The organism is Altericroceibacterium spongiae, assembly GCF_003610805.1.
GTDB lineage: Bacteria > Pseudomonadota > Alphaproteobacteria > Sphingomonadales > Sphingomonadaceae > Altericroceibacterium > Altericroceibacterium spongiae.
Map to the genome: position 1 here is coordinate 401,846 of NZ_RAPF01000002.1, position 56,841 is coordinate 458,686.

A 56,841-nucleotide genomic window follows, 5' to 3' on the forward strand; every position below is an offset into this window, starting at 1 on the left:
GCGTGAAGCGTTCAGGCGTATGAGGGCTATGACGCGGGGATGCGTATGAGATTACAGTAGAAAGCGAGAAGCGCGCGAGATGGATCAGGAAACCCGATTGAACGATGCGCTGCGGTCACTGGGCGGCATGCAGTCCGAAGTCGTCCCTGAGGGCTTTATGGACAGCGTCTGGTCGCGTGCCGGGGAAATGGCCGAAGCCGCGAACGCACGTCGGCGTCTCGCCCTTTTCGCGGTCATATTCGCCGCCGGTATGGGCGGCGGGATTGGCACCATCCAGACACCGGCAAAGGCCGAGCCGACATCGCACGAGCTTTTCGCCGGCGCCGACCTTTCGCCTGCCGTTCTGCTGCACGTCGAGCCGTGAAGCTATCGGGTGTTCACATCGTCCTTGCTGTCCTGCTTGCCATGGCCGCAGGATGTATCGGTGCGTTCGTTGCCGGACAGTGGTGGACGCAGCCGCAAAGCCAGGGCTTGCATGATTTCGTGCACGACGAACTCGACCTCAGCCCGGATCAGAGCGCCAGGCTGGAGCAGCTTGAACAACAGTTCGCAACAGAACGTGCAGGACTAGAGGCGAAGCTTCGCTCGGCCAATGTCGATCTGGCGAGAGCTATGGAGGAGGAACATTCCTACGGCCCCAAGGTCGGTGCGGCCATCGATCAGGTCCATGTGCAGATGGGTGAACTCCAGAAGGCAACCGTGCGCCACGTCTTCGCCATGCGGGGCCTGCTTGACCAAACGCAGCAGGAGAAGTTCGATCGGCAAATCTCCAAGTCCTTGACCGGCGATGGCCGCGAATGACGGCTCGTGGCAGGGATCAAGGATACGAACGAAGCTGACCTGATCGAGCAGGTTAAAGCAGGCCAGCGGCGGGCTTTCGACCGCCTCGTCGAGCCTCATGCACCGCGCTTGCTTGCGCTCGCCCGGCGTATGCTCGCATCGACATCGGAAGCCGAGGAAGCGGTGCAGAACGCGCTCGCATCGGTCTGGATCAATCGCCGACGCCTGGACTCGGGCCGCCCGGTGGGCGGCTATCTGACGACAGTCATTCTAAACAAGTGCCGCGACCGGTTGCGGCGGCGAAAAGCGGCGAGCTTTCTCGGCTTCGGTCAGGGGCTGGAAGAAGCGGTCGCGCCCGACGATGCACCCGATCCCGAGAATAGCGCACTGGATCGCCAGGAACTGGCGCGCGTGAAACTGGAAATCGAACGGCTTCCGGTCCGGTTGCGCGAGGCGCTGGTGCTGGTCGCCATTGACGGGCGCAGCCAGCGCGAGGCGGCGGAGCTGCTCGGCGTGTCGGAAAAGACCGTGGAGACCCGCGTCTACCGCGCGCGCAACCGGCTGCGCGAGAAACTGGAATTTTCTTAAGGGGTGAAGCTGCCCGCCGCGTAACGGAGGGCAGACCCTCAAGAACGGACAATCGCGATGACATCGTTAAATCGCCGCAAATTCCTGCATTACAGCGCATACGGAGCGGGCCTGGCAGGTCTCGCGGGCGTCATGCCGGCATGGGCGCGCGGCACGCAGGGCGGGACGCTCGCGCGCAAGGGCAGCGACGTGCTTTCCGGCGAACACCTCACCATGACCGTCGACGATGCGCTGTTCACCACCGGCTCGCGCCGCGGACCGGCCGTGACGATCAATGGCACCCTGCCGGGCCCGTTGCTGCGCCTGAAACAGGGTCAGGACCTTACCGTCGATCTGGTCAACAATGCGTCGGAAGGCACGTCCATCCACTGGCACGGCATGCTGGTTCCGTTCCTGATGGACGGGGTTCCGGGCATCACCATGGCCGCGGTCGAACGCGGAGAAACCTTCCGCTATCGCTTTCCCGTTCGGCAGGCGGGGACTTATTGGTGGCATGCGCACACGCTGCAGGAACCGATGGGCCATTACGGCCCGATCGTCATCGATCCGATCGAGCCCGATCCGTTCGAATATGATCGCGAATATGTGCTGATGCTGACCGACTGGTCGCCGATGAGCCCGCACGAGATCATGCGCAAGCTCAAGGTCGGCGAAGGCTATTTCAACTATCAGCAGACGAGCTGGACCGACAAATATCCGCTGACCGGCGAGCAGCGCCGGATGTGGGCGCAGATGCGGATGATGCCGACCGACATCTCCGACGTGACGGGCTCCACCTACACCTTCCTCGTCAACGGCCATGGTCCCGAGGACGGGCTGGAGCTTGCCTATAATCCCGGTGAGCGCATCCGCCTCCGGATCATCAACGGCGCGGCGATGACCTTCTTCAATGTGCGCATCCCCGGCCTGCCGATGACCGTCGTCGCCGCTGACGGGCAGAATATCCGGCCGGTCGAAACCGACGAATTCCAGATGGGCAATGCCGAAACCTATGACGTGATCGTCGAGCCCAAGGGCGCCGAGGCCTTCGCCTTCGTTGCCGAAGCGATGGACCGCTCCGGAATGGGCATTGCCACGCTGACGAGCAGGCCCGGGTCGAAAGCGGCCTTCCCCCCGTTGCGCGATCCGCCGCTGCTCACCATGGCCGATATGGGCATGAGCGCGAGCGATCCCGGCGCAGACGGCATGAACGGTATGTCCGGCGGGAGCATGCATGGCATGGACGGCATGAGCGGCGCGGACAAGGGCGGCAACATGGCCGGCATGGACATGTCGGGCGGCATGAACATGCGCGACACTTCGCTGCTGCCGCCCAACGTCAAGGCCGGCCCCGGGCTCGACATGGTGTCGATGAACCCGGTCGACCGGATGGGCGATCCCGGAATCGGCCTCGCCGACGTCGGGCACCGGGTGCTCGACTACAGGCAGCTCGTCGCAGCGAAGCCCAACCCCGACGACCGTCTCCCGACGCGGCTGAAGGAAATCCACCTGACCGGCAACATGGAGCGGTACATGTGGTCGTTCGACGGGCAGAAATTCTCCGCCGTCACCGACCAGCCGATCCGCTTCGCCTATAACGAGCGCGTCCGGGTCAAGCTCGTCAATGATACGATGATGGCGCACCCCATCCATCTGCACGGCCATTTCTTCGAGCTGGTCAACGGCGCCCCTCCAGGCCACCAGCCGATGAAGCACACGATCGTCGTGCAACCGGGCGGCTCCGCCCAGTTCGACCTCACCGCCACTGAACCCGGCGACTGGGCGTTTCACTGCCACCTCATCTACCACATGCACACCGGCATGTTTCAGGTGGTCACCGTCCGCCCGCTCGACGGAGGAGACCAGTGATGCGCACCGCGATCTTCACTCTCCCGCTCCTCGCGTTGGCCACCCCGGCGCTCGCGCAGGAACATGCCGGGCACGACATGGGCGAGCAGCCGCAGACGGCGACGCCCGACGCACCAGATAGCGGCGCGATGGACCACAATGCGATGGACCATGGCATGATGGACCGGAACCAGCCGGACCACAGCCATATGGATCATGCCCAGATGGAGCAGGATGCCATGGCATCGGGCCCCGTCGCCGAAGATCCCATTCCGCAGGGGCCGCCGCCGCCCGAGGCCTTCGAGGGTCCGGCCTTTGCTGCGGACGCCTTTGTCGGCGTCGATCGCATGGCCACGTCCCGCACCCAGGTGGTGAAGCAGGTCAGCGGCGAAATGCCCGTCTACTGGTTCCAGGCCGAACGCGCCGAATATCGCGCGCGCGCCGGCAAGGACGGCTATCTCTGGGATGTCCAGGGCTATTACGGCGGCGATATCGACAAGCTGTGGCTCAAGTCCGAAGGCGAGGGCAGTTTCGGGGAAAAGCCCGAAAGCGCCGAGGTGCAGGTGCTGTGGAGCCACGCCATCGGTCCGTGGTGGGATCTTCAGACGGGCGTCCGACAGGACCTCACGGGTCCCACGCGTACCCATGCGGTACTCGGCGTGCAGGGGATCATCCCCTATGAATTCGAAGTCGATGCCGCCGCCTTCCTGTCCGACAAGGGCGACCTGACCGGCCGCATCGAAGCCGAAATCGACCAGCGCATCACCCAGCGGCTGATCCTGCAACCGCGCGCCGAGGTGAACCTGTCCGCGCAGGACATTCCCGAACTCGGCATCGGCGCGGGTCTCGACACGGCGGAGCTGGGTATCCGCCTGCGCTACGAATTCGCGCGCGAGTTCGCGCCGTACATCGGCGTCGAACAGGAATGGAAGGTGGGCGACAGCGCCGACTATGCCCGCGCGGTAGGCGAAGACCCCAGCGTCACCAACTATGTCGTGGGTGTGCGCTTCTGGTTCTGAAGATGCGCTCCGACCTCATCCCGCAACTGTAATGAATCGCTGCGGACGGCGTCAATTGATGTGAACGGACGATCATGGCGAAGAACGAAAGCACATCACGCAAGGCACTCGAAGAGCCTGAGTTGGCGGCCGCAAAGCCTGCGGACGCCGCCGTTCGCCGTGCCTTGATCGAAGCTCGGGAGGAGTTTCTGCTCTTCCTGTATCAAAGGGTGGGCAACAGGAATGATGCCGAGGAACTGCTCCAGAAATTTTCGCTGAAAGCCCTCGAACGCGCCGCGCAGCTGCGAGACATCAGAAGTGTCCGGGGGTGGCTCGGTCGGATTCTCACGACAACGCTGATCGACCATCATCGACGTGCTGGCCGCCAGCGCAAGACGGAAATCGGCACGGATCCGTCCGATCTGGAAAGTATGGCGATCGAGGCGGACCATGAAATGGACGAGGCGATCTGCAACTGCCTGCACAAACTCCTGCCTACCTTGAAGCCCGAATATGCCGACGTCCTGTGGCGCTCCGACATTCTGGACGAACCGAGGGATCGCATCGCGGCTAGCCTCGGAACGACCCTGAACAATGTGACGGTGCGTCTTCATCGGGCGAGGCAGACGCTGCGCAAGCGGCTTGAGGAAATGTGCCTGTCCTGCCCGACACACGGGTTCCTGGAATGCGAGTGCGAAGAGATCGAACAGGCGAAAGCAAAGCACGGAAATTTGAAAGGGAATGACGTCGATGAACGGCCATGAAGAGAGTGCGGCGACAGGCCTCGGGCAAATGAACGACTTGCTCGCTTGGTGGAAGCTCCCGATCGCCAACGGTGCGGGCATAGCGCAAGGCAATTTGCGCGGCGCTCAAACGCTCGCCCGCGAACTCCAGAAGGTTCTGACCGAGAGCTTCAGTTCGGAAGTCAGCGCAACGATCGAGAGCAATGAACGCATCCGTCAAGCGTTTCAGGATATGCTGCAATTCCGGCAGCCGCAGAACGTGCTGGCGACCGAAGCCGAGATTTTGTCTCTCTTTGTCGAGCGTTCGTCGCAGCAGGCCAAGCGCTGGTCGGAAACGACGCAGAAGATCGGCGAATGCTGCATGGCGATGGCTCACGACATGGCGGGTGAAACGCGCCGGCAGGCGGCCGAGCATGAGAAGTCGTCGCCGAAGCCTACAAAACCGCAAAGCGGCGCGGCCTCATAGCGAGCATGAATACGCTTCTGTACTTCGCCTTCTGGGCCGGTCTCTTCTTCGTAATGATGCGCTTCGGCTGCGGCGCCCATGTGATGGGTCACGGCCATCATGGCCATTCAGGAAATAATTCCGGCCCCGCAGGCGGCTGGACGCCGCCGACACGCGATATCGATCCGGTATGCGGCATGAACGTCGAGACGAATACCGCGAAATCGAGCGTCTATAGCGGCCGTGTCTATTATTTCTGTTCGGCCGAGCACCGCGATACGTTTGAAGCCGCGCCGGAACGGTATCTCGGCAAGCAAGCCAGAGCCCTTGCGACGGAGCATCGTCATGCCTGAGACGGTCAGACCGGCGCAAAACGGTGCCGGAATTTCTGTTGTGAGGATAGCAAGGGTTCCGCAGATCCCGCTTGTCACATTCGGCATGAGCCTCGGGATATTTCTCGCGATCACCTATGTGCTCTGCGTCGGCCATGACCTGCTCTTTCCGGCACAGGCGATGCATCCGGGCTGGGAGCGCTCGCTACCCGGCTTTAGCTGGCTGAACTGGCCCAGCTTCATTTTGGGGCTGATCGAGAGCTTCGCTTACGCATGGTACGTCGCGCTGATCTTCTGCCCCTTGTTCAACTTCTTGGCCGCACGGACAAGCCGCAGGAGCAAAGCATGACCGACAACAACCACGCACAGTCGACAGACACCGGGAGAACCAAAGCTTCGCGTTCTGCAACGGAATCGCTGCCGGCCCGCGGAGAGCCGACAACGACCCTTCCAGCGGTCATTCCTCATCAGGACGACCGCAAGGACGAAAGCCCGTGGCAAGGTTTCTGGGCGTATCAGCGAGACGTCTGGGAGCGCGGCATCCTGTTCTGGGACACGCTTCGTCAGCGCGCGGATAACATGATCGCGCACGAACGCGCAGGCAAACCGCCGCTGCTCGATTTCGAATATGAAATGATCCTCGATGCGCGACGCTTCGACGAACCCGCGAACTATGCGCTGCTGCGTATCACGCGTATCGACGAGGCCTGTCTCGAAGACTGTTTCGATCCGAGCAAGCCACCGGTTGTAGTTATGGATCCGCGCGCCGGGCATGGCCCCGGCATCGGGGGGTTCAAGCGCGATTCTGAAATTGGCATCGCGATGCATCAAGGGCATCCCATCTATTTCGTGTCCTTCTTTCCGGAGCCGTGTCCCGGCCAGACGCTCAGGGATGTCCTGCACGCACTGCGCCGCTTCGTTGAGGAAGTGACGCGCAGGCATGCGGTTCAAGCACCCATCCTGTACGGCAATTGCCAGGCCGGCTGGGCCGCTGCGCTTTTGTCCGCGGATTGCGAAGGTCTGGCCGGCCCCACCGTCCTCAACGGCTCGCCGCTGTCCTACTGGGCGGGTAAGTCCGGCGTAAATCCGATGCGGATCGCCGCCGGCTTCGTCGGCGGGGCATGGATGACGCATTTCCTCGCCGATATCGACGACGGGCGTCTCGACGGGGCGTGGTTGATCGCGAATTTCGAGAATCTGAAGCCCGAATCCGTATGGGACAAATATGCCAATCTGTTCACGAACGTCGACACGGAACGCGAACGGTTTCTCGAGTTCGAACGCTGGTGGAATGCCTGGTATTTCCTAAGCCGCGAGGAAATCGTGGCGATCGTCGAGAATCTGTTCATCGGCAACAAGCTCGAAGAGGGCAAGCTGCACATTTGCGACGGATGCGCGGTGAACTTGCGCCATATCCGTAATCCGCTGGTGATATTCGCGTCATACGGCGACAACATCACGCCGCCGCAACAGGCGCTTGACTGGATACCGGCCGTCTATCACGACACGGCTGATCTCAAGGCTGCTGGGCAGCGCATCGTCTATCTGACCAATCCGCATATCGGTCATCTCGGCATTTTCGTGTCGGCGAAGGTGGCGCGGTTCGAACACCGCGCGATCCTGGAAAGCATCGACGAAATCTCGGCACTGCCGCCCGGTCTTTACGAGATGAAGATCGATAATCCTTCAGGCGATCCCGATTGCCACAAACCCGAATATACCGTCAATTTCGAAGAGCGTGATGTCTCCGACATCGAGGTGGACACGCCACGCCAGGCCTTCGAGCGGGTCAGGGAGATGTCGGAGGCGAATGAGGAAATCTACAGCACGTTCATAAGCCCCTTCGTCCGGAGCCTTTCCAACCCCGCAACGGCTTCGATGCTCGAATGGCTGCATCCCATGCGGACCAGCCGCTATCTCTTCTCGGAGGAATTCAACCCCTGGATGCGGGTCATCGCCGCGCTGGCGCCGATCGTCGAACGCGGCCGGAAGCCATTGCCGCCCACCGATCGGTTCCGGACGGCCGAACGGGACGCGAGTGAGCGAATTGCCAAGATGATCGAACAGGCTCGCGAGCATCGCGACGCCACCGAGGAAAGAGCTTTCGCGCTGGTTTACGGTGCAGCACCGGGCAAAGCGGCGACGGTGTAAAAACCAGTGCGCCCTGAATATTCAGCCGGTGCATGCGCTTGCCGCTTGACGACGGTGGCGTCGGTGATCGGTATCGAATTGTCGAAAGCGGTCTTGGCGAGCACGATGCCGGCATCATTCCCGATCCCCGCCACCGCTGACGAAGCGCTAACATGACTGGCCCGATGATCGAGAATCGCACGTTCGACGACATCGAGATCGGAGATACGGCAAGCGTCACCCGCACGCTCACGCCCGATGACATCCGGTTGTTCGCGGCCGTGTCCGGTGACGTAAACCCGGCGCATATGGACCCGGATTACGCGGAAACTGACATGTTTCACCATGTTGTTGCCCATGGCATGTGGGGTGCGGGCCTGATCTCGGCTGTGCTCGGGACCGAGCTGCCGGGTCCCGGCACGATCTATCGGAGCCAGTCGCTGCGCTTTCTGGCGCCGGTAAGCGTCGGGGACATCATCACCGCCAGCGTGACCGTCACCGAGAAATCGGACCAGGATCATGTGATTCTGCTCGATTGCCGCTGTGTCAGCGCCGGAGGTCGCGAAGTCATCACCGGACAAGCCGAGGTGGCGGCGCCGAGCGAGAAAGTGTCCCGCCCGCGCGTTCCACTGCCCGAAATACGCCTGATCGGACATGAGGGCCATCGGCGTCTGCTCGAACAAGTCCGCACTCAAGGTCCGATCGAGACGGCAGTCGCCCATCCGTGCAGCCCGGACGCGATCATCGCCGTTGCCGACGCGGCGGACGGCCGAATGATCACGCCCATTCTGGTCGGTCCGGAGGCGAGGATCAGGCAGAGCGCACAAGCTGCAGGCCGAAGCATCGACACATTCCGGATCGTCGACGTACCACACAGCCATGCCGCCGCGGCAGAAGCGGTGGCGCTTGTGAGCAAGGGAGAAGCAGGGCTGCTGATGAAGGGCTCGCTTCACACCGATGAGTTGATGAGCGCGGTGCTTGCGTCCGACGCTGGCCTGCGCACCGAGCGCCGGATCAGTCATGCCTACATCATGGACGTTCCTGGCCATGCCCGTCCGCTCATCATCACTGATGCCGCCATCAACATCGAGCCGACTCTGGATGACAAGGCTGACATTCTGCGCAACGCCATAGACCTGGCACATGTAATGGGCATCGAGCGGCCAAAGGCGGCGATCCTCGCGGCTGTGGAGACGGTCAACCCAAAGATGCGCACCACGCTGGAGGCGGCCGCGCTGTGCAAGATGGCGGATCGCGGGCAGATCGCCGGCGCAATTGTCGACGGGCCGCTTGCCTTCGACAACGCCGTCAGCGCACAAGCCGCAGAGGAGAAGGGCATCGTATCGCCCGTGGCGGGACAGGCCGATATCCTGATGGTACCGAATCTGGAGGCCGGCAACATGCTGGCCAAGCAACTGACCTTTCTCGGCGGGGCGGACGCGGCGGGAGTGGTACTCGGCGCGCGCGTGCCGATCATCCTCACCAGCCGGGCGGACAGCGTACGCACTCGTCTTGCTTCCTGCGCCGTCGCGCTGCTGCTTGCGCGCGCGGCAACCAAGGCGGCACCCGGCACGCTTCCAGGCCGGCCGACGTGACGATCCTGTCCCTTAATGCGGGGTCGTCGAGTATCAAGTTCGCGCTGTTCTCAATCACCGAGGGCGAGCCTCTGCGGCTTGGACACGGTAAGATCGAGGAAATCGGAATCGCACCTTCTCTGGTCGTATGGGGTGCCGATGAGGCTGTAACGCTGGAGCACCGGTGGGAACACACAGCGTTGACCCATGAGGAACTGCTGGGCGATTTACTGGAGGCTCTGGAAAGTCGCCTCGGATCGGGCCTAGAGGCAGTGGGTCACCGTATTGTGCATGGTGGTGAGCAGTTTAGCGCGCCTGTCCGTATCGACGAGGGCGTGCTTTCCATCCTCAGTTCGCTATCCCCGCTTGCCCCTCTGCACCAGCCCCACAATCTTGCGGCCGTGCGCGCCGTAGCTCGCCACCGGCCTAGCCTGCCGCAAGTCGCCTGTTTCGACACGGCATTCCATCATGGCCAACCGCGTGTGGCAAGCCGCGTGGCCGTGCCACGCAAACTGGGGGAGCAGGGCGTCCGGCGCTACGGCTTTCATGGGATATCCTATGCCTATATCGCGCGCCGGCTCGCAGAGTTGGACCCGGTGACTTCGACAGGCCGGGTGATCGTTGCGCATCTTGGCAACGGTGCCAGCCTGTGCGCGATGAATGGCGGACGCAGCATCGAATCCACCATGGGTTTTACGGCGCTTGACGGGCTGGTTATGGGAACGCGCTGCGGCAGCATCGATCCCGGCATCCTCATATACCTCATGCAACAAGGCATGAGCCTCGGGGCCGTCGAGCACATGCTCTATTCGGAATCGGGGCTGCTGGGTGTGTCCGGCGTGTCGAGCGACATGCGAACGCTGCTGGCCAGCCATGATGTTGCTGCGGCTGAGGCCGTCGAACTCTTCGTCTATCGCATCGTGACGCAGGCGGGCGCGCTGGCCGCCTCGCTCGCCGGCATTGATGCGTTCGTGTTCACCGGCGGTATTGGCGAAAACGCGGCGCAGATTAGGGAGCAGGTGGCAACAGGGCTGCAGTGGCTGGGTGCGGGGCTCGATCCATCCGCAAACGAGCGAGGCGACTTCCTCATTAGTACCACGGAAAGCCGGATTAAGCTGATGGTGCTGCCCGCCGACGAGGAACGGATGATCGCCATCGATACTCAGGCCATCCTCAGAGCAAAGCGATCATGAAGGCGCTCGTCGATCTTTCCGGCAAGCGCGGCCTGGTGGTCGGCATCGCCAATGGACACAGCATTGCCGCCGGCTGCGCGCAGACATTTCGCGATTGCGGCGCGAGGATCGGCGCGACCTACCTCAACGAGAAGGCCCGCCCCTCTGTGGAGCCGGTCGCCGACGCCCTGGGCGCGGAATGGCTGGTGCCCTGCGACGTGCGCGAACCCGGCCAGACCGAAGCGCTGTTCGAGCGGGTAGAGCGCGAATGGGGGAGCCTCGATTTCCTGCTCCACTCGATCGCTTTCGCGCCCAAGGAAGATCTGCAAGGTCGGGTCGTGGACAGCTCGGCGGAGGGATTTGCCACAGCGATGGACGTGTCCTGCCATTCCTTCCTGGAGATGGCGCGCCGCTCGGAACCGCTCATGCACGGGGGCGGCTGCTTGCTGACCGTCACATTCTACGGCTCCGAGCGCGTGGTTGAGCACTACAATCTGATGGGCCCCGTCAAGGCGGCGCTGGAGAGCGCCACCCGCTACGTCGCGGCCGAACTTGGGCCGAAAGGTATCCGCGCGCATGCGATCTCGCCAGGCCCCATCGCGACACGCGCCGCAAGCGGTATCGACCGGTTCGACGAGATGCTCGATCGCGCAGCAGCCGCCGTTCCGGAACGGCAGCTCGTTACCGTCGCCGATGTCGGCGCCCTCGCTGCGTTCCTGGTCAGCGATGCGGCATGCCGGATTACCGGCACCGTTATTCCTGTTGATAGCGGACAGCATCTGCTCGCCTGATCGACTTCAACGTTGGACCGCGGAAATCCACCCCTATGGGGCATCAGACTGTAAGCTTCGGCACCCGATTACGTCTTTAGGTGCAGCAAACGAAGTCGGAATCAACGAATGCTTCGCACAAATACCCCGAGACTGCCTCTGATTTCAGGCCTGGTGCACAAGCTCGTGCAGGACGGTCGCCTCACGATCATCGACCGCGCGGGTCATTGTCATCATTTCGGGAGCGAGGATTGCGATGACCATGTGACGGTGCGTCTGCACGACAAGTCCTTTCCGCTGAAACTGGCTTTGTCACCTACACTCGCCTTGGGCGAAGCCTATATGGATGACCGCATCACGATCGAATCGGGCTCGATCCGAGACCTGCTGAGGATCGCCACCTCCAATCTTCAAGCGCTCGACGAGCATCCCATGCAAGTGATCCGCTTCAAGATCGCGACATTCGCGCCCCTCCGCGGGAGACGTAATCATAAGGCCCGGTCGCGCCGCAATGTCGCGCATCATTACGATCTCTCAGGTACACTTTACGATCTCTTCCTTGATTCCGACCGCCAGTATTCCTGCGGCTATTTCCCACAGGGAACCGAGAGTCTCGACGAGGGACAAGCCGCAAAGAAACGCCATCTGGCCGCAAAGCTTCTGCTCTCGCCCGACCAGCGACTGCTTGATATCGGGTGCGGCTGGGGTGGTCTCGCGCTCGAACTCGCACGGACCCATGGCGTGTCGGTACGCGGCATCACCCTGTCTCGAGAACAGCTCCAGGTGGCCCGCTCGCGAGCCGAACAAGAAGAGCTCGCTGATCAGGTCCGGTTTGACATGCTGGACTATCGCGACATCGACGAACGGTTCGACCGTATTGTTTCGGTCGGCATGTTCGAACATGTCGGCCCAAGCCACTATGACATGTTCTTCTCGACGATCGCTCGTTCTCTAGCGCCTGACGGCATAGGCGTCATTCACTCGATCGGACGCAGGTCCCCGCCAGGAAGCGATGACCCCTGGATCTCAAAATATATTTTCCCAGGCGGATATGTTCCGGCCCTCTCGGAAGTTCTGGGCGCAGCCGAGCGAAGCGGGCTCTGGGTGACCGACGTCGAGATTCTAAGGCTGCATTATGCAGACACGCTACTCCATTGGTATGATCGCTTTCAGCAAAACCGTGCCCGAGCGTGCGCGCTTTATGACGAGCGTTTCTGCCGCATGTGGGAGTTCTATCTCGCCGCCTGTGAAATGGCCTTCCGCCAAGGAGACCTCATGGTTTTTCAGCTCCAGGTCACCCGTCGACGCGACGCTGTGCCGCGTACGCGGGATTATATGTTCGCGGCGGAACCGCGCCGCTGACGTAACCTTCCGGCTCGAGCGGACAAGCTGGTCGATGAGTTCGATCGCTTGGGGAAGGTACCGGGCCTCTCCAACGTCTGGGTGCCCCCGATCCGAAATTAGATCGAAGCAGCGGCGAAAACCGTTCCGGGCGTGAGTTCCGCTCTCCCGAGCGGCAGCAGATTGCGCTCTGTGCGCCAGTCTGCCGGTTTGCACATTCTTTTGGTTGGCCGCGAGAAGAAAACGCAGTTTCTGAACGGTCAGTCAGAGCCTAGCACATTGATTCCCATCAGATAGGCGGCAGGGCAGGATGGCGTACCGCCTTCGACACAAAAACTTGAAACGTGGCGCCCATTCACAAGTACTTACGCATGATATGTCGCAACCCAGACCGAAATCCCAAGGCTGCAGACTGCCGGAAGATCGAACGGAAGATTGCTTCGCACGACGATCGCTATCGATCGACGAAAATCTTTTACGATTAGAAGCAGTATTACGTAGGAAATGGAAATCAAGACTGTATTGGCCTCTACCGTTAGGCCAAGTATCACAACGATCATATATAGAGATTTGAAAGCAATCCCTGTCGATATCGGTATAGACATAGCTACGAGTAAAGGAATAATTTGGCGCAACCTCATACTCCCTTCGTTAGACGTTTGCATCAGCGTGAAGGCAATCCGGAACGGTCCAACAGTTATTGACAATTCTTGGCAGAAACTCCCGGAAAATCGAAGCGTTCATCAGTGACACTCCTGGAGGAATAGCGAGCATGGGCGCTTTAGCGAATCTGATCCTGGCGATGGCGGTCGGCGCAGCGTTGCTGCTGCCCATGCTTTGGTGGCCCATGCAGCTAGGCGGTGCGAGCGGGCAATCGCAGCAAGTCCCCTTTCTGGGCGGCGGAAGCCAATCGGCGCACGCCTGGCAGCGCTTTCACATCCGCTATTATCCGATGACCTTGCTGTTCATCGCTTTCGAGATGGAGATGATGTTCATGTATCCATGGGCCGTCGTCTATGTCGAGACTGGCATCAAGGCGCTGGCCGAAATGGGCATGTTTCTTTCGATCCTCGGCGTCGGTATCGTCTATGCCTGGCGCGAGGGCGTGTTCCGTTGGCAGTAAGGGCGCTCGCCTGGCTCGCCGAGCGGTCGGCAACGCCGGTCTACATCGCTTGTGGGCAGGACGGAGACGCGATGGCGGCACGGCTGGCGCAGGTGCCCGCAATCTCGCTTCAACACAGCATTCGCCATGCCGCTATCCTGCTGGTGGCGGGACCTTACCGCGATGCGGACCGTCCCGCACTGCGCCGCCTTCACGATCAGTTGCCGCATCCGCGCGCGACGGTTTGGTGGGGCGCGGTGCCGCTCGCGGAGGCGCAGGATGCGGTGACGATTGCGCAAGGCGACCACCCCGTGGCCCGACTCCGCCGCCTCGACCGCAATCTCCTGCGCGGCGAGCGTGCGTCGGAGCCGGACTGGCTGCCCGACGAGCCGCCGAATGAATGGCGCGGCAAGGGCGATCACGGCCAGGGCGGCGAGGGCATGATGGGGGGCGTTCCCTACGGACGTCCGATGGCAATGATGGGCGAGGAGATGCGCGACGCGCTGATGCTTGATGCGATGACCATCACCATCGGTCCCTTCCTTCGGACGCTGCCGCCCGGTCTGTCGCTCGAGTTGACGCTGCAGGGTGATGTTATCCAGCAGGCGCGCGTGGTGACCCCCGCCTATCCCGCATCCGGCGGTGCATCAGAACCATTGCTGCGCGCGGCGCGCATGCTGGAATCGCTCGGGCTTCCCGATCTGGCGCGGCGCGCGCAAATTTCCGCGATGCGCGACAGCGCCGAGGGGTTGCTTGCAGCGGCGCGGCGATGTGGCGCCCTGCTTGCCTTGCCGGCCGAGCTTGCCGACGTGCGCGCGCGGTTGGAAGCGGCGTTGCGCGGCGGGACGGCGCCCGATCCGGGCGAGGAATGGCTGGTCGACCGATTGGCGGGAATGGAGTGGCAATCCGCACTGCTGCGCATCGCCAGCTTCGATCCCGCCACGCTTGCGCAAATCGCACCTGCCGCCGAGCCGGATGAGGATGAGGAGGATGGCGATGAGAAGGAAAGGGCGGCATGACGGCAATCCCGCTCGTCTTCGCGCTATTGGCCGCCGGCATATGGTTTGCGGCGATCGCCGAGCGTTTCGCCTCCGCTCGCCGCTTCCCGTCAGCCATTGTTCTCGCGCCGCTATGGCAAGCGGCTCGGCTGCTGAGCCAGCAGCGCGTTCGCACCGAGTATCCCGATGCGCTCAACTGGGCGCTCGCGCCCCTTGTCTATGGCGCGCTTGCCGTCGCCGGGCTGTCGGTCGTGCCCTTCGCGCCGGGGCTGGTCGTTGCACCGCTTGATACCGGCATCGTGCTGTGGGGCGCTTGCGAGGCGCTGACGATCGTCGCGGTGTTCCTGCACGGCTGGTCGGCCAATTCGATGCTGCCGCTGATCGGCGGCTATCGCTTCGTGGCGATCGGCCTTCCGGCGATGCTGCTGTCCATGTTCGTGCTGATCGCGGCCGCGCTGCCTGCACAATCGCTTGCGGTTGGCGCAATCGTAGAATCGCAGCGATCGATGTGGAATATGGTGCGGCAACCATTGGGGCTTCCGCTGTTCCTCCTGCTCGGGCTTGCGATCAGCCTGCGCGGACCGATGGACTATGGCGATGCCTCCGATCTTTCGGGCGGAACCGCCGCCGAAGTGTCCGGGCCGCACCGCCTCGCCTGGGGCATCGCCCGGCTGGCGATGCTGACCGCCTTTGCGGCGATGGGGGCCAGCGTGTTCCTTGGCGGCTATCTGGGTCCGTGGCTGCCGGGGCCGGCCTGGCTCGCGCTCAAGACCGCCGCGCTGTTGCTGGTGCTGACATGGCTCGGGTGCAATCTGGCGCGCATGCCGGCGCCGCGCATGATGGCGGCGCTTTGGCTCGTGCTGCTGCCGCTGTCGTTCCTTGATCTCGTCATCGCCGGCGTCGAGGCGCTGCTGTGACCGCCGCCGACCTTGCCTTCTACGTTCTTTCCGCGATCGCCGTCGTCAGCGGCTGGCGCGTGTTCCGCACCGACAGCATGGTGCGCGCCTCCTTCCTCCTGATGCTATCGTTCATCGCCGTCGCCGCGATCATGTTGATGTTGGCCGCGCCTTATATCGGCATGGCGACCGTGTTCATGATGGCGGTCGAAATGATGGTGATGGCGCTGTTCATGGTCATGTTCATGATGAACCCGGCGGGGCTCAATCCGATGAACATGGTCCACCAGAACCGGCTGTCGATCGGCGCGGGCGCGACAGCATTTGTCGGGCTGACGGTAGCAGTGCTGTTCACGGACCTTCCGCACGAGAAGGTCGCGCGCCAGGCACCGGTGATCCGCGATCTGGGGCACGAACTGCTCGGCCCCTCGATGCTGATATTCGAGAGCGCAGGCGTCACGCTGCTTGCCGCGATGGTGGCCAGCGTCGTCCTGTCGGCACGCAGCGGCCGCTTCGGCCCCTCCGACGAGGGATCGCGCCCGCCGGGACTGGAGCCGGGTGGAGAGCCCGCTGGCCGCATTCCCGAAAGCGAGCAGGAGGACGAATGACCCTGACCGCAGTCCTGATCGTCGCCGCCGCGCTGATCGGCACAGGGCTTTATGGCGCGCTGTCGCAGCAGAGCTTCGTGATGCTGATGATGGGGCTGGAGCTTATCCTGAACGGCGTGCTTCTTGCCGTCATCGCCTTCTGGTCGCTGGGCGTCGGCGGCCCCCCGCGCGGACAAGTGCTGGCAATTGTGGTCATGGCGGTGATGGCGGTGGAAATGGCGGTCGGCTTTGCGCTGGTGACGGCAGTCTTCCGCCGCCGTCAGGTCGATACGACCGAGAAACTGGGAACGCTGAAGGAATGATGCTCTGGGGGCTCTTCCTGTGTCCCGTGGCGGGCGGGCTGGCAGCGGCGATCGGGCCGCGCGCACGCGGCTGGTTGGCGGTCTGGGCAGGGGGCGTTCTGGCCTCGACGCTCGTTCTCGCCATCCTGGCGGCATCGGACGCTGGCACGGTGTTGCGCTGGGGCGGCGGGCTGACCCTTCGCGCCGGGCTGACGCCATTGGCGCATGTCGTGGCCATGCTGGTGCCCGCCGTCGCCGCGATGGTCGTCGCTTATGCGGCACAGCACGAACATCGGCAGGGGCTGCGCCGGATGATCGCGCTGACGCTGGTCTTCGTCGGCGGAATGGAGCTTCTGGTGATCGCGGCCGACTTCCTGACGCTGCTGATCGGCTGGGAACTGGTCGGCGCCTGTTCCTGGGCCTTGATTGGGCACCGCTGGCACGAGGGCGCGCCGCCAGCGTCCGCAAACTACGCCTTCGTCGTCACGCGCGCGGGCGACCTCGGCCTGTTCCTGGCGGCCATGGCGACGTTCGCGGGCAGCGGCAGCTTCGCCTTTGCGGACCTGGCTCAAGTGTCTCCGGGCCTGCTGGCGCTCGTTGCGGCGGGCGTCCTGCTCTCGGCGGCGTCCAAGTCCGGGCAGATGCCGTTCGCACCCTGGCTGTTTCGCGCGATGGACGGACCGACCAGCGTTTCGGCGCTGCTTCACGCGGCAACGATGGTGGCGGCGGGCGCCTATCTGCTCGCGCGGCTTCAGCCGATGCTGGCGCCGGTCGTCTGGTTCGGTCCCGCGGCGATCGCGATCGGCCTGGTGACCGCGCTTGCCGGCGGCGTGGTCGCGCTGATCCAGCCGCATGCCAAGAAGCTGCTCGCCGGTTCCACATCGGCGCATTACGGCCTGATGTTCGTGGCGACGGGCGCCGGATATCCGCTGATCGCCATCCTTCACCTGCTGACGCACGGCTTCTTCAAGGCGTTGTTGTTCCTCGCGGCGGGGGTCGCGGGCGAGCGCGCGGGTGACTATCAGCTTCGCCACATGCGCTTCGGCCGCGCGCTGCCGCTGACGGGGGCGGCGAGCGCGGTCGGCGCGCTTGCGCTCGCCGGTGTGCCGCCGCTGGGCGGGGCATGGACCAAGGAGGAGATTGTGAGCGCTGCCGGCCACCATTCTGCGCTGCTGGCGATCGCGGTGACGCTGGCGGGCGCGCTGAGCGCCGCATACGCCACGCGCTTTCAGCTAGCGGCGTTCGGGCGCGGTGACGTGGAAGGAACGTATCAGCCCGGAGCGATCGAAAAGACCGCCTTGCTGCTGCTCGCGCTGGCCAGCCTTGCCCTCAGCCTGTTGTGGGTTCCCGCCGTCCACGAAGGGCTCGCCCGGGCGTGGGACGGCGAGTTGCCGCACGCCGAGTCATGGGAATTGCCGCTGTCGCTGGCGCTGATCGTCGGCGGCATCCTTGCCGGAGCCGCGCTGGCACGGCGGTCGGCGCTCGGCACGCAGGGCGTCACGTCGAACGCGGCGGATTGGCTAGGCTTACCCACGCTTATCGATACAAGCGTGACCCGACCGGCTTTCGCGCTCGCCAGCACAGCAGCCTATGTGGACGATTACATCGTGGACGCACCCGCGCGAGGCGCAGCCACATTCGGCAGGGCGGCGGCACGATTGTTCGCACGCGGCGACGGCGCGGTGGTAGATCGCGGCGTGCGGGCAAGCAGCGCCTTCGGACGATGGCTGGCGCAGCGTTCCAGCGGTATCGGCGAATGGCTCGCCGATGCCGTGCCGGAAGGGACCGCCAGCGGTGTCGGCACCAGCGGGCACTTAGCCGTGCGGATGCAAACCGGCATGACGCACCAATATTATGCGACCATCACAGGCGGTATCCTGCTGATCGTCGCACTTGTTTTCTGGGGGGCCGCCTGATGTTGAGCCTGGCTATTCTCGTGCCGCTGATCGGCGCATTCGTGCTGGCGCTGTGGACATCCGCCAGCACGCGTGCCGCGCGTGCCACCGCGATTGGGGTCAGCGCCGTTCCCTTCGCGCTGTTGGTGGCCGTCTGGGTCGGGTTCGACGCGTCGCCCGAGGCACCCTTGTTCCAGCATCTCGAGGAAGTGCCGTGGATACCCGCGCTCGGCGTCGCCTGGCGGATGGGCGTAGACGGCATCGCGCTCGTCGTGGCGACGATGAGCGCGCTCCTGTTCGTCGCGGCCGCCGCCTGGCCGATCGAGCTGGGCGAGCGCGCGCGCGAATATTATGCGTGGATCCTGTTTCTCGCCGGCGTGTCGCTGGGCGTGTTCCTCACGCTCGACCTGCTGATTTTCTACGTGTTCTTCGATCTCAGCCTGGTCGGCATGTATTTCCTTATCGGCCGTTGGGGCCATGGCGATTCGCAAGCCGCGGCGCTCAAATTCTTCCTCTATACGCTGGCCGGTTCGCTTGCGATTCTGCTCGCGATCCTCGGACTCGTGCTCGCCGGCGACGGGCCGCTGACCTTCGACATGCGCGAGCTGATCGCGCGCCAGCCGCTCGCCGGCATGGATTTGCGCGGCGGGCTCGTACTGCTCGGCTTCGTGTTCGGCTTCGGCATCAAGACGCCGCTCTTCCCCGTGCATACCTGGCTACCGCCCGCGCACGTGCAGGCACCGGGCCCGGCCTCCACGATCCTTGCCGGCGTGCTGCTCAAGATGGGTACCTTCGGCCTGCTGCGCATCCCGATGGCGATGATGCACGAGACATTCGCTCGCTATGCGCTCTGGATCGGCATCGTCGCGCTCGTCTCGATCCTGTGGGGCGCGCTGGTGGCACTGGGGCAGACGAGCATCAAGCGGCGCATCGCCTACACCTCGGTCAATCATATGGGCTATACGGTACTCGGCATCGCCGCCGCCGGGTCGTTGGTGGCCGGGCACGAGGCGGCCCGGGCGCTGGCGCTGACTGGGGCGGTGGTGGAGATGGTCGCCCACGGGCTCATCACCGGCTCGCTGTTCCTGATGGCGGGCAGCTTCTGGCAGCGCACGCAAAGTTACGAGATGGCGGATTATGGCGGTCTGGCGGGCGTGGCACCGAAGCTGACGGCCGCTTTCATCCTTGCGGCTTTCGCCAGCCTCGGCTTGCCGGGGCTCGCAGGGTTCGTGGCGGAATTCCAGATCTTCGCCGGCACCTTCGCGGTCCACCCCTGGCTCGCGGGTCTGGCGCTGCTCGGCATCCTCGTCACCGCCGCGCTGTTCCTGACGATGGTGCGGGCGCTCTTCTTTGGCGATCGCAAGCTGCCGGAAGGCCGCAGCTTTCCGGACCTTTCCCGCTCCGAAACGATCGTGATGGCGGCACTGCTGGCGCTGGTGGTCGCTATCGGGGTCTATCCGGCCTGGTTGCTGGAGCCGATCATGGCATCGGCGCGGATACTGGTCGGTGGAGCAGGCTGAGCGGTGCCGATCGGGGACGTCCTCCCGGAAATCTGCCTCGTCCTCGCGGGCGTGGCCGCTCTGCTCCTCGCGTCGTTCATTCCGCAACCGCGACAGGGCTGGTGCGCGGCGATCGCGGTGGTTGGTGCGATGGCAAGCCTGCTCCTGTGCTTGAACCAGCTCGGCGATGCGCCCACCGCAAGCTTTTCCGGTGCCTGGGCTCTCGACGCGCCTGCGATCTGGGCACGCGTGATGATCGCGGGCGGCACCGGTCTTGTCGCCTTGATGGCGCCGCACTGGATGGCCGGCGACCGCCGCCACGGTGAATATTACACGCTGCTGCTGTTCTCGGCCGCAGGCGCCATGCTGATGGCCGGCGCGGCGGACCTGCTCGAGCTCGCCGTCGCGGTCCTCCTGTCCTCGATCACCGGCTATGCGCTGGCCGCCTATCACCGCGCTTGGTCGATCTCGGTCGAGGCGGGGATGAAGTATTTCCTAATCGGCGCCTTCGCCAACACGCTGTTGATGGTCGGCATCCTGCTGGTTTTCGGCATGCTCGGCGACACGCGTTATGGACCGATTGCCGCAGCGCTTGCCGAAAGTACCGCATCGCCGCTGCTCGATCTGGGCGCCGGGCTGATCGTACTCGGGATCCTTTTCAAGATGGGAGCCGTGCCGGCCCATGCCTGGATGCCGGACGTTGCCGAAGGCGCGCCGGCGCCTTCCGCCGCCTTCCTCACCGTCATTCCCAAGATCGGCGCGGCTGTGGCTCTGGCGCGGCTGGTCGCGCTGTTTCCCGCGGGCGTGCTGGATCTGCGCCCGCTGATCGCCTTGCTGGCCGTGCTCACCATGACGCTCGGCAATCTCGCCGCACTGTGGCAGCAGGACCTGCGCCGCCTGCTCGGATGGTCCTCGGTTTCGCAATCTGGCTATGCGCTGGTCGCCGTGGCGGTGACGGGGCGCAGTCCGGAGGCCATGCCGGCGCTGCTCATGTTTCTGCTCGGCTATGCCGTCGCCAATCTCGCGGCGTTCGCGGTGGTCACGCATCTGCGGGGGCGCACGCGGATTGCTGATTACGCGGGGTTATGGCGCGATCGCCCTTGGGTGGCGGCAGGACTGATCCTCGCGCTGTTCTCGCTTGTGGGCGTGCCGCCGCTGGCGGGGTTCGTCGGCAAGCTGACGGTGTTCCTCGCAGCACTCGATGGTGGCTATGGCTGGCTTGCGGTGCTCGCCGTCGCCAACACCGTGATCTCGCTGTTCTATTACCTGCGGGTCATCGGCCAGGCGTATTTCGGGGAGTTTGATCGACCGGTAAACTTTCTCGGCTGGCCTAGTGGCGCGGCGGTTCTTGTCGCCGGATCGCTCACCCTCCTGATGGGCTTGGCTGCCGGGTTCGCTCTCGATTTGTTCGCTGCCGCCACCAGTCTACTCCACACATGATCTTCATGGTACGTTCTCTCCGCGTTGAGCAAGCATTGCTGGTGTAGGAACATTTGCTCGCGCTTGGCTCCGGTCAGGGTCCTTCCAGCATCGCCTTCCCATTGAGCTGCAGACGAGTGCAGCTAACCCTGCACTGTAGCGTTCGATCGGTTCGGCTTGGCGTTCTGATGGGCGGTTTTTCTGTACAGGTGTCGCGGGGGTCAGGCTGCCTCGACCGCATGGGCCTCGATGGCAACGCCAAGGCGCTTGCGCACAGCTCCAAAAATGGCCGCGAGATTGTCCATGCTCGGGTTGCCCTTTTCCGACAGCATCCGATGCAGACTCTTGCTTGGCCGGTTGGTCTCGGCCGCCAAAGCTTCAAAACCGACCGATGCGTTCACCAGGTCACGCAGGATCAGCCGCGCGACATGCGGCTCGCCGTTGAGGAAGGCCGTCGCAGCCTCGTCAAGCATGGCCTTGGCGAAAGCGGGATCGCGAGCGGTACGCTCCTTCACCGTTTCCTTGAAATCCCGTGTCAGCACCATGTCGCTATTTCCTGGCCTTCTTCGCAGTGGCCTTGCGGCCCTTATACTCGCTCAACAATGCAGTGGCCTCGTTGATATCGGCCTGCTGTCGCTTCTTCGTTCCGCTGACGAACAGGATGATCAGCTCATTCCCGGCCTGCGTCAGATAGAGCCGATAACCCGGTCCCCAATTGATCCGATATTCTCCAAGCCCGCCGCTGATCCATTTATGTTCGACAGATTACCCACTTCCAGCCGACGATCGCCGTCGCAATCTTGGCCCCGGCGTAAGTATCGAGATCATCGAACCAGGATCGGAACGTGCAGGACCCATCCTCACAGATGCATTCCTGTACGATCAATTCACGGCCTTTAAGGTAACGTATATGTTACCATTCGTCCAGCTTTGATCGTCGCTCAGGCCACAAGGCGAAGGCGGTCGAGCTTGGCGGCCCCGTGGGCGAGCAACTTGGCGATTTCGTCGGAGGTTCGTCGCACGGCCAGCTTGAGCGCTTCATCGACGTGGATGTAATCCTGCGTCACGTTCTGCGAGGCGTGCCCCAGCATCGCGCGGATCGTCAGTTCCGAGAAACCGAGTTCGGCGGCAATGCTCGCAAAGGTGTGCCGAAGCACGTGGGGTGTGACGCCCGTGATGCCAGCAAAACCGCAAACGCGTTGCAGGCAGGCGCTGACAGCCGTGAAGGGTCCATCGCCCGTTGTCGCCGCAAACACATAGGGATTGCCGGCGATTCGGGGTTGCGCCACGATCACCTTTATCGCTTCCGGCCCGATCGCCCGGACCTGCTCGCCGGTCTTGGTGTCGGGGAAGGCGACGAAGCCGCCCATCGGATTGACCCATTCCCGCTGCATGGCTTGCCCTTCTTCGCGGCGGTAGCCGGTCAGAAGCAACAGCCTGATTACAGCAATCCCGGTCGGGCTGACGCCTTGCTGTTCTGCATAAACCATCGCCTTGCCCATCGTCTCGATCTCGGCGACGCTGAGGCGCCTTGTTCGCTTGTGTCCGGCGAGTTTCTTGGCGCCCTTGGTCGGATGCTCGGCGAGCAGGCCTTTATGTTTCGCATGCCCCAGGATCGCCTGAATCGTGGTCAGGCACCGTGCCGCGACACCACGGCCGCCAGTCGCCTTGCCGCCGCGACCGCCAGTGCGAGCCTTGCCGGTTTTTCCCTTCGCAACATCGTCCTGCATCGCTTCGACATCGGCAATCGTCAGATGGCGGGCGATGCGCTTACCGATCAGCGGGTTAATATGAGTCCGAATCCGGCTCTCATCCATCGTAAGCGATGACTCCTTGATCGGCCGGTTTCGGCGACCGAGGATTCTGCCTGCGCGCGCCTCTGTCAGATACCATTCGCACAATTCAGCGACATTCATCTCGTTGCGGGCGCGGCGCGCGTCTTCGGCCGGGTCTTCCCCGGATGCCACCGCACCGAGCTTGATCTTCGCCAGATCGCGAGCCTGATCCACCGTCAGCACGCCGAAGCGGCCAAGATTCACACGGCGCTTGATGCCTTCGGCATTTCGATACTGGATGATGAACGTCTTGAGCCCCGATGGCAGCACCCGAAGGCCGAACCCGCGGATCTCATTATCCCACAGGACGAACTGCTTATCAGCAGGGGGCTTGAGCGCATCGATCGTGCGCTTGTTCAGCTTGGCTGTCGGCATTGCCGCCTCCATTTGGAGACAAAGCTCCGGAGAGCACCTTTTGTCTCCATATTGTCTCCAGAATACGCCGTCTCGTGGCGAATTGCAGGATATGGCGGCGAAGAAGAAAATCAATATCTATTTGAAATAGCGTAGAAAATCGTATAATAGAAAACTGTGGCGTAAGGTTAGAATCGGATTGCCAAGGTTGGGGTCGAGAGTTCGAATCTCTTCGCCCGCTCCATTTTCTCAATAGCTTGGCAGTGCATTAGCCCCTTCAGCGATTTGTTGGGCGGCATTTGGCTTGTTTGAGTGTGGTGAGCAGGATCCACCTGACGAAGATGTATCTTTTTTGGGACTGGAGACAGCTTCGCAGGTGTGTTCGCTTCTTTTCGATCTCGCAGAGCGGGCTATGGCTACGCCCTTGAACGGTGCCGGTTTCAGAACCAGAATCTGATACCTGCTACATAGTTCGTGGTGCTCGGATCCTCGCCCTCTGCACGCGCATAATCCGCGCTGTCGCCTATTTTCCATTCCTGTTCGACCCCAATATAGGGTGCGAATTCACGGGTAAATTCGTAGCGCAGGCGCAGGCCCAGCTCAGCCTTGTGCAAACCCGCCCCGATACCTGCTTCAGGGATGTCCTGGGCGGATAATTCCACCTCGCCGCGGGGCTGGAGTATCAGGCGTTGTGTAATGCGCTGGTCCAGTTCGGCTTCGATACGGGCCGTCAGATCGCCCTTATTGGAAAGAAAGGCCGCCGCGTCGACTTCGAATTCATAAGGGATAAGCCCTTGCACGCCGATCGTGGCATGCGTGCGGGTGGGGCCGGTCAGATCCTGTCTGACGCCTGTCTGCAGATCGAACCAGGGGCCGATAGCGTGGCTCCACAGCGCCTGTATTTCGGCATCCTCCACCTTTTCGCCGAAAGTACCTTCCCCTTCGGATTTGAGCCAGAGTTTGTCGTAGTCTCCGCCATAATAGCCCTGCACGTCCCATAAATACCCATCGCCGCCTTTACGCGCACGATATTCGGCCCGTTCGGCTTGAAACCAGGTGACTGGCATGCCGCTGACTTGCCGCATCACATTCAGACGCGAGCTGTTCATTCGCTCTGCACCTACAACCTCATCAGCGGCATAAAGCGGGCCATCGAAGGCCGCCGGTGGCGGCGGGGATTGGGGAATCGAAGCATCTGTGTTTGTTTCAGAGGAAGTCATGTCCATCTGTTCCATCCGTGCATGGTCCATATGGCTATGGTTCATCTCTGCCTGATCCATTTCACCCTGCTGCATTTGCGAATGCTCCATGGTTCCGGCTTCGTCTCCGGCGGCAGGCGTTTCCTGCGCCTGTGCTATGGCGGGGACAGGCAGCATTGTGAGTGGCAGAAGGCAGATTGCGTAACGCATCACTTGTCTCCTCCGTCGAGCGGGCGAACGGTGACCACCTGAAACATTCCCGTATGCATGTGGTAAATCAGGTGACAGTGAAACGCCCAGTCGCCCGGTGCGTCGGCTGTCAGGTCGAATTGGGCAGAACCACCCGGCTGGACGATCACTGTATGCTTCAGGGGCTGATGGTTGGGCGGAGCGCCGTTGACCAGTTCGAAGAAATGGCCGTGCAGATGGATGGGATGGGCCATCATTGTGTCATTGACCAGCTTTACCCGGACGCGTTCATTATAGGCGAACCGGATCGGGTCGTCGGTCACGGCGGAGAACTTCTTGCCGTCGAACGACCACATATACCGCTCCATATTTCCGGTCAGGTGGATTTCTTTGAGCCGGCTGGGGCGCCGATTGTCCCTGTTTGGCTCGGCAGACACAAGCTGCTTATAGGTGAGAACACGGTGATCGACACTGTCGAGGCCGAGACCGGGATAGTCCATTCTATCGATCGGATTCATCGCTACCATGTCGAGGCCGGGGCCGACTTTCACGTCGGGCGGCAGTTTCGACGTGTCACGCATTTTCATGTCGTCTGCCATGTCCATTCCGGCCATGTCGCGACTGCCATGGGCATGATCCATTCCCCCTTTGCTCATAGCGCCCATGCCCATATCGGTCATGGTGAGAAGGGGCGGGTCGCGCAGTGCCGGCACTGTTGCTTTTGCGCCTGCCCGGCCGGACAGCATCGCCACACCCATGCCTGAGCGATCTACGGCTTCGGCGACGAAGGCGAAAGCATCGCTGCCTTGGGGTTGAACGATGACATCGTAGGTTTCTGCCACGCCCATCTGGAATTCATCTGTTTCGACGGGCTGCACATTCTGGCCGTCCGCCTGCACGACAGTCATCGGCAGGCCGGGGATGCGCACATTGAAGAAAGTCATGGCGGAGCCGTTGATGATCCTGAGACGGATACGCTCGCCCGGATTATAGGCCAGCTCCAACCCGTCTGCAGGGCCATGGCCGTTGATGAGATAGGTATAGGCAGAGCCTGTCACGTCGGAAATATCCGTCGGCATCATACGCATCCGCGCCCACATCCGTCGGTCTTTGCCGCTTAGTGGATAGTCGTCGGTCCAGCTTGTCTGCTGATAGTTGAAATAGCCCTCACCGACTTTCAGCCGGCGGATAATCTCATGTGGCGATATAGGAGACCAGTCGGTCAGCATCAGCACATATTCACGATCATAGTCGAACGGGTCGGGCTCGGCCGGGTCTATGACGATCGGTCCGTAATGGCCCATAGGTTCCTGTAGGGTATGGGCATGCCACCAATACGTGCCGGACTGCCGGATCGGAAACTGATAACGGAATGTCTCTCCGGGCTCGACAGCCGCCATGGTCACACCCGGCACGCCGTCCATCAGGAAGGGAACCAGCATGCCGTGCCAGTGAATGGATGTGCCTTCCGAAGCATTATTGACCAGATCGACGGTCAGATCCTGTCCTTCCTTCAGGCGCAACAGTGGTCCGGGCAATGTGCCGTTGACGGTAACGGCAGGACCATTGCGCGTTCCGGTTACAAAATGCGCATCCTCAACCGTCAAGGTCAGGTGATCGCCCGAGAGGACATCGCTGCCTTTGCGGGCAAGAGTACCGTCTGACGCCGCTCGGGCCCATGCGGGCATGGCACCGGATAAGCCCAGTAAACCTGCGGAGCCTGCGGTATAGCTGAGGAATTTGCGGCGATCGATAAGGGACATCTGGCTTTTCCGTATTGCGTCTACGATCCTTGTTACGCAGCGGCGAGGGCTACCCCTCAGGAAAATTCAGTTTCTCACGCAGTCTTTTGCGGGCCCGATATATGCGGGTTTCGATTGTCTTTTCCGACACGCCGAGAAGGATGGCCGCTTCGCGCTGACTGCGGCCGTCAATTGTGACCAGTATCAGCGCTTCACGTAGTCTGACGGGCAGACATTCGATCTCCTGCTGAACGCGCATGAGTTCCTCGCGGTTCGCTGCAGTGTTTTCGGGACCGGGGCGGTGATCGGTTGCGATGACCTCCTCCAGACCATACCCGAAGCCAAGAAATCGGGCTGCTTTCCGTCGCCGCAGACGGTCCCGGCATTTGTTGAGCACCGTCGTGGTCAGATAGGGGCCAAGCGCGCGTGCAGTATCCAGCCGCTCCCGGCCGATCCAGACGGAAGCGAGGGCGGTCTGCACGGCTTCTTCCGCTTCCGACGGTGAAGCCAGCATCCGCCGCGCCAGCGTGAGCAGGCGAAAGGCGTGAGGTTCGACAAGCCGGTCGAATGCTTTTCTCCGGCCTGCTTTCACCTGTTCGATCAGGTCGGCTTCAAGGACATCCTGCGGTTCGGCCACGAGCGATCATTTGCGGCCAGTGCCGGTAAGCGACACAGATATTTGCCGGTCGAACTTTTTACGCTGCTGCTCATTGAGCAATTCGCGCATTGCAAAAACATGGCGCACGGTGGCTTTTTGGAGTTCGCCCATCTGTGCATGGACCCGGTCGATAGCTGCGGCAACTTTCGGCCCGTAGGAATGCTCTGCCTCCATAGCTGTGGCAAGATCGACATTGGCTGCGCGCAGCGTGCTTTCGAGGCGGATACGCTTATTTTCAAACCGATCTTCCAGCACGTTCAGTCTGGCGTTCTGATCGGGAGTAAGGTCGAGTTCTTCATGCACGAAATCATGGAGCCCGCCGCCGGATTGTTTCTCGCCGGACCATTGCGTCGCAGCCAGCGCACCGAGACAGCCTGCCGCTGCGGCCAGCAGGATAGCAAGAACGATATGAAAAGCGGACAGCTTCATGACTGGACATGCAGCAGAACGGCTGGCGACAGGTCGGATCCGGCGAAGAGCGGCTGTGCTTCCGGTTCAGCCCGTCCCGGCGCATGAATCGTGCCAAAGCCACCTCCCAGGCCGGCAACGAATATAGCTGCAAGTAAAGCCAGGCGGCGACGTGTGTTCATCGCTTCGACCATTTCTCCGGCACGTTGCCATACACCGTCCATGAAACCATCGGGGAGTCTGTCCGGGTCATTATCGCCAAGGGACTGCAGCGCTTCGTTCAATCGATGATCCTGTTTCATTTTCTCGCTTCCCGCTTTGACAGCCAATCATACGCAACGGGCTCTCATTTCCCTCAAAAAATATTGAGGGGTGAGTTTACTAGCTGCGTAGCACAACCGTCGGGTGCGGTTTATCGGGAGAAAACGTGTGAGTGCGACTTTAAAGGGCGTGATGATCGGAGCAGCCACTTTGCTGCTCGTTATACTGGCGATCATTTTCATCGTGATCTTCACAGGTGGCTATAATGTTGCTGCGACTGACCGGCATAATCCGGTCGTTGCATGGGCGCTCACCACTACGATGACCCATTCCGTGCAGAGCCGTGCCAGCGAAATCCCTGTTCCGGCGAAATTCACCCCTGCAATGGTTGCGGCCGGTGCCGGAGAATATAAAGCGATGTGCTCCCGCTGCCATGGCGGTGTGGGAGAAAGCCGGGCGGAATGGGCAGAAACAATTCGGCCTAAACCACCTGCACTGGTCAGTGCCGCCCGGCAATGGAAGGCACAGGAGGTTTTCTGGCTGGTCAAGCATGGGGTCAAGATGACCGGAATGCCCGCTTTCGGCCCCACGCATAACGATGCCACCATTTGGAATATTGCAGCTTTCGTCAAAGCCTTGCCCGATATGTCGGCAGAGCAATATGCCAGCTACAAGGCCGATCACGATCATCATCATGATGGGGAAGAGCATCATGGCCATGGCACAGAAGATCATCATCATACACCCGGTGATGACGCTCATGAACATTGAGGGGGAGCGCACTAAGGCACGCGAAACTGCCGTAAAGTATCGGTAAGCCTCCTGCATGCCGCCTCCTTACGGAACCTCAGTCTAAACTTTTGAACATATACTGCCCTCATTCACGATCACTTGCGGATGTCCGAGGCTGGATGTCCGCTGCGCCGTCAGTGATAAAAAATTCGACCGGTACCGTGACGGTAACAATATCCGGGCGGTCATCCGGAATTCCGGGCAGCGGCTGTGCCCGTCGCACAGTGGCGATGGCTGCGCGATTCAGGCTCGGTGTTCCCGATCCTTTTACAACGGCGATATCGAGCACTTCTCCATCTCGATTCATGGTAAAACGGATCTCGACTATACCTTGATGGTTTTTGCGCAGGGCTTCTTCAGGATATCGGCGAAATTGTTCGATCCGGGCCAGCAAGCGGCCTTCAAAGCTGTCTTGCCCGTCCGGTGTACCTGCAGGTGGCGGAACACTATCTGCAAGAGCAGGAGCAAGAATGATATCGGGCGCAATGGGGCTGATCGCGAGCGAGGCAAGATGTGGTGCCGGCAGCGCCTCTGCCGCCGGAAATGAGGGTGAGAGGGCTTTGTTATCGTTTCTTGCAGGGGGACCCGCAGGCGATGCCGGAGAAGGGGGTTCGGCTGCGGGAGGGGCCGGTGGTAAGGAGGGAATGTCGAACACAACCAGTTTCGGAGGGGGGATAGCGGTGCCCGAGGGGGGGCGATAGATCCAGCTTTGCAGCAGGATAAAGGTGACGGCGCAATGTAACGCAGCGGACAGCGCAATACCGGCTGCCCGTTTGCCCGGTGTGTAGCGTTGTGCTGCGCGGCCGTTTGTCGAGACGTGCGATGAGATTTTTGTATTATTGTTATATTGTGCAGGAGCGGCAGGCCACTCTTCCTGTGCGGCTTCTTCCTGAACATCGCCCTGATCCAACATGATCTGCTCTGTCGCGCGTTATCCGTGACGCCGCGTAATATCGATAGGCGCATTAGCGAGCCCTGTCGGTGAGAGATCGGCTTGTTTCATATCCGCGGCTATATGGGTCATTCTGGCTGCGAGACGTTCGATAGATGGTTGCGACACCAGAAGGTCGAGAACTGCGGATACCTGTTCTTCATTACCTTGCGCCACATCCGACCATAAAGCGAGCATCACCGCTTCGAATTCGGTAATCCGAGGGTGCGTTATCGCGCCCATTGCTTTCAGGCGTTGTCCGCAGCAATGGATTTCACACATAAACTGGTGAAAATCGCCCAGCACATGGAGCAGTTCCATCCCGGCAAAGGAGCCGGCGAGGCTGACCGGCGGGCAACGGCGTGCCGCAGCGGCCAGTGTCCAGCCCCGCATGGCTCGGAGCAGAAAATGGCTTCCTTCGGAAAGACGGCTCGGTGAGCGGTCGATAAAACGATACATGGGTGATCTCCGCTGCGAATGCAGTCACTATATGATAATGATAAACATTTGCAAATAAGATTGCGGATGTTTATGCGGATGAGCTGGAGAGACAGAGCCCCCTATATCCGGCAAGACCGGACTACCGGGCCACAACCTGCCCATATCGGGGAGGGGAAAAGGGACAGCCGATGAAACACCAGATCGATATCGAGGCCCTGTGCACCGAAAGAGGCCTGCGTATTACCGAGCAGCGGCGGATTATCGCGAATGTGTTGTCGGACTCTGAAGACCATCCAGACGTTAATCTGCTGCACAAAAGAGCGGCCGCGATAGATCCGAGCATATCGATCGCCACCGTTTATCGAACCGTTCGTCTTTTCGAAGAGGCGGGTATTCTCGACCGGCATGAATTTGGCGACGGCAGGGCGCGCTATGAAGCTGCACCCGATACGCATCACGATCATCTGATCGATGTGGAATCCGGCAAAGTGCTGGAATTTGTTGATCCCGAACTGGAGCAGTTACAGCGCCTGATTGCCGAGAAGCTGGGATACCGGCTGGTCGATCATCGGCTCGAATTGTATGGTGTCAAACAGCTTCGCTGATACCCGATTAAGCCCGGTTTGAAGGTTTGGGCGACACGCAGGGATGCGTCGGTACAGGCGGTTCTTGACACTATACTCCAAATGAGCTTTTGCGAACAAATCGCAAAAGGGGCCTTATCATTTCACCGCATCGGAAAATGTCAGTGCGACCGGAGCAAAGACAAGCAAACCCTGTCTCTTCCGAGCATTCGTCGACATCGTTGTATGAAATGCATCGAACCGCCCTTGTCGATTATGCCAACAATATCCTCCGGGATCGCGCCCGGGCTGAAGATGTGGTTCAGGAAGCCTGGGAAAGGATACAGAGCGTTGAGCGCACCCGTATTATCAACGAGCCCTTGCGGTATTTTTACCGGATCGTGCAGAATCTCGCGCTCGATAACCGACGGATACGGAAGCGGGAGGCGCAGCGCAGCGGCGGCACACTGACCGATATATCGGATAAGATAGCGGACGATACGCCCAAACCGGATGCTATTGCTGCTGCCCGGGAAGAGTTTCGCATCGTTATAGAAAGTATGGGCGAACTGCCCGAACGTACGCGTATGGCGCTTCTGCTGCATAGTGTGGAGGGCCTGAAATTGCGTGAGATCGCCGAACGCCTTGAGCTTTCGGTAACGTACACGCATCAATTGGTTGCAAAGGGTAAGATGCATTGCCTCAGGCGCCTTTCGCGCAAACGCTCATGAAACCGGGGCAGATAATAGCGGGACAACGTGACCTGCCGCTCACTGTGGATAGCGTGATGCTGTGTCGCATAGCCATATTCTCAGATATGATGGGCGAGGCTGCATGACACGATCACGAGATTCTGAATCTGTCTCCTCCGAAACCGTAAGCGATGAGGCATGGGAACGGGCCGCGAGCGAAGCGGTCGACTGGACGATCCTTCTCGATGACGATCCCGATAATGCCGATCTTCACGTGCAGTTCGAGCGCTGGCGGCAAGCAGATCCTTTGCATGAACGCGTCTGGTCGGAGGCTTCTCACGCTTCTAATTTGATTGCACAATCGGACAAGGTCGCCCTGTTTCCTGAGGCGGAGTGGGAGGAGGAGCCGACATCTTCGGTGCCACGCAGAGCGCATTTCAGGCTGAGCCGCCGTGCCATACTGGCAGGAGCGGTCGCGGCGGCGTTGGCATGGATTATGGCGCCTCAGATTCTTCTGCATGTTCAGGCGGATTATGTGACCGGAGTCGGGCGGCAGCGGACCGTTACACTGGATGATGGCAGTACCGTCCGGCTGGCCCCGGAAAGCGCTATGCGTGTCGCCTATAGCGATAAAAATCGGCAGGTGACGCTCCTTTCCGGGGAAGCCTATTTCGAAGTGGCGCGCAATCCGGCCCGGCCGTTCAATGTCTTGGCCGAAGAGGCTACCATCACGGTGCTGGGCACCGGATTCGACGTTCGACTGGGCGAAAGTGGGACGGACATTGCCGTGAAACACGGGCGGGTACGGGTGGCCTCGGTCAAGCAGGGACGTCGTTTTGCTGTCCTGGAGGCGGGTCAGTGGGTGCATATGCCGGAAAATGGCGCCCTGCATAACGGATATGTGTCTCCCGATCTGGTCGGCGGATGGACCGGCCGGCGCATTGCAGCGGTCGACCGCCCGCTTGCCGAAGTGCTGGCCGATCTGAGACGGTATCATAGCGGTGCCATCCTGCTTACCAGTACGGAACTGGGACGTAAAAGCGTCACCGGCACGTTCAATGCCGATGACCCGGTTGAAGCAGCAAAGCTGATCGTGCAGCCGCATGGCGGTATCGTGCGCCGGATTACGCCATGGCTGATGGTAATATCAGCTTCCTGACCATCGCAAAATGAACCAAAATCCTGCGATCTGACCTGAAACGAAATTTTCTACCGAAAAATTCCCGCCTCATATCGTTGAGCCCGTAAGTCCGATGATATTGCGATGCAATCCTATCAGTTTGGGCGATTTTGACGATTGGAGATTTTCAAGTGGTAGGAAAAATGGGGGCGGGGCGCGCTCGACAGACAATGAGCGCTATTCTGCTGGCCTCGGCTGCTATCGGGCCGATGATGATTGCTCCGGCGGTGCAGGCGCAGGATATGGCAGCCCGCAGATTCGACATTCCGGCGCAATCGCTCGCCGATGCGCTGGTTTCTTTCGGTATCCAGTCAGGTCTCCAGGTTACAGCCAATGGAGCCCCCTTGCGCGGCATACAGAGCAAGGGGGTAAGGGGAACCATGGCACCGATGCGGGCGCTCAGCAGCCTGCTGCAGGGCACGGGCTTTACCTTCCGGATCAACGGGGACGTCGTGACGCTCGAACCAGCGCCAAAGGCAGCGGGCGATGGCGCGATCCGGCTCGGCCCGGTGCGTGTCGCAGGGCAAAGTGCAGCTAGTGCAAACTATAGCCCCACCAGCGATCCGGCCGCAACTGAGGGATCGGGGTCATACACGGCCTCCGGTCCCAGCGTGACCGCGACCGGTCTTTCCATGTCACTGCGCGAAACGCCGCAGTCTGTGACGGTAGTGACGCGCCAGAAAATGGACGATTTCGGCCTCGAAACGTTGGCCGATGTGCTGGAACAGGCTCCCGGCGTTACGGTTTCGCGGCAAGCCAATGCGATCGATTTCGGCAGCCGTGGCAATGCTCTCAACTTGCGGATCGACGGCAACCGCCATTACACCTCGGCGCCTTGGTATTTCCTCACCAGCAGCATGTATTCGCTTGACGACATGGCCGATATCGATCGGGTCGAAATCGTGAAGGGCTCCACCGGCCTAACCGATGGGGACGGATATTATGGCGGCACGATCAATCTCATCCGCAAACGGCCGACGCCGGAATTTCAGGCCAGCCTGAGCGGCACGGCGGGAAGCTGGAACAGCTATCGCGCCGATGCCGATATCAGTGGCCCGGTCAATGCCAGCGGCACGATCCGGGCGCGAGGTGTGGCCGCATGGCGGGACGCCGACACGTTCCGCGACCACGAAAGCGAAAAGAACATCATGCTCTACGGGACGGTCGATGTCGACTTAACCCCGGATACGCTGCTCAATCTGGGGGTGAACTACAAGCACCGGGTCCAGCGCGGATATGGCGCGACCCGCCCGATCATGGCCTATAACGGAGCCGGTGATTTCATCGGGCTCCAGCCTCGTTCCTTCAACCCCGGCGCACCCTGGGCAGGATACAAGCAGGATGCTCTCAACCTGTTCGGCTCGCTTGAGCACCAGTTTGCCAATGGCTGGACGGCAAAGCTGCAATTCGGCCGGGAGCGGATTGAGACGCCGGAGATGCGGATCGGCGTTCTGGGGAACGACCATGGCGCTACATTACGGCTCTATTTCGAGGACATATGGCAACGCAACGAATTCGTATCGGCCAAGTTTCGCGGTCCGTTCGATTTACTGGGCCAGACGCATGAACTGGTGATCGGCGCGGGCGCCTCAAGCTCGCGCACCCGCAACAGGCAAAGCATCGGACTCCACTTGTCCGGCGATCAGTTCACCTATGACTATGCCACTGGCGGCGCAGTCATTCCGCGCCCGACAGCAGACGAGCTGGCTGCCGCGGATTTTTCCTCGGACAGATGGTTCACCAAACGGCATCATGTCTATGCCGCAGGGCGGTTCACCATTGCGGACCCGCTCCATGTCATTGCCGGTATCCGCGTTTCCAGTTTCGACCAGCGCAATCACAGCGATGCGTACGACTTTTACAACTATAGCTTGCGCGAGCGTGGCGTTGTCACGCTTTATGGAGGCATCACTCTCGATGTGCTGCGCAATGTCACGCTCTATGGCAGTTACGCCCGGATCTTCCAGGCGCAGAATTCGCTCGACGTCAATGGCAACACCCTCCCGCCTCTGCGCGGGATCACCTATGAAGCGGGTGCTAAGGGCGAGTTTTTCGACAAGCGGCTCAATGCCAGCCTGTCCTATTTCTGGATGAAGGCGGACAATGAAGCGGAAGCCACCGGCGAATACGTGCTGGACACGGACCAGGCCGCCTATCGTCCGGTCATGGGTGCTACCCGGCGCGGCTTCGAAGTGGAAATTTCCGGTGAGCTTCTGCCGGGCTGGCAGGCGCAGGGTGGCTTTACGCTCAATGACAGCAGCCTTGGCAATGCCTCGCGAAATCCAAAGCATCAGTTCAAGCTGACCAGCAGTTATCATGTCAGCGAAGGAAGGTTCGCAGGCCTGTCATTGGGAGGCGGTGTGCGCTGGCAAAGCGCTATATCGGTATCCAACACGGCGGTAAGGCTGCGGCAGGATGCCTATTGGCTTGTCGACATGATGGCGGGCTATCAGGTGAGTGAAGGTGTGACTGTCGGGCTTAATATCGATAACCTTTTGGATAAACGATATTTTTCTGGCGTGACCAACTTCACCGACCTGTTTTACACCTGGGGACAACCGCGAAGTTTCAAAGCCAGTATCCGGTATCGTTTCCGGTAGCGATGGCTCTGTGGGCACGACCCGGCACGCAAGCAAGCCGTCTTGACAGGGCGGCTTGCTTCCAAATCGTTTCCTTTCTGTCTTATTCATATGAAACTTTTGCAAAGCAGGGATAGCATTCGCCTGCTTTTCCAAAAATTTTTGCCCAGTCAGTGAAAAACTTGCCGCGAGATTCGTCATAGAAGTGTAGCAATTGAGAATGATTAGCATGATTTGTGCGATACAAGACCGGCCGCAAAGCGAGAGGCACCGCGGTTTGTTGGTTGCGGGCTTGTTCTTGCATGGCGTGGCAGAACGGGCTGGGTGCGGAAATAGAAGATGGTGACGATATTTGCGACGGGTGTCGGGACAAGGGAAGCCGCATGACCTATCAGCAACAAGCCGAATGGCATGATATGTCGGCGGAAGAGGCGAACGAGACGGCCTGGTCCGCTCGGCCTGTGCCAGCCTGTGGCGGCGATACGATCTACCGGAGGGAAGGTTGCTATACTGGCCGAAGTAAAGGGCAGCGTTCGCTTGGTCTGTTGCTGACAGTGGCGCTTCATGTCCTTGTTATCGGCGCATTTCTGATCCATTGGGGTGTCAGTTATGTGCAGCAGGAGCCGCAGACGCTGAGTGTTTTCGATGTCGCGCCGCCTGCCGCTCCGCCCGAGCCCGAGAGCGATATCCCGCCAGGACCCGAGCAAGTCGCAAAAGAAAAAGCGCTGCCGGAGCCCGAACGGACGAAAATAGATCCGCCGAAAATACAAATTCAACGTGAAACGCCGGTCACTCTGCCCGATATAAAGCCGGTTCCCGATCCGGGGCCGCCGGTTGAACTGACCAGCGTGCCCGAGAGCAAACCGGCCCCGCCTGCGCCGCAGGTCAGCGATGCCAAGCCGACATGGGAAGGCAGGGTGCTGGGCGCGCTGAATAAGAAGAAACGGTACCCCCGCTCCGCGCAGCTCCGCCGACAACAGGGTATTCCATGGATCCGCTTCGTGATGAACCGGGCAGGTGAGGTGTTGTCGGTCAAACTTGAACGCTCCTCGGGTTTTCGCTCGCTCGATGCAGAAGCAGTGAAGCTGCCGAAACGGGCTGCGCCACTCCCCAAACCACCAGAAGAGGTCAAGGGCGAAACCATCGAACTGGTGGTTCCGATCGAGTTTTTTATCGGCGCTCGATAATGAGATGACATGGGAAGAGGATATGTCCGGCGAAACGCGCAGAGCGCCCATTGCCCTGTATCGTCGCTCGACGACCGAACAGCGGGTTATCCGCATGATACGGGGTGAGGAGATGGCCCGCCATGATTATGCTGCGGTCTGCAATGCTCAGTTCGAGAAGTTGCGCTTTTATGCTGCACGCAACGATTTGAGTATTCAGGAACCGGGAACGCGCTTTTTGTCGATTACCGAGCTGAATTTGCTGGCCTGGCTGGCGCAGGCGCAGCGCGTTGCCAGCTATACCCGTTCGTTCCATGCCGATCCCATGCTCACCATGACCATCGTCCATTGCGCCGGTACACTGGATGCTCTGGGCATCCGTCTCCCGGCGCTGGCCATGCACAATCCCAATGTACAGCCGGATATCGAATGACAGCGGGATAAAGTCGGGAGCAGCGGTGCCTTTACGCTTGGCACATGACGATGACTATGGTGTCCACGAGTCTGCATCTCGCGGTGGTGGCTTAGCCACATATCAGGAGCTGTGTAAGCGGGACGGAGGTGCATATCAGAGGCACGGCTTATAGAATCTCGGTTCTTCCATTCCATATGATTACCGGACTGGTGCGTGTGCATTCTGTCGATACAGTTGCAGCCCGGTCGCAATATCGCTATCCGCCTGTTGCGAATGTATTGCAATAACTCTCTGTCTGCCGGTTCGTCCGGCGCTTTTGGCGGGCAAACCACTGTGCGGGTGCAGGAAGAGGATGTCGCGCTTGCTGTTTATCGTGCGCAATATGCGCCGCTGATTGCCTATGCCGCGCGTATTTTGGGCGATGCGGCGCAGGCGGAGGATGTGGTGCAGGATGCCTGGATCGCGGCTTCGCGGCGAGCGCGACTGGTGGAAGTTCGCGAGTTCGGTGCCTATTTACGACTAACCGTGCGCAATCTGGCCATCGATGCACTTCGGCGCCGCGACCGCTATGGCGAGATTGCGCACGGCGGCTATGACACCGCGATGGACCACGTCGCCGATATCGCGCCGGGGGCCGATGACAGGCTTGCTGCGCAGCAGGAACTGGAGCGCTTCCAGCAGGCGCTGGCGCATCTGCCCGAACGGCAACGCATCGCGGTGGAAATGCACCGGATCGGCAATTATAAGCTGCGCGAAATTGCCGAGCGGTTGAACATCTCGGTTGCCTATGCGCAAGATCTGGTCGCCAAGGGCCTGGCTAGCTGCGCGCGATTTCTGGCGGAGGGGCATTGATCCGATGGCAATATGTTTACACCGTTCAAAAATTGAAAACAGATCGGCCCCTTCGCCTGTCCCATATACGGCATTTTCTTATCCCATGGGCGCGCGGACATTCTTGTCCCTCTTAAGTGGCGGGAGTTTCGGTCGTGACTTCTGACCGAGACCGCGCTCTCGACGAAGCGGCCCGATGGTATACCCGCATTCTCGAAGCGGACGAACCGGATGTCGAAGCCCGGTTCGATGCCTGGCTTGAGGCGGATCCATTGCATGTTGAATGCTGGGCGCAGATCACTGGAACGGCCACCGTCATCGCGCGGACCGAGCCGATCCGTCGGAGCCACTGGACCGAGCCGTTTGTCGCAAGGGAGGCGCCGCCGCGCGCCCGTACGGGCAAGACTGCGCATCGCGCCGCTCGCCGAGGTTGGCGGCGGCATGTCAGACTGAAAGGTTTCGCGGCAGCGGCCGTCGCCGCCTGTGCGCTGGCAGTGATCGCGCCCGGTGCGATGATACGCCTGAACGCCGATATGCTGACCGCGACCGGCGAGGTGCGCCATGTGACGCTGGCGGATGCCAGCCGCGTCGCCCTTGGCCCCGACAGCGCAATCGATGTGGATTACACAGCCGATGCGCGCACCGTGCACCTGCTCAAGGGACAGGCCTGGTTCGAGGTCGAGCGCGATCCGGGGCGCCCTTTCCGTGTCCAGGCCGAAGGGCTGACCGCCACCGTGCTCGGCACTGGCTTCGATGTGCGCATGATCGGTGACACCACACGCGTCAGCGTGGCGCATGGGCGCGTGCGCGTTGCGAATAATTCCGCGTCCCGCCTGCTGACCGCAGGACAATGGGTGAAGGCTGCGGCAGGTCGCCTGACCGGGGGGAACAGCAGACCTGCGTCGCTCGGCCTGTGGCGCGATGGTGAAATCGTGGCCCGTAACGGCAGCACCATAGCCAGCGTGATCGACGAACTGCGCCCCTGGTATAGCGGCCATATCGTCCTTGCGAGCGACGGGCTGGGTGCACAGCCCGTTGCCGGCTTCTACCGGACCGATGAGGCAGTGCGCACCATCCGCAATCTCGTCGGTCCTTATGGCGGCAAGGTGACCACGGTCACACCCTGGCTGATTATCGTTTCGGGCGGTTGACGCCCCCAAGCGGATAAAAATTTCCGGCAATTGCTGAATTGGGCACCCCTCATCCGTCAACTCTGATGAATGGCCTTTTCTGCGACGCATTAGCAGAAATGGCGCACTATTGCAGATAAGGAGTTGTGCATCGATGTTGAGGGGGAACAGGGGAACGGGCAGCAAGCGTGTCAGCATGGCGCTGGCCGTTGCATTACTGGCGAGCAGCGCGTTGGCCGGGCCGTTTGCGCCTGCCGCGATGGCGCAGGACACGCCCGCCACGCAGAACGAATTCCAGATCGCCGCGCAGCCACTGGGCGATGCGCTGGTCGAATTCGGCCGTCAGTCGGGGCTGGAAGTCACGGCCGATCCGGCGCTGATTGCGGGCAAGCGCTCGGCGGCGGTTTCGGGCAGGCTCGCGCCCGGTGCGGCGCTCAGCCGCCTGCTTGCAGGTACGGGGCTTACTTTTCGCTTCATCAGCGCGACAGGCGTGACGCTGGAACGCGCGCCACAGGCATCGGGTGACGGCGCGATCCGGCTCGGGCCGGTGCGGGTCGAGGGGGCGGATGGGTCAGGCAATGCAGTCTATGCTGCCGACCTCATCACGGAAAACAGCCCATCCTATACCAGCAAGGCGATCACCATCGGCTCGAAGGTCCCGCGCTCCCTGCGTGAAACGCCGGCGACCGTCACCGTGTTAACGCGTGAGCGGATCGAGGATGCCGGCCTGTTCGAGCTGAAAGACATTCTGGCGGAAACGCCCGGCATAACCGTGACCTCCTATAATTCACAGCAGTCGCAGATCCAGTCGCGCGGTTTCTCGCTGCAGGACATCCGGATCGATGGGCTGCCGATCTCGAATGACGCGTTCACCTTTTTCGATCTCGCCCAATATGATCATATTGAGGTCTTGCGCGGTGTGGACGGGCTTTACGGCAGCAACGGTCAGCCGAGCGGCGCGGTCAATCTTTCGCGAAAGCGCGCGCTTTCGACGCCGAAATATGCGCTGGCCCTGTCGGCAGGTAGCTGGAACAATTACCGTGCCGAAGCTGACATAACGGGGCCGCTGAACGAAAGCGGGACGCTGCGCGCCCGGGCCGTCGCCGTATATCACAACCGGGACTTCTTCTATGACACTGCCAATCGTGAGATCGTATCGCTCTATGGTCGCCTTGAATGGGACGCGACTCCCGACACGGTGATCGCGCTGGGCGGCGCCTATGAGACGCACCGGGAGGATGGGTATGGCCAGTCCGGCCTTATGCGGTATCAGACCGGCGAGGACCTGAACCTGCCCAGAAGCACCAGTTTCGCCGCCGATTTTTCCCATTGGGACCACGATACAGCCGAAATATTCGCAAGCATCGAACATGTGCTGGGTGATGACTGGAAGATCAGTGCAAATGGCGCCTATCGGACCTATGAACGCGATATTTCAGCCGCTTATGTTTTCGGAGGACTGATACCCGACACGAATGAAGGCGCTCTTCTGGCCAGCATGTCGTCCGACCTGGGCAAGGATGATACTTATTCCTTCGCGGCGAATATCAGCGGCGGTTTCGAACTGTTCGGCCAGTCGCATGATATGGTCTTCGGTGGCGAATACAGACATAGAAAAACGAGCAGCAATAGCTTTCTCATGCCCGGCTCGCCGCCTCCGGTGGACATTTTCGATTTTGATCCCGGAGCATGGGACGCATTCGAAATTCAGCGCGACGAAGTAGACGGGCTTCGCAAAGGCAGGCGCGAAGATGTGGCGCTATATGGCAGCGTTCGGCTGAATCCGACCGATCAGCTTCATCTGGTCGTCGGCGGACGATATACGGATGTCGAAGACGGCACTTTCGATTATGATCCGACAGGAACGGACAATAGCTTCGTCCTCACACGCCTTTTTACGTCCAAGGGCGATGCCTTTACCCCCAATGCTGCGCTGATCTGGGACTTTACCGACCAGCTTTCGCTGTACGGCACCTATGCGAAACTTCGCCAGTTCCCCAACGGCGTCACGGTGCAGGGCAATCCGCTGTCGCCTACCAATGGCCGCAACCTCGAAATCGGTGTTAAAGGTGCATTTCGGGACGGGCGCCTGAATGCGAGCATTGCCGCCTATCAGATCGACCGGACCGATGTTCCCGTTTATGCCGGTTTCACGGTTGGTTCTCAGTCCGCATATAATGTGGTCGGCAAGCAGCGCAGCCGCGGTGTCGAAATGGACGTAAGCGGCGAACTGGTTCCCAATGTGCAAATTTCGGCGGGCTATACCTATAACAAGAATGACGATCTCGACGCGGATCAGCAATATAGCACTGCCACACCCAAACATATGCTGCGGCTTTGGGCATCCTATACGCCAATTGAAAAATGGCAGCTTGCCGGCGGCATAAACTGGCAAAGCAGCCATTTCGTGCGCGGAACCGTCTCGGTATATAATCGGAACACCACGCCCCCGGAGGTCATCAGAACCGAAAGCTTCGACTATACGCAGCCTGCCTATGCCGTAGTGAACGCAAGGGTGGCTTATGCGTTCACCCCGAATATTTCGCTGTCGGCCAATCTGAACAATCTTTTCGACAAGACCTATTACGCCACCGTCGGATCCAGTTCCGGCTCCAACTGGTATGGCGAGCCGCGCAATGTGCTGGTGAAATTGCGGGTGGGATTCTGATGCCCGCCACATCCCGCGGCATCTCTCCACCCGGCCCGAACGCCGCAAAGACGCCGCAAAACGGAATCTGCCTGCCAATTGGCAGCCGTGCCCTTCACCGGAGATTTTCAACCAACCAGTGAAAACCGGCCGCCCCTTCCGTCATTGAAGTGTGGCAATCGAGAATGATTGGCATGACGAATGAGATTCAAAGCGCTCCCCCCGGGGCGCTCACCCTCATTTCAAGGAGCCGGGTACGGGGAGGAGACTCTCTGTCAGACGATGGCCCGGCCCCACATCTGGGTGGGGCCGGGTAGCCGGGCCATTGTTGAAAATGATGAAATCGGTCCGTTTACAGCACAACAAGGCCCGCTGGATGCGCATATAAGCTATGGCGCAGATGAGCTTTCGGAAGCCGTCACGCTCTGTGAGGCCGTCCACGCAAAGTGTGATGAAGAATCGGGTGAAACAGGCTATCAGCCAGCTCACTTTTCAAAAGCGATACGTGGTTTTTTTGGGGAGAATAATGTGCCGTATTCCCGGGATTATCCTTTGCTCTCAAAGGATAATGGTGCGGTCGAGAAGACTCGAACTTCCACGGACTTTCGTCCACAACGACCTCAACGTTGCGCGTCTACCAGTTCCGCCACGACCGCACGTGTACGAGGTGCCGGCTGGCCGCCTCGCGGGGTAGGAGCGCGCCATTAGCAAAGGGGGTGAGACCCCGCAAGCGCGTCTGTGAAAATAATTGCACTTTTCGGAAAAAATTGTTCGCAGGCGTGGTGGCCGCCCCGGTTTATTCGGGTTTCCAGCCGATCTCGGCAAATTTAGCCGAGCGTGGAACGTCGGTTTTGGCTTCGTTGATCGTCATACTGTCGCCGGGGCCAAGCTTGCGCTGGGGCGGCATGATTTCCCAGCTATAGACGATTCGATCCTTGCCGTCTCGCAGCACGATGAGAATCGGTGGAACGCGCAGAGTCGAACTGCCGATATTGGTGATCGTGCCGCTGGCACCGAAAAATTCGGTACCATTGGGCAATTGCCGCCTTTCCTGCTGATCGGCGGGAAAATCGAGTTCCAGATCGGGCGCGGCCTGTGCGAAGACCGGGCGACTGACCGGAATCCAGTCGGGCAGACCCCAATAGGATATCGCCGCCAGCGCGACAGCGGCGAAAAGCGCAAAAACAACCGCTGCATAGGTCCATAATTTGAGCGGATTGCGCCGCGGGCGGAAGGGCGGCGATGTCGCGAATTGCGAAGATCGGTCGTGGCCCTCTGTCGAGGGATAAGGCGCCATGGGCGGCGGCGGGGTGCGCTCTTCCGAAGCGAAAGCCGGGCGCGGCGCCGATGGCCTGGGAGAGGGTGCTTCGTCACGTGGCGGCGCTGGCTTTTCCTGCCGCTCTTCCTTCGCAGGGCCGGCGGCGGTTTCGGGCGGCGCCGATGGCTGTTCCGTCGCCGGATCGGGGGCAGAGGGCCGGGTGATCTGCGGACCGTCCTGAAACCAGCTATGGCGGCATTTGGCGCAACGTACGGTGCGCCCCTCGGGGCCAACCGAATCATCGGGCACGACATAGCGTGTGGAACAGGCTGGGCAGGCAATAATCATGACTGATTAATTCTAAAGCACGGGATGATTATGCCAACAAGGCAGGAACCCCTATCCCTCACACACACCACCGCTTTTTTCCACATTCAACACAAGCTATAGCACCCGCCCATGCTTGGCTATCGCAATTCTCTTCCTGTCCGGTGCAAGGATTCTGTTCGATGAGCGCCGCCGGCCGTGCGGTCGTTCGCTTCGACAATGTCGGATTGCGCTATGGTACGGATCGCGAAGTGCTGAGCGATATTTCCTTTACGCTCGATCCGGGACGGTTCTATTTCCTCACCGGTGCGAGCGGGGCGGGCAAAACGTCGCTGTTGCGGCTGCTTTATCTGGCCCAGCGCCCCTCGCGCGGGATTATCGAGATGTTCGGGCAGGATCTGATCACGACGCCGCGTGAGAAGCTGCCATCCTATCGCCGGCGGATCGGCGTGGTGTTTCAGGATTTCCGGCTGGTCACGCATCTGTCGGCCTTCGATAATGTGGCCTTGCCGCTGCGCCTTTCCGGTCTGCCCGAGCGCGACATCGCCCGGCCGGTGGCCGATATTCTCGACTGGGTTGGGCTGTCGCACCGGGCCGAAGCGAGCCCGGCCTCGCTGTCGGGCGGGGAGCAGCAACGCGTGGCTATTGCCCGGGCGGTGATCGGACGGCCCGAAATTCTTGTGGCGGACGAACCGACCGGCAATGTCGATCCGGATATGGCGCTCAAATTGCTGCGTCTGTTCGAAGCGCTCAACCGTCTGGGGACGACGGTGGTGGTGGCGACGCATGATGTGCATCTGCTCGACCGGCTGCCCGATCCGCAGCGTTTCGTGCTCGAACGCGGGCGGCTGGCGCAGGATGGCGGCAGCCACCGGGGAGGGGGGAGATGAGCGCTCGCCGCTCACCGCTGTCGTCGGTCCGTATCCGGCTCGCGAATATGGTCGGCCGGTCGGACAATACGCATGGCCTGATCCCGCGTGCGCGGCTGATCGGGCCGATTCCTTCGGTAATTGCGGTGATGATCGCGCTGAGCGTGATGGCTGCCGCTGCCGCACTGGCGCTCAGCAATCTGGCGGGCAATGCGCAGGCCGAGATTGCCGGCGGGGTGACCGTGCAGGTGGTCGAAGCCGACCGGACCGAGCGCGAAAGGCAGACCGCGCTGGCGCTCGACCTGCTGCGCAGCCTGCCCGATGTGGTGCAGTTGCGGCGGGTGCCCGATGCTGAACTGCACGATCTGCTCGAACCCTGGCTGGGCGATAATTTTGCGGCGGACAGCACCATTCCGATGCCTTCGCTGATCGATATCCGGCTGGCCGGAGAAGTAACGCCCGCGCGGCTCGATGAGTTGCAGGCCACGCTGGAGCCGGTGGCTCCGGCGGCGCGGGTGGATGCGCAATCGGCCTGGCTGGGGCCGGTCCTGCGCGCGGTCGATTCGCTGCGCTGGCTGGCGCTCGGGCTGATCGTGCTGATCGGCGCCATCAGTATCGCCGCCGTCTGGCTTGCCGCGCGCAGCGCCATGGCGGCCAATCGCACAACCATCGAGATCATCTATATGCTCGGGGCGAGCGACGATCAGATCGCCCGCATCTTTCAGCGTTCGGCGGCGCGCGACGCGGCTCTGGGAGCGGCGATCGGCTTTCTGATCGGCCTTGCGGCGATTGCGGTGCTGGCGCGCCGCTTCGGGGCGCTGGGCTCCGGAATGGTGGACAGTGCATGGCTTTTGACCGGAGACTGGCTGGCAATTGGCGCAATTCCGTTTATCGGTGTGGCGCTCGCTTTTCTGACTGCCCGGGTGACTGTGCTGAACGCTCTGAGACGAATGTTGTGATTGGCCGCTTTTTCGCTGCGATTATTCTGATCTGGCTGGTCGGTTTTCTGTGGTTCGCGGTGGCTCTGCCCGAGCCTGCCGGAACCGAGACGACCGACGCCATCGTCGTACCCACCGGCGGGGCGGGGCGGATCGACCGCGGGCTGGAGCTGCTGCGCGACGGGCGGGCGAAAGCGTTGCTGGTGAGCGGTGTGGATATCCATGTCCGCCCGCATGAATTTGCGGTGCAATACGATGTGTCCGACCGGCTGATGAGATGTTGCATCACGCTGGGCTTCGATGCGCTCGACACGCGAGGCAATGCCCGCGAAACGGCGCTGTGGCTGGAGAAGAACGATTACCGGTCGATCCGCCTCGTCACCAGTGACTGGCATATGCGCCGCATCGTGCAGGAGCTCAATCAGGCGCTCCCCGACAATATCGAGGTGCTCGAAGACGGTGTGCGGACGCGGCCATCTTTGCGGATGCTGTTTCTCGAATATAATAAATTTCTGCTGACTTTCCTATCGGAAGCATGGCCGGGCTGATGATGATCCTTCTGCGAAATCTGCTGTTCTATGTCATCTTTTATGGCGGAACGATTGCGATGCTGCTGGCGGCGGTGCCGGTGATCTTTCTGGCACCGCGCAAGGTGCCCCCGATGTGCGATGGCTGGTCGCATTTCCATCGCTGGTGCGTTTGCCGCCTGCTCGGTATTACGATTCGCGAGGAAGGGGTGAAGCCGGAAGGCGCCTGTCTCTTCGCTTTCCGGCATGAGAGTTTTTTCGAAGCGATAGACTTCCCCACCACGCTGCGGCGTCCGGTGATTTTCGCTAAACAGGAATTGTTCTCGATCCCCATCTGGGGCCGCGCAGCGCATATTTACGGCGTGGTACCGGTCGCCCGGATGGACGGGGCCAGAGCGCTGCGCAATATGATCGCACAAGCCAGAGCCCATGCCGATGACGGCCGCCCGCTGGCGATTTTCCCCGAAGGCACGCGCGTGCCGCACGGGCAGGCGCGCAAATTGCGCTCAGGCTTTGCCGGACTTTACAAGATGATCGGTCTGCCGGTCGTCCCGGTCGCAGTGGATAGCGGGCCGCTTTATCATCGCGGTCTCAAACGCCCCGGCACGATTACATTCCGTTTCGGCGAAGCGATCCCGGCAGGGCTGCCGCGCGCCGAGATCGAGGAGAAGGTGCACAGTGCCATCAATGCGCTGAATTGAGCCCGGCGCGCCGTCTGCCAGCCAGTTAACCTGCCTGTCTCCCCGCCTATCCTTCGTGATCGCTGCGCCCGAAATCGGGCCGTGCATCGTCCTGCCCCAGCGCGACGATGGAGCGGCGAATGGCGCGCGTTCTGGTGAAGAGATCGAACATCGCTTCGCCGTCACCGGCAATGATGCTTTCGCGCATATGGGCCAGATCGGTCAGGAAACGATCGAGCATATCGAGCACCGCTTCGCGATTATTCAGGAATACGTCGCGCCACATGGTCGGGTCCGATGCTGCGATACGGGTGAAATCGCGAAAACCGCCGGCCGAATATTTGATGACTTCGCTGCGCGTTACTTCTTCCAGATCGGACGCGGTGCCCACAATCGTATAGGCGATAAGATGCGGGATATGGCTGGTGACGGCGAGCACACGGTCATGATGCGGCGCGCTCATCGTTTCGACCATGGCGCCCAGCGCTTCCCAGAAATCGATCAGCTGATCGACCTGTTTGCGGTCGGCCCCCTCGGGCGGGGTAATGATGCACCAGCGCTGCTGGAACAGGCTGGCAAAACCGGCATCGGGGCCGCTATTTTCGGTCCCGGCAACGGGGTGGGCAGGGATTACGGCCAGGCCGGGCAAAGCTGCGCATAAAGCCTCGGTGATGGTGGCTTTGGAAGAGCCGACATCGCTCACCACCACGCCCGGCTTCAGCGCTCCGGCACAATCGCGCGCGGCCGCGCCCATCGCGCCCACGGGCACGCAGAAAATCACCAGATCGGCGTCTTTTACCGCTTCTTCGGCGCTGGCGCAGATCCGGTCGGCCAGACGACGCTCCCCGGCGCGCAGCCGCACGGCAGGATCGGCATCGTAACCTGTGGTGGTGACGCCGGGCAGATGCTGCCTGATGGCAAGACCGATAGAGCCGCCCAGCAGACCGAGGCCGATAATCGCAACGCGCCCGAAGCTCATTGCGCCGCTTCCGCCATCTCGCGGATCGCCGCGGCGATGTCCTGCATATGCGCGCTCGCGCCGATAGTGATGCGCAGCCCCTGCGGCAGGCCCTGCCCCGGCAGCCAGCGGGTTGCATAGCCACGCTCGGCCAGCCCCTCATGCACGGTTTCGGCGGTGAGCGCGCCTTCGAACAGGATGAGTACGAAATTGGCGGCGCTCGGCAGTGGGCGAATGCCGTGATTGCCCAGCGCTTCCAGAGCGGACACGAAACGCGCACGTTCGGCGAGATTGTGTTCGCGTGAGCGTTGCACGAAATCCTGATCGCGCAAGGCCGCCAGCCCGGCAGCCTGTGCGGTGAGCGAGGTGTTGAACGGCCCGCGAATGCGATTGAGTGCATCGATAATATGCGGCGCTGCGGTGCCCCAGCCCAGCCGCTCCCCGGCCAGACCGTAAATTTTCGAGAAGGTCCGGGTGACGAGAATATTTTCCGCAGTCTGCGCCAGTGCCAGCCCGCCATCATCCTCTTCGGGCGGCACATATTCGGCATAGGCCTGATCGAGCACGAACAGCACATCGGAAGGCAAGGCGGCATGGAGCCGGGCAATTTCGCTTTTGGGCAGAAAGCTGCCCGTGGGGTTGTTGGGATTGGCCAGAAACACCACGCGGGTCTTGTCTGTCACGAGGTTCAGTAGCGCGTCGATATCGGTACCGTAATCCGTATCGGGCGCCACAACCGGCGTGGCCCCGCAACGCCTTGCGGCAATATCGTAGACCGAAAAGCCATAGCGGACATAGAGCACTTCATCGCCCGGCCCGGCAAAGGCCTGCGCCGCCAGATTGAGCAATTCGTCCGATCCGGTGCCGCAGATGACCTGCGCCGGATCGAGCCTGTGCAATGCGGCGATTTCCTCCCGCAGACCGGTCGAATCGGGATCGGGATAGCGATCCGGGCCGGGCGCAGCCCTGCGCGCTTCCAGCGCTGCCGGGCTGGTGCCCAGCGGGTTTTCATTCGCCGACAGCTTGATAAGCTCGCGGCCGCTGGCGGACCGCGATTTGCCGGGCACATAGGCATGGATTTCCCGAATCCATGGTTTCATCTCTGGGCGTTTTTCCATCACCGCGCGCGCATAGACCTGTTTGACAGCAATTGACAGTCCGGCTGGACTGGCCCAAGCCGCCGGACCTATGGCAACCGCGCTTGATACCAGCCCCAGCCTGACGCTTTCCAATGCACTGCCGCTCGATAGCGGGCAGGTGCTGGAAAATGTCCAGATCGCCTATCAGACCTATGGCACGCTGGCGCCTGAAAAAGACAATGCGATATTGCTGTGTCATGCCCTGACCGGGGATCAGCATGTCGCCAATCCGCATCCGATCACCGGCAAACCCGGCTGGTGGGACCGGATGGTCGGCCCCGGCAAGCCGATCGATACGGATCGCTTTTTCGTGATTTGTACCAATGTCATCGGCAGTTGCATGGGCTCCACCGGCCCGGCCAGTCTGGCTCCCGATGGTGAGCCTTACGGGATGCGCTTTCCGGTCATCACGATTCGCGACATGGTGCGCGCGGAACTGGCGCTGCTCGATGAATTCGGGATAGGCCGGCTGCATGCCGTGGTCGGCGGATCGATGGGCGGAATGCAGGCGCTCTCACTGGCGGCCAATTTCCCCGACCGGACCGCGCGGGTGCTGGCAATTGCCACCACGGCGCGCCATTCGGCGCAGAATATCGCTTTTCACGAGGTCGGCCGACAGGCCATCATGGCCGATCCGAACTGGCAGGACGGGGCCTATTACGGCACCGGAAAGGAACCCGATTCGGGCCTCGCCGTGGCGCGTATGGCCGCGCATATCACCTATCTCTCCGAAGCCGGGCTGACGCATAAATTCGGCCGTCGTTTGCAGGACCGGCAGGCGGTTGGTTTTGGTTTCGATGCCGATTTTCAGGTGGAAAGCTATCTGCGCTATCAGGGATTGAGCTTTACCAGCCGCTTCGATGCCAATTCCTATCTCTATATTACCCGTGCGATGGATTATTTCGATCTGGCGGAAGAACATGGCGGGCGGCTGGCTAATGCTTTCGCCAAAGCGCAATCGCGCTTTTGCCTTATCAGTTTCGATACGGACTGGCTCTATACGACCAGCGATGCGCGCAATGTCGTTCATGCGCTGAATGCGGTGGCTGCGCCGGTCAGCTTTGTGGAGCTTTCCGCGCCTTACGGTCATGACAGTTTCCTGCTCGACGTGCCGGCGCTGGATCGGGTGGTGGAAGGATTTCTCGGCTGATGGCTTTACGTTCAGACCTCCGGGTAATTGCCGAGCATGTGAAGCCGGGCAGCCGGGTGCTCGATATCGGCTGCGGTGACGGTGACCTGATGGCGGTGCTCAGCCAGGAAAAACAGGCCGATGCGCGCGGGATAGAGATCGATCCGGAAAGTGTGGAACATTGCGTCAGCCGGGGGCTCTCGGCAATACAGGGCGATGCCGATCACGATCTGGCCGAATATCCCGATGATGCTTTCGATTATGCGATATTGAGCCAGACGCTGCAAACGGCCGAGCGGCCTGATCTGATGCTCGATGAATTGTTGCGTGTGGGGCGCGAAGCCTTCGTCTCTTTCCCCAATTTTGCGCATTGGCAGGTGCGGGCCGATCTGCTCTTTACCGGGCGGATGCCGGTCACCAACCGTCTGCCGGTGACCTGGTATGAAACGCAGAATATCCATCATCTCACCGTGGCCGATTTCGAAGATCTGCTGCGGGAGAAAGGGGTTTCCACGGTTAATCGCTGGTTCTTCCACCGGGAGCGGGAAATCGGCCATTTCGCGGCCAACTGGCGGGCCGAATATGCGGTCTATCAGCTCAGTCGGTAAGTGCGCTGTCCGGCGTTAATCGCTGCGTGGGCCGGACCCGTCATTGACCAGCAGAACGCTGTCGTCACGCGCAAGTGACCACAGGCTCAGCCCGGCGGCGCGGGCACGTTCCACTGCCATGCTGGTAGGGAGCGAAATTGTCACCAGTTGTGCGGCACCGGCGCGCGCGGCTTTCTCGACGATCTCATAGGAGCAGCGCGCGCTCGACAGGATGAAGCCCTGCGCGGGGTCTTCTCCGGCCAGAGCCAGCGCGCCGATCAGCTTGTCCATCGCATTATGCCGCCCGACATCTTCGCGCGCATGGCGGATGGTTCCATCCATCGCCACAAAGGCGGCGGCATGAGCCGCACCGGTGGCGCGGGCGAGCGGCTGATGCTCTCGCAACCTTGAGAGGGCGCGGAAGATCGCTTCTGGCTCTGCTAAAGCGTGTTCTGGCCCTGTTGGGAGCTTTTGAGCCACCCTTTCGAGATTCTCGATTCCGCACAGGCCGCAGCTCGATTCCGCAACCCGTGTACGGACCCGTTCGGTCAGCTTCTCGATTCCCAGCCCGGCCAGCGTAGCCCGCAGAATCCAGCCATTTTCCACTTCGGCAATGGCGATACCGGAAATATCTTCAACCTGCCGCGCCAGCCCTTCATTCAGCGCGAAACCACGGACGAAATCCTCCAGATCGGCAGGGGTGCCCATCATCACCGCATAGGATAAGCCATTGAATTCCAACGCGATCGGAACTTCCGGCACCCATTCACGTGTGACCGGTTGTTCCGAACCGTCGGCCCGGATTTCGCGCGCTTCAGCCAGCGTCGGACTGCCCGATTTCATGCGCTGAATTGAATTCGGTCGCCCGGGTCTGATGCGGCGGACATTCGCCCTTTTGCAGTTCCTCGATCGCCGCTTTGGCAATGGGCGAAAGATCGGTTCCGGCATCGGCGAAGATCTGCGATTTCATCCGCGGATCCCAGAACATATTGATATGATCCGCCGTCGCCTCGACCGCATCGATATGGCCCATCACCTCGAAATTGCGGGCAATCTGATTGGCCATCCGGCGCAGGGTTTCGATCGTGCTCCCGCTCATTCTGCCGGCTCCATTTCGCCTTCGATCCGGCGCGCTTTTTCCGACAGGTCGATATATTCCTCCTGCCAGTCCGACGGGCCGTTGGAAGGCATGACCTGGACCGCTGTCACCTTATATTCCGGGCAGTTGGTGGCCCAGTCGGAATAGTCGGTCGTCACCACATTGGCCTGTGTGGCGGGGTGATGGAAAGTCGTATAGACCACGCCCGGCGCCACGCGATCGGTGACCTTGACGCGCAGAGTGGTTTCCCCCGTCCGGCTGGTCAGCTTTGCCCAGTCGCCATCCTTCAGGCCGCGATTCTCGGCATCGGAGGGATGCACTTCGAGGAGATCTTCGGGATGCCAGACCGTATTGGCCGTGCGCCGTGTCTGCGCGCCGACATTATACTGGCTGAGAATACGCCCGGTGGTGAGCAATAGCGGGAAACGCGGCCCGGTCTTCTCATCGGTCGGGACATAATCGGTGACGACGAATTTGCCCTTGCCGCGCACGAAGCCATCGACATGCATGACCGGCGCACCCTCGGGATATTGCTCATTTACCGGCCATTGCAGCGAATCTTCCTTGTCGAGCCGCTCCCACGAGACACCGGCAAAGCTCGGCGTCAGGCGGGCGATTTCGGCAAGGATTTCCTTCGGGTGCGTATAGTTCCAGCCAAGGCCGATGGCGTTGGCGAGCGCCTGCGTCACTTCCCAGTCGGCCATGCCATTGGCCGGTTCCATCACCTTACGCACCGGCTGAATGCGCCTTTCGGCATTGGTGAAAGTCCCGTCCTTTTCGAGAAAGGTGGAGCCGGGCAGGAAGACATGCGCATAATTGGCGGTTTCGTTGAGGAACAGGTCATGCACGATGACGCATTCCATCGCTTCGAGCCCGGCAGCGACATGTTTCGTGTTCGGGTCGGACTGGAGAATATCCTCACCCTGAATATAGATCGCGCGAAAATCGCCATCGACTGCGGCATCGAGCATATTGTTGATCCGATAGCCGGGTTCGGGATCGAGGCTGACGCCCCAGTCCTGTTCGAATAGCGAGCGGGTTTCGGCATCGGAAATATGGCGATAGCCGGGCAGTTCATGCGGGAAGCTGCCCATGTCGCAACTGCCCTGCACATTATTTTGCCCGCGCAGCGGATTTACGCCCACGCCTTTGCGGCCGACATTGCCGGTTACCATCGAAAGGTTGGCAATGGCCATCACTGTGGAAGAGCCCTGGCTGTGTTCGGTCACGCCGAGGCCATAATAAATCGCGCCATTGCCGCCTGTGGCATAAAGCCGCGCGGCTTCGCGCACGCTCTGCGCCGGAACGCGGGTGACGCCCTCCAGCGTTTCGGGGCTGTGCTTGTCCTGCGAAACGAAACGCGCCCAGTCCTGATATTCATCCCAGTCGCAGCGTTCGCGGATAAAGTCTTCATTTGCGAGACCTTCGGTCACGATCACATGCGCCATGGCGGTGAGCAGAGCGACATTGGTGCCCGGTTGCAAAGGCAGGTGATGTTCGGCGTTGATATGGGGCGATTTGACCAGATCGATCCGCCGAGGATCGATCACGATCAGCTTCGCTCCCTGCCGCAGGCGCTGTTTCATCCGGCTGCCGAAGACGGGATGGCCGTCGGTCGGGTTGGCCCCGATCACGAGGATCACATCCGAATCCATCACCGAATCGAAATCCTGCGTCCCGGCAGAAGTGCCGAAAGTGGTCTTGAGGCCATAGCCGGTCGGCGAATGGCAGACACGCGCGCAGGTATCGACATTGTTGGAGCCGAAACCGCTGCGGATCAGTTTCTGAACGAGGAAGGTTTCTTCATTGGTGCAGCGGCTCGATGTGACGCCGCCGAGCGCCTTCGCCCCGTGTTTCGCCTTGATGGCATTGATCTTGTCGGCCGCGAAACCCAATGCATCTTCCCAGCTCACTTCGCGCCAGGGCTGATCGATGCTGTCGCGGATCATGGGGGTTGTTATCCGGTCCTGATGGTTGGCGTAACCCCAGGCGAACCGGCCTTTCACGCAGGAATGGCCGCGATTGGCTTTGCCGTCCTTATAAGGCACCATCCGGACAAGCTGTTCGCCGCGCATTTCGGCGCGGAAGGTACAGCCGACGCCGCAATAGGCGCAGGTCGTGTCCACCGAGCGTTCGGGCTTGCCGATTTCCTTGACGCTTTTTTCCTGCAAGGTCGCTGTGGGGCAGGCCTGCACACAGGCGCCGCAGCTTACGCATTCGCTGGACAGGAAATTGTCACCCGATTGTCCGGCGCTGATTTCGGAAGCAAACCCGCGTCCGTCAACGGTAAGGGCGAAAGTGCCCTGAACTTCGTCACAGGCGCGCACGCAGCGCGAGCAGACGATACATTTGCTCGGATCGAAATCGAAATAGGGATTGGAATGGTCGGTCGGCTCGGCAAGGTGATTGGCGCCTTCATAACCATAGCGGACATCGCGCAGGCCCACGGCGGCGGCCTGATCCTGCAATTCGCAATCATTATTGGCCGAGCAGGTCAGACAATCGAGCGGATGATCGGAGATATACAGCTCCATCACGCCCTTGCGCAATTTGTCGAGCCGCGGAGTCTGGGTTTTCACCACCATGCCTTCGGCAGCAGGTGTCGTACAGCTTGCCGGTGTACCGCGCGCACCTTCGATTTCCACCAGACACAGCCGGCAGGAACCGAATTGCTTGAGATTATCGGTTGCACATAATTTCGGGATCGAGCCACCGGCTTCAGATGCGGCTCGCATTACGGTGGTGCCTTCGGGAACGGTCACCTCGCGCCCGTCAATGGTCAGCGTAACCTGCTTGTCCGACTGGATCGCAGGGGTGCCGAAATCCGTTTGCTTCTCATATCCCATAATGTTTCTCCGCCGCGGTCAGATCCGCCTGCGTGTTGATATTAGCAGTTTTATGCGTGGTTTTCACGGGGGTCGCCTGCATTGCTTCGGCAAGCGCCTTCATCGAATGTTTTCCCGGCCCTTCGAGGATCTGTTCCACCGCCGCTGCCGCCCTGGCGGGCCAGTGCCCGACCACTGGCTGCGCTGCGAGAAAAGCCGGGGCAGGGGAAAGCAGAGAAAGCAGATCGGGAGGGAGATCTACCGAATCGACACCGCATGTCAGAATGGAGGTATAATCCATATCCTGTGCGTAACGCAGACCGGCAGCGATGCCGCCCAGCGGCCCCATGCCCGGATGCGGCCAGTCGGGAATGCAGCGGGCCGGCCCTTCTTCGCGCCCGGCAATCACCACCATTTCGCACCAGCCGGACAAGGCATCGACCGCGCGGGCGAGCAGCGTGTGCCCGCCGAGTTCGGCGAGCGCTTTGTCGCTCCCGAAACGCGAGCTTTTCCCGCCTGCGAGGACGACGCCCAGAATCATGTGCGAGCCCGAATCACTGGCCGACCCGTTCCAGAGCGGTTTCGACAGCCTGGGGATTATCGCTGAAATCTTCGGGCCAGTGGCGCATCGCACTCAGCACCGGATAGGGCGTGAAGCCGCCCAGAGCACAAAGCGAAGAGGATTTCATTACATCGCACAGATCGGCGAGCAGAGTGATCTCATCTTCCGCAGAGCGATCCTGTTTGGGCGTGTTGTGCATTTGCGGCTGCTGTTCGAGCGTATCCCGCTGACGCCCGGCGCGCATCCGGTCGATAATTTCCACGCCGCGCACCGATCCTATCCGGCAGGGTGTACATTTGCCGCAGCTTTCCGCCGCACAGAATTCCATCGCGAAACGGGCCATGCCGCCCATATCTGCCGTATCGTCGAATACAGTGATACCGCCATGGCCGATCAGCGCTTCGCTGGCGGTATATTCTTCATAGTCGAATTTGATGTCGAACTGGTCAGGATGGAGATAGGCACCCAACGGGCCGCCAACCTGCACTGCCTTGACCGGACGGCCCGATTGCGTGCCGCCGCCAATATCGTTCACCAGCTCGCCCAGCGTAATCCCGAAAGCGGTTTCATAAAGACCGCCATGCTTGATATTGCCGGCAAGCTGGATCGGCATTGTGCCTTTGGAACGTCCCATGCCGAGCGATTCATAATCATTCGCTCCGCCTTCGCCCAGAATATGCGGTACGGCAGCGAGGGTGAGAATATTGTTTACGACCGTCGGTTTGCCGAACAACCCTTCCAGAGCAGGGAGCGGTGGCTTGGCGCGCACTTCGCCGCGCTTGCCTTCCAGACTGTTGAGAAGCGAGGTTTCTTCACCGCAGACATAAGCCCCGGCACCCACGCGCACTTCGCATTTGAACGGCGCGATAATATCGGCGCAAAGCGCCAGTGCCCGGTTCATCTTGGCAATGGCATCGGGATATTCGCTGCGCAGATAGACATAGCCCTGATCGGCGCCCACCGCTTCACCGGCAATCGCCATGCCTTCGATCAGCGCGTAAGGATCGCCTTCCATCACCATACGGTCGGCGAAAGTGGCACTGTCACCTTCATCGGCATTGGCGACGATATATTTTTGCGGCCCGGCTGCGCCTGCCACGGTGCGCCATTTGATCCCGGCGGGAAAACCGGCCCCGCCTCTGCCGCGAAGCCCGGAATGGAGCACTTCTTCGATAATCCGTTCGGGGCCGATATTGCGGGCGCGTTTCAACCCGCTCCATCCGCCGGTCGCTTCGTAATCTTCGAGGCTGGTCGGGCGGGTCTTACCGGCGCGGGCGAAAGTCAGCCGCTGCTGGCTGGCGATAAATGGGTGATCCTCGATCATACCGATGGCCAGATCGCTCGATCCGTCCAGAATGGCATCGACATCCGCCGGTGTAGCCGGACCAAAGCCCTTACCGTCGATCTCGACCAGCGGTTCGAGCCATTGCATGCCCCAGCTCGATACGCGGTGGACTTCACACCCTTTCTTTTCAAAGGCTGCGGCCAGAGCATCGGCCCCGCAGGCACGGGCAAGGGCGTCATCTGAGATACGAATGAGTGTCATGCGGTTTCGATCAGTTTTTTCAGGCGGTCGGCATCGAGGCGAGCGTGGAGATCGTCACCAATGCGGGCATTGGGGCCGACCGAGCACAGACCGAGGCAATAGACGGTGGAAAGACGGACACGCTCACCGGCCGCCGCCTGGGCATCTTCCATCAGGGCTTCGACGCCACGGGCCTTGCAGGATTCGGCGCGGCAAATCTGCACTTCGGGGCGCGGGTCGGCCGTCTGATGAAAATCGTGATAGAAACTCACCACCCCGTGCACATCGGCGCGGCTGAGATTGAGCGCTTCGGCGATATAGATTTCACTGTCCGCATCGACGCAGCCAAATTCAGCCTGCACATCGTGCAGAATGGGCATTAACGGCCCTTCCCGGGTCTGATGCTCAGCAATTATTTCACCGAGGCGCTGGGTCTTGTTCACTTTTTCAGCCTTTCAGCAGCCCATGCAATATGATCGCCCATGAAGGTCGAGATAAAGTAATAGGAATGGTCATAGCCATCCTGCATCCGGATCGTGGCATCGATACCGGCCTTGTCGCAGGCCTGTGCCAGTAACGGTGTCCTGAGCTGTTCTTCAAGGAAATTGTCCGCGGTGCCCTGGTCGACCAGCAGTTCGGGCAGACGCGCCCCGTCTTCGATCAGTGCCACCGCATCATATTCGCGCCACAGAGCTTTATCGTCACCCAGATAGCCGGGCAGGCCCTTATCGCCCCATGGGCAGTTGAGCGGGCTGACGATCGGGGCGAAAGCGCTGACCGAACGGAACCGTTCCGGATTGCGCAAAGCGATGGTGAGCGCGCCATGGCCACCCATGGAATGGCCGGTAATGCCCTGCCGCTCCATATCGGCGGGAAAGTTTGCTGCGATCAGTTCGGGCAGTTCTTTCTCGACATAAGAACGCATGCGATAGTTTTTCGCCCAGGGTTCCTGTGTCGCATCGACATAGAAGCCCGCGCCCTTGCCGAAATCGAATGCCTCGTCATCG

The 56,841-nt window shown here is 61.0% G+C and carries 57 protein-coding genes and 1 tRNA gene (1 of these 58 running past the window's edge); 38 read left to right on the forward strand and 20 right to left on the reverse strand.

Annotated features, from left to right (window positions below):
- Positions 1-79 precede the first annotated feature (79 nt).
- The 22 genes from D6851_RS05370 to D6851_RS05475 all read left to right on the forward strand — a co-directional run bounded on the left by D6851_RS05370 (position 80) and on the right by D6851_RS05475 (position 21,419).
- Positions 80-364: a hypothetical protein gene (locus tag D6851_RS05370; RefSeq protein WP_120323841.1), complete on the forward strand. Its 285-nt coding sequence runs from the start codon at positions 80-82 to the stop codon at positions 362-364.
- On the forward strand, positions 361-801 hold the full coding sequence (locus D6851_RS05375) for a Spy/CpxP family protein refolding chaperone (protein WP_120323842.1): 441 nt from the start codon (positions 361-363) through the stop codon (positions 799-801). The genes D6851_RS05370 and D6851_RS05375 overlap by 4 nt, the downstream gene beginning before the upstream one ends.
- A 6-nt stretch (positions 802-807) precedes the next feature.
- Complete coding sequence (locus D6851_RS05380; RefSeq protein WP_120323843.1) at positions 808-1,368, forward strand: RNA polymerase sigma factor; 561 nt, start codon at positions 808-810, stop codon at positions 1,366-1,368.
- Positions 1,369-1,425: 57 nt separating this feature from the next.
- Positions 1,426-3,216, forward strand: coding sequence for a copper resistance system multicopper oxidase (locus D6851_RS05385; RefSeq protein ID WP_120323844.1), 1,791 nt, complete (start codon positions 1,426-1,428; stop codon positions 3,214-3,216).
- Entirely contained in the window at positions 3,216-4,214 is a 999-nt protein-coding gene (locus tag D6851_RS05390; protein WP_120323845.1) for a copper resistance protein B, read from the forward strand. Before D6851_RS05385 ends, D6851_RS05390 begins: the two co-directional genes overlap by 1 nt.
- Before the next feature lie 74 nt (positions 4,215-4,288).
- Entirely contained in the window at positions 4,289-4,957 is a 669-nt protein-coding gene (locus D6851_RS05395; protein ID WP_120323846.1) for an RNA polymerase sigma factor, read from the forward strand.
- A complete protein-coding gene (locus D6851_RS05400) occupies positions 4,944-5,402 on the forward strand; it encodes a hypothetical protein (RefSeq protein WP_120323847.1) in 459 nt (152 codons plus the stop codon). Before D6851_RS05395 ends, D6851_RS05400 begins: the two co-directional genes overlap by 14 nt.
- 5 nt (positions 5,403-5,407) lie before the next feature.
- On the forward strand, positions 5,408-5,734 hold the full coding sequence (locus tag D6851_RS05405) for a YHS domain-containing protein (RefSeq protein WP_120323848.1): 327 nt from the start codon (positions 5,408-5,410) through the stop codon (positions 5,732-5,734).
- Positions 5,727-6,062: a DUF5676 family membrane protein gene (locus D6851_RS05410; protein WP_210210324.1), complete on the forward strand. Its 336-nt coding sequence runs from the start codon at positions 5,727-5,729 to the stop codon at positions 6,060-6,062. The genes D6851_RS05405 and D6851_RS05410 overlap by 8 nt, the downstream gene beginning before the upstream one ends.
- Positions 6,059-7,864, forward strand: a complete 1,806-nt coding sequence (locus tag D6851_RS05415; protein WP_120323849.1) for a DUF3141 domain-containing protein — start codon at positions 6,059-6,061, stop codon at positions 7,862-7,864. Before D6851_RS05410 ends, D6851_RS05415 begins: the two co-directional genes overlap by 4 nt.
- A 152-nt stretch (positions 7,865-8,016) precedes the next feature.
- On the forward strand, positions 8,017-9,438 hold the full coding sequence (locus D6851_RS05420) for a bifunctional enoyl-CoA hydratase/phosphate acetyltransferase (RefSeq protein ID WP_120323850.1): 1,422 nt from the start codon (positions 8,017-8,019) through the stop codon (positions 9,436-9,438).
- Positions 9,435-10,610: an acetate/propionate family kinase gene (locus D6851_RS05425; RefSeq protein WP_120323851.1), complete on the forward strand. Its 1,176-nt coding sequence runs from the start codon at positions 9,435-9,437 to the stop codon at positions 10,608-10,610. Before D6851_RS05420 ends, D6851_RS05425 begins: the two co-directional genes overlap by 4 nt.
- Positions 10,607-11,380, forward strand: a complete 774-nt coding sequence (fabI, locus tag D6851_RS05430) for an enoyl-ACP reductase FabI (RefSeq protein WP_120323852.1) — start codon at positions 10,607-10,609, stop codon at positions 11,378-11,380. The genes D6851_RS05425 and fabI overlap by 4 nt, the downstream gene beginning before the upstream one ends.
- Positions 11,381-11,488: 108 nt before the next feature.
- Positions 11,489-12,721 carry an SAM-dependent methyltransferase gene (locus D6851_RS05435; protein ID WP_120323853.1) on the forward strand — a complete coding sequence of 411 codons (1,233 nt, stop codon included), beginning with the start codon at positions 11,489-11,491 and terminating at the stop codon, positions 12,719-12,721.
- A gap of 679 nt (positions 12,722-13,400) precedes the next feature.
- Entirely contained in the window at positions 13,401-13,823 is a 423-nt protein-coding gene (locus tag D6851_RS05440) for an NADH-quinone oxidoreductase subunit A (protein WP_210210325.1), read from the forward strand.
- A 71-nt stretch (positions 13,824-13,894) separates the two neighbouring features.
- Complete coding sequence (locus D6851_RS05445; RefSeq protein WP_120323854.1) at positions 13,895-14,821, forward strand: hypothetical protein; 927 nt, start codon at positions 13,895-13,897, stop codon at positions 14,819-14,821.
- Positions 14,818-15,717: an NADH-quinone oxidoreductase subunit H gene (locus D6851_RS05450; protein ID WP_120323855.1), complete on the forward strand. Its 900-nt coding sequence runs from the start codon at positions 14,818-14,820 to the stop codon at positions 15,715-15,717. The genes D6851_RS05445 and D6851_RS05450 overlap by 4 nt, the downstream gene beginning before the upstream one ends.
- Complete coding sequence (locus D6851_RS05455) at positions 15,714-16,304, forward strand: NADH-quinone oxidoreductase subunit J family protein (protein ID WP_120323856.1); 591 nt, start codon at positions 15,714-15,716, stop codon at positions 16,302-16,304. Before D6851_RS05450 ends, D6851_RS05455 begins: the two co-directional genes overlap by 4 nt.
- Positions 16,301-16,606, forward strand: a complete 306-nt coding sequence (gene nuoK / locus D6851_RS05460; protein WP_120323857.1) for an NADH-quinone oxidoreductase subunit NuoK — start codon at positions 16,301-16,303, stop codon at positions 16,604-16,606. Before D6851_RS05455 ends, nuoK begins: the two co-directional genes overlap by 4 nt.
- The gene (locus tag D6851_RS05465; protein WP_210210326.1) at positions 16,603-18,501 is read left to right on the forward strand and encodes an NADH-quinone oxidoreductase subunit 5 family protein; all 1,899 of its coding nucleotides are present in this window, start codon (positions 16,603-16,605) and stop codon (positions 18,499-18,501) included. The genes nuoK and D6851_RS05465 overlap by 4 nt, the downstream gene beginning before the upstream one ends.
- On the forward strand, positions 18,501-20,000 hold the full coding sequence (locus D6851_RS05470; RefSeq protein WP_120323858.1) for a complex I subunit 4 family protein: 1,500 nt from the start codon (positions 18,501-18,503) through the stop codon (positions 19,998-20,000). Before D6851_RS05465 ends, D6851_RS05470 begins: the two co-directional genes overlap by 1 nt.
- A gap of 3 nt (positions 20,001-20,003) precedes the next feature.
- Positions 20,004-21,419 (forward strand): NADH-quinone oxidoreductase subunit N, encoded by a 1,416-nt coding sequence (locus D6851_RS05475; protein ID WP_120323859.1) that lies wholly within the window; start codon positions 20,004-20,006, stop codon positions 21,417-21,419.
- Positions 21,420-21,619: 200 nt separating this feature from the next.
- Here the strand turns inward: D6851_RS05475 and D6851_RS05480 are convergent, their stop codons facing one another.
- The 7 genes from D6851_RS05480 to D6851_RS05515 form a co-directional block, all read right to left on the reverse strand.
- Positions 21,620-21,943, reverse strand: coding sequence for a helix-turn-helix domain-containing transcriptional regulator (locus tag D6851_RS05480; RefSeq protein ID WP_120323860.1), 324 nt, complete (start codon positions 21,941-21,943; stop codon positions 21,620-21,622).
- Between the two features lie 396 nt (positions 21,944-22,339).
- Entirely contained in the window at positions 22,340-23,608 is a 1,269-nt protein-coding gene (locus D6851_RS05490; protein WP_120323977.1) for a tyrosine-type recombinase/integrase, read from the reverse strand.
- 419 nt (positions 23,609-24,027) lie between these two features.
- Positions 24,028-24,996: a copper resistance protein B gene (locus D6851_RS05495; RefSeq protein WP_120323861.1), complete on the reverse strand. Its 969-nt coding sequence runs from the start codon at positions 24,994-24,996 to the stop codon at positions 24,028-24,030.
- Positions 24,996-26,738: a copper resistance system multicopper oxidase gene (locus D6851_RS05500; protein WP_120323862.1), complete on the reverse strand. Its 1,743-nt coding sequence runs from the start codon at positions 26,736-26,738 to the stop codon at positions 24,996-24,998. The genes D6851_RS05495 and D6851_RS05500 overlap by 1 nt, the downstream gene beginning before the upstream one ends.
- Positions 26,739-26,787: 49 nt before the next feature.
- Positions 26,788-27,354: an RNA polymerase sigma factor gene (locus D6851_RS05505; RefSeq protein WP_120323863.1), complete on the reverse strand. Its 567-nt coding sequence runs from the start codon at positions 27,352-27,354 to the stop codon at positions 26,788-26,790.
- A gap of 6 nt (positions 27,355-27,360) precedes the next feature.
- Positions 27,361-27,804 carry a Spy/CpxP family protein refolding chaperone gene (locus D6851_RS05510; RefSeq protein ID WP_238473949.1) on the reverse strand — a complete coding sequence of 148 codons (444 nt, stop codon included), beginning with the start codon at positions 27,802-27,804 and terminating at the stop codon, positions 27,361-27,363.
- The gene (locus tag D6851_RS05515; RefSeq protein ID WP_147395435.1) at positions 27,801-28,085 is read right to left on the reverse strand and encodes a hypothetical protein; all 285 of its coding nucleotides are present in this window, start codon (positions 28,083-28,085) and stop codon (positions 27,801-27,803) included. The genes D6851_RS05510 and D6851_RS05515 overlap by 4 nt, the downstream gene beginning before the upstream one ends.
- Before the next feature lie 127 nt (positions 28,086-28,212).
- Here D6851_RS05515 and D6851_RS05520 point away from each other — a divergent pair, with 127 nt between their 5' ends.
- Entirely contained in the window at positions 28,213-28,815 is a 603-nt protein-coding gene (locus D6851_RS05520) for a c-type cytochrome (protein ID WP_210210327.1), read from the forward strand.
- Between the two features lie 106 nt (positions 28,816-28,921).
- Here the strand turns inward: D6851_RS05520 and D6851_RS18185 are convergent, their stop codons facing one another.
- Together D6851_RS18185 and D6851_RS05530 are read right to left on the reverse strand one after the other, a co-directional pair.
- Positions 28,922-29,749, reverse strand: a complete 828-nt coding sequence (locus D6851_RS18185; protein ID WP_120323866.1) for an energy transducer TonB — start codon at positions 29,747-29,749, stop codon at positions 28,922-28,924.
- An 18-nt stretch (positions 29,750-29,767) separates the two neighbouring features.
- Positions 29,768-30,226 carry a hypothetical protein gene (locus D6851_RS05530; RefSeq protein WP_120323867.1) on the reverse strand — a complete coding sequence of 153 codons (459 nt, stop codon included), beginning with the start codon at positions 30,224-30,226 and terminating at the stop codon, positions 29,768-29,770.
- A gap of 170 nt (positions 30,227-30,396) precedes the next feature.
- Here D6851_RS05530 and D6851_RS05535 point away from each other — a divergent pair, with 170 nt between their 5' ends.
- From D6851_RS05535 to D6851_RS05580, 9 genes are all read left to right on the forward strand, one after another.
- Entirely contained in the window at positions 30,397-30,813 is a 417-nt protein-coding gene (locus D6851_RS05535) for a Fur family transcriptional regulator (protein ID WP_120323868.1), read from the forward strand.
- Between the two features lie 209 nt (positions 30,814-31,022).
- Positions 31,023-31,502 carry an RNA polymerase sigma factor gene (locus D6851_RS05540; protein ID WP_183029994.1) on the forward strand — a complete coding sequence of 160 codons (480 nt, stop codon included), beginning with the start codon at positions 31,023-31,025 and terminating at the stop codon, positions 31,500-31,502.
- 103 nt (positions 31,503-31,605) lie between these two features.
- Entirely contained in the window at positions 31,606-32,622 is a 1,017-nt protein-coding gene (locus D6851_RS05545; protein WP_120323870.1) for a FecR family protein, read from the forward strand.
- A gap of 191 nt (positions 32,623-32,813) precedes the next feature.
- Positions 32,814-35,243, forward strand: coding sequence for a TonB-dependent siderophore receptor (locus tag D6851_RS05550; protein WP_183029995.1), 2,430 nt, complete (start codon positions 32,814-32,816; stop codon positions 35,241-35,243).
- Between the two features lie 281 nt (positions 35,244-35,524).
- Positions 35,525-36,409: a TonB family protein gene (locus tag D6851_RS05560; RefSeq protein WP_238473950.1), complete on the forward strand. Its 885-nt coding sequence runs from the start codon at positions 35,525-35,527 to the stop codon at positions 36,407-36,409.
- Positions 36,410-36,431: 22 nt separating this feature from the next.
- Positions 36,432-36,821, forward strand: a complete 390-nt coding sequence (locus D6851_RS05565; RefSeq protein ID WP_120323873.1) for a hypothetical protein — start codon at positions 36,432-36,434, stop codon at positions 36,819-36,821.
- 195 nt (positions 36,822-37,016) lie between these two features.
- Positions 37,017-37,655, forward strand: a complete 639-nt coding sequence (locus D6851_RS05570) for an RNA polymerase sigma factor (protein WP_147395437.1) — start codon at positions 37,017-37,019, stop codon at positions 37,653-37,655.
- Positions 37,656-37,789: 134 nt separating this feature from the next.
- On the forward strand, positions 37,790-38,785 hold the full coding sequence (locus D6851_RS05575; RefSeq protein ID WP_183029996.1) for a FecR family protein: 996 nt from the start codon (positions 37,790-37,792) through the stop codon (positions 38,783-38,785).
- 133 nt (positions 38,786-38,918) lie between these two features.
- Positions 38,919-41,432: a TonB-dependent siderophore receptor gene (locus D6851_RS05580; protein ID WP_120323876.1), complete on the forward strand. Its 2,514-nt coding sequence runs from the start codon at positions 38,919-38,921 to the stop codon at positions 41,430-41,432.
- Between the two features lie 548 nt (positions 41,433-41,980).
- Here D6851_RS05580 and D6851_RS05585 read toward each other — a convergent pair.
- Positions 41,981-42,067, reverse strand: a tRNA-Leu gene (locus tag D6851_RS05585).
- Between the two features lie 140 nt (positions 42,068-42,207).
- Positions 42,208-43,017 carry a zinc-ribbon domain-containing protein gene (locus D6851_RS05590; protein WP_120323877.1) on the reverse strand — a complete coding sequence of 270 codons (810 nt, stop codon included), beginning with the start codon at positions 43,015-43,017 and terminating at the stop codon, positions 42,208-42,210.
- Positions 43,018-43,178: 161 nt separating this feature from the next.
- On the opposite strand from D6851_RS05590, the gene ftsE reads away from it, so the two are divergent.
- The 4 genes from ftsE to D6851_RS05610 are packed head-to-tail and all read left to right on the forward strand — an operon-like array spanning position 43,179 to position 46,031.
- Positions 43,179-43,886 carry a cell division ATP-binding protein FtsE gene (gene ftsE / locus D6851_RS05595; protein WP_120323878.1) on the forward strand — a complete coding sequence of 236 codons (708 nt, stop codon included), beginning with the start codon at positions 43,179-43,181 and terminating at the stop codon, positions 43,884-43,886.
- Complete coding sequence (locus D6851_RS05600) at positions 43,883-44,824, forward strand: cell division protein FtsX (protein WP_238473951.1); 942 nt, start codon at positions 43,883-43,885, stop codon at positions 44,822-44,824. The genes ftsE and D6851_RS05600 overlap by 4 nt, the downstream gene beginning before the upstream one ends.
- The gene (locus D6851_RS05605) at positions 44,821-45,351 is read left to right on the forward strand and encodes a YdcF family protein (RefSeq protein ID WP_238473952.1); all 531 of its coding nucleotides are present in this window, start codon (positions 44,821-44,823) and stop codon (positions 45,349-45,351) included. The genes D6851_RS05600 and D6851_RS05605 overlap by 4 nt, the downstream gene beginning before the upstream one ends.
- Entirely contained in the window at positions 45,351-46,031 is a 681-nt protein-coding gene (locus D6851_RS05610) for a lysophospholipid acyltransferase family protein (protein ID WP_338014738.1), read from the forward strand. Before D6851_RS05605 ends, D6851_RS05610 begins: the two co-directional genes overlap by 1 nt.
- Positions 46,032-46,077: 46 nt before the next feature.
- Here D6851_RS05610 and D6851_RS05615 read toward each other — a convergent pair whose 3' ends face one another.
- A complete protein-coding gene (locus D6851_RS05615; RefSeq protein WP_120323880.1) occupies positions 46,078-46,989 on the reverse strand; it encodes a prephenate/arogenate dehydrogenase family protein in 912 nt (303 codons plus the stop codon).
- Positions 46,986-48,068 carry a histidinol-phosphate transaminase gene (gene hisC, locus D6851_RS05620; protein ID WP_238473953.1) on the reverse strand — a complete coding sequence of 361 codons (1,083 nt, stop codon included), beginning with the start codon at positions 48,066-48,068 and terminating at the stop codon, positions 46,986-46,988. The genes D6851_RS05615 and hisC overlap by 4 nt, the downstream gene beginning before the upstream one ends.
- Before the next feature lie 88 nt (positions 48,069-48,156).
- Here hisC and metX point away from each other — a divergent pair, with 88 nt between their 5' ends.
- On the forward strand, positions 48,157-49,257 hold the full coding sequence (metX, locus tag D6851_RS05625; protein ID WP_120323881.1) for a homoserine O-acetyltransferase MetX: 1,101 nt from the start codon (positions 48,157-48,159) through the stop codon (positions 49,255-49,257).
- Positions 49,257-49,844, forward strand: coding sequence for a methionine biosynthesis protein MetW (gene metW, locus D6851_RS05630; protein ID WP_120323882.1), 588 nt, complete (start codon positions 49,257-49,259; stop codon positions 49,842-49,844). The genes metX and metW overlap by 1 nt, the downstream gene beginning before the upstream one ends.
- A gap of 15 nt (positions 49,845-49,859) precedes the next feature.
- Here the strand turns inward: metW and fdhD are convergent, their stop codons facing one another.
- The 7 genes in view from fdhD to fghA are tightly spaced (at most 13 nt apart) and all read right to left on the reverse strand, a layout consistent with a single transcriptional unit that may run on beyond the window.
- A complete protein-coding gene (gene fdhD, locus D6851_RS05635; RefSeq protein WP_120323883.1) occupies positions 49,860-50,666 on the reverse strand; it encodes a formate dehydrogenase accessory sulfurtransferase FdhD in 807 nt (268 codons plus the stop codon).
- The gene (locus D6851_RS05640) at positions 50,638-50,922 is read right to left on the reverse strand and encodes a formate dehydrogenase subunit delta (RefSeq protein ID WP_183029997.1); all 285 of its coding nucleotides are present in this window, start codon (positions 50,920-50,922) and stop codon (positions 50,638-50,640) included. The genes fdhD and D6851_RS05640 overlap by 29 nt, the downstream gene beginning before the upstream one ends.
- A complete protein-coding gene (fdhF, locus tag D6851_RS05645; RefSeq protein WP_120323884.1) occupies positions 50,919-53,768 on the reverse strand; it encodes a formate dehydrogenase subunit alpha in 2,850 nt (949 codons plus the stop codon). The genes D6851_RS05640 and fdhF overlap by 4 nt, the downstream gene beginning before the upstream one ends.
- On the reverse strand, positions 53,758-54,288 hold the full coding sequence (gene mobA, locus D6851_RS05650) for a molybdenum cofactor guanylyltransferase (protein ID WP_120323885.1): 531 nt from the start codon (positions 54,286-54,288) through the stop codon (positions 53,758-53,760). Before mobA ends, fdhF begins: the two co-directional genes overlap by 11 nt.
- Positions 54,289-54,301: 13 nt before the next feature.
- Entirely contained in the window at positions 54,302-55,855 is a 1,554-nt protein-coding gene (locus D6851_RS05655) for an NADH-ubiquinone oxidoreductase-F iron-sulfur binding region domain-containing protein (protein ID WP_120323886.1), read from the reverse strand.
- Entirely contained in the window at positions 55,852-56,277 is a 426-nt protein-coding gene (locus tag D6851_RS05660) for an NAD(P)H-dependent oxidoreductase subunit E (protein WP_120323887.1), read from the reverse strand. The genes D6851_RS05655 and D6851_RS05660 overlap by 4 nt, the downstream gene beginning before the upstream one ends.
- On the reverse strand, positions 56,274-56,841 hold the 3' portion of the coding sequence (fghA, locus tag D6851_RS05665; RefSeq protein WP_120323888.1) for an S-formylglutathione hydrolase. Its footprint extends 272 nt past the window's final position; only the last 568 of its 840 coding nucleotides appear in the window; the start codon falls outside the window, past its right edge — the gene reads right to left on this strand; its stop codon occupies positions 56,274-56,276. The genes D6851_RS05660 and fghA overlap by 4 nt, the downstream gene beginning before the upstream one ends.

Bases quoted from the DNA above. Each gene is read 5' to 3' on its own strand.
- D6851_RS05370 (WP_120323841.1), top strand. From the start codon at position 80: ATGGATCAGGAAACCCGATTGAACGATGCGCTGCGGTCACTGGGCGGC.
- D6851_RS05385 (WP_120323844.1), top strand. From the start codon at position 1,426: ATGACATCGTTAAATCGCCGCAAATTCCTGCATTACAGCGCATACGGA.
- D6851_RS05390 (WP_120323845.1), top strand. From the start codon at position 3,216: ATGCGCACCGCGATCTTCACTCTCCCGCTCCTCGCGTTGGCCACCCCG.
- D6851_RS05395 (WP_120323846.1), top strand. From the start codon at position 4,289: ATGGCGAAGAACGAAAGCACATCACGCAAGGCACTCGAAGAGCCTGAG.
- D6851_RS05400 (WP_120323847.1), top strand. From the start codon at position 4,944: ATGAACGGCCATGAAGAGAGTGCGGCGACAGGCCTCGGGCAAATGAAC.
- D6851_RS05405 (WP_120323848.1), top strand. From the start codon at position 5,408: ATGAATACGCTTCTGTACTTCGCCTTCTGGGCCGGTCTCTTCTTCGTA.
- D6851_RS05410 (WP_210210324.1), top strand. From the start codon at position 5,727: ATGCCTGAGACGGTCAGACCGGCGCAAAACGGTGCCGGAATTTCTGTT.
- D6851_RS05415 (WP_120323849.1), top strand. From the start codon at position 6,059: ATGACCGACAACAACCACGCACAGTCGACAGACACCGGGAGAACCAAA.
- D6851_RS05420 (WP_120323850.1), top strand. From the start codon at position 8,017: ATGACTGGCCCGATGATCGAGAATCGCACGTTCGACGACATCGAGATC.
- fabI (WP_120323852.1), top strand. From the start codon at position 10,607: ATGAAGGCGCTCGTCGATCTTTCCGGCAAGCGCGGCCTGGTGGTCGGC.
- D6851_RS05435 (WP_120323853.1), top strand. From the start codon at position 11,489: ATGCTTCGCACAAATACCCCGAGACTGCCTCTGATTTCAGGCCTGGTG.
- D6851_RS05445 (WP_120323854.1), top strand. From the start codon at position 13,895: ATGGCGGCACGGCTGGCGCAGGTGCCCGCAATCTCGCTTCAACACAGC.
- D6851_RS05450 (WP_120323855.1), top strand. From the start codon at position 14,818: ATGACGGCAATCCCGCTCGTCTTCGCGCTATTGGCCGCCGGCATATGG.
- nuoK (WP_120323857.1), top strand. From the start codon at position 16,301: ATGACCCTGACCGCAGTCCTGATCGTCGCCGCCGCGCTGATCGGCACA.
- D6851_RS05465 (WP_210210326.1), top strand. From the start codon at position 16,603: ATGATGCTCTGGGGGCTCTTCCTGTGTCCCGTGGCGGGCGGGCTGGCA.
- D6851_RS05470 (WP_120323858.1), top strand. From the start codon at position 18,501: ATGTTGAGCCTGGCTATTCTCGTGCCGCTGATCGGCGCATTCGTGCTG.
- D6851_RS05480 (WP_120323860.1), bottom strand. From the start codon at position 21,943: ATGGTGCTGACACGGGATTTCAAGGAAACGGTGAAGGAGCGTACCGCT.
- D6851_RS05490 (WP_120323977.1), bottom strand. From the start codon at position 23,608: ATGCCGACAGCCAAGCTGAACAAGCGCACGATCGATGCGCTCAAGCCC.
- D6851_RS05495 (WP_120323861.1), bottom strand. From the start codon at position 24,996: ATGCGTTACGCAATCTGCCTTCTGCCACTCACAATGCTGCCTGTCCCC.
- D6851_RS05500 (WP_120323862.1), bottom strand. From the start codon at position 26,738: ATGTCCCTTATCGATCGCCGCAAATTCCTCAGCTATACCGCAGGCTCC.
- D6851_RS05510 (WP_238473949.1), bottom strand. From the start codon at position 27,804: ATGAAGCTGTCCGCTTTTCATATCGTTCTTGCTATCCTGCTGGCCGCA.
- D6851_RS05515 (WP_147395435.1), bottom strand. From the start codon at position 28,085: ATGAAACAGGATCATCGATTGAACGAAGCGCTGCAGTCCCTTGGCGAT.
- D6851_RS18185 (WP_120323866.1), bottom strand. From the start codon at position 29,749: ATGTTGGATCAGGGCGATGTTCAGGAAGAAGCCGCACAGGAAGAGTGG.
- D6851_RS05530 (WP_120323867.1), bottom strand. From the start codon at position 30,226: ATGTATCGTTTTATCGACCGCTCACCGAGCCGTCTTTCCGAAGGAAGC.
- D6851_RS05535 (WP_120323868.1), top strand. From the start codon at position 30,397: ATGAAACACCAGATCGATATCGAGGCCCTGTGCACCGAAAGAGGCCTG.
- D6851_RS05540 (WP_183029994.1), top strand. From the start codon at position 31,023: ATGCATCGAACCGCCCTTGTCGATTATGCCAACAATATCCTCCGGGAT.
- D6851_RS05545 (WP_120323870.1), top strand. From the start codon at position 31,606: ATGACACGATCACGAGATTCTGAATCTGTCTCCTCCGAAACCGTAAGC.
- D6851_RS05550 (WP_183029995.1), top strand. From the start codon at position 32,814: ATGAGCGCTATTCTGCTGGCCTCGGCTGCTATCGGGCCGATGATGATT.
- D6851_RS05560 (WP_238473950.1), top strand. From the start codon at position 35,525: ATGGCGTGGCAGAACGGGCTGGGTGCGGAAATAGAAGATGGTGACGAT.
- D6851_RS05565 (WP_120323873.1), top strand. From the start codon at position 36,432: ATGTCCGGCGAAACGCGCAGAGCGCCCATTGCCCTGTATCGTCGCTCG.
- D6851_RS05580 (WP_120323876.1), top strand. From the start codon at position 38,919: ATGTTGAGGGGGAACAGGGGAACGGGCAGCAAGCGTGTCAGCATGGCG.
- D6851_RS05590 (WP_120323877.1), bottom strand. From the start codon at position 43,017: ATGATTATTGCCTGCCCAGCCTGTTCCACACGCTATGTCGTGCCCGAT.
- ftsE (WP_120323878.1), top strand. From the start codon at position 43,179: ATGAGCGCCGCCGGCCGTGCGGTCGTTCGCTTCGACAATGTCGGATTG.
- D6851_RS05600 (WP_238473951.1), top strand. From the start codon at position 43,883: ATGAGCGCTCGCCGCTCACCGCTGTCGTCGGTCCGTATCCGGCTCGCG.
- D6851_RS05610 (WP_338014738.1), top strand. From the start codon at position 45,351: ATGATGATCCTTCTGCGAAATCTGCTGTTCTATGTCATCTTTTATGGC.
- D6851_RS05615 (WP_120323880.1), bottom strand. From the start codon at position 46,989: ATGAGCTTCGGGCGCGTTGCGATTATCGGCCTCGGTCTGCTGGGCGGC.
- hisC (WP_238473953.1), bottom strand. From the start codon at position 48,068: ATGAAACCATGGATTCGGGAAATCCATGCCTATGTGCCCGGCAAATCG.
- metX (WP_120323881.1), top strand. From the start codon at position 48,157: ATGGCAACCGCGCTTGATACCAGCCCCAGCCTGACGCTTTCCAATGCA.
- metW (WP_120323882.1), top strand. From the start codon at position 49,257: ATGGCTTTACGTTCAGACCTCCGGGTAATTGCCGAGCATGTGAAGCCG.
- fdhD (WP_120323883.1), bottom strand. From the start codon at position 50,666: ATGAAATCGGGCAGTCCGACGCTGGCTGAAGCGCGCGAAATCCGGGCC.
- D6851_RS05640 (WP_183029997.1), bottom strand. From the start codon at position 50,922: ATGAGCGGGAGCACGATCGAAACCCTGCGCCGGATGGCCAATCAGATT.
- fdhF (WP_120323884.1), bottom strand. From the start codon at position 53,768: ATGGGATATGAGAAGCAAACGGATTTCGGCACCCCTGCGATCCAGTCG.
- mobA (WP_120323885.1), bottom strand. From the start codon at position 54,288: ATGATTCTGGGCGTCGTCCTCGCAGGCGGGAAAAGCTCGCGTTTCGGG.
- D6851_RS05655 (WP_120323886.1), bottom strand. From the start codon at position 55,855: ATGACACTCATTCGTATCTCAGATGACGCCCTTGCCCGTGCCTGCGGG.